General features: G+C 35.6%; 51 protein-coding genes and 1 riboswitch (2 of these 52 running past the window's edge). Of the genes, 25 read left to right on the top strand and 26 right to left on the bottom strand.

The window, feature by feature from the left end:
• Both AC5YGG_RS04135 and tsaE read right to left on the bottom strand, forming a co-directional pair.
• Window positions 1-1,135 carry the 5' portion of an alanine dehydrogenase gene (locus AC5YGG_RS04135; RefSeq protein WP_496143184.1) on the bottom strand. Its footprint begins 56 nt before the window's first position, so only the first 1,135 of its 1,191 coding nucleotides appear in the window; the start codon lies at window positions 1,133-1,135; its stop codon lies beyond the left edge, outside the window.
• Between the two features lie 69 nt (window positions 1,136-1,204).
• Window positions 1,205-1,612 (bottom strand): tRNA (adenosine(37)-N6)-threonylcarbamoyltransferase complex ATPase subunit type 1 TsaE, encoded by a 408-nt coding sequence (gene tsaE / locus AC5YGG_RS04130; protein WP_496143183.1) that lies wholly within the window; start codon window positions 1,610-1,612, stop codon window positions 1,205-1,207.
• 383 nt (window positions 1,613-1,995) lie between these two features.
• Here tsaE and dnaG point away from each other — a divergent pair, with 383 nt between their 5' ends.
• Together dnaG and clpP are read left to right on the top strand one after the other, a co-directional pair.
• Window positions 1,996-3,981: a DNA primase gene (gene dnaG / locus AC5YGG_RS04125; protein WP_496143182.1), complete on the top strand. Its 1,986-nt coding sequence runs from the start codon at window positions 1,996-1,998 to the stop codon at window positions 3,979-3,981.
• Between the two features lie 111 nt (window positions 3,982-4,092).
• On the top strand, window positions 4,093-4,776 hold the full coding sequence (gene clpP, locus AC5YGG_RS04120) for an ATP-dependent Clp endopeptidase proteolytic subunit ClpP (protein WP_065393687.1): 684 nt from the start codon (window positions 4,093-4,095) through the stop codon (window positions 4,774-4,776).
• 175 nt (window positions 4,777-4,951) lie between these two features.
• On the opposite strand, the gene AC5YGG_RS04115 is transcribed toward clpP, so the two are convergent.
• Entirely contained in the window at window positions 4,952-6,058 is a 1,107-nt protein-coding gene (locus AC5YGG_RS04115; protein ID WP_496143181.1) for a T9SS type A sorting domain-containing protein, read from the bottom strand.
• Between the two features lie 69 nt (window positions 6,059-6,127).
• Window positions 6,128-6,318, bottom strand: a riboswitch (cobalamin riboswitch).
• A gap of 254 nt (window positions 6,319-6,572) precedes the next feature.
• Between AC5YGG_RS04115 and AC5YGG_RS04110 the strand changes: the two genes are divergently transcribed.
• A complete protein-coding gene (locus tag AC5YGG_RS04110) occupies window positions 6,573-7,838 on the top strand; it encodes an esterase-like activity of phytase family protein (RefSeq protein ID WP_496143180.1) in 1,266 nt (421 codons plus the stop codon).
• A gap of 194 nt (window positions 7,839-8,032) precedes the next feature.
• On the opposite strand, the gene tpiA is transcribed toward AC5YGG_RS04110, so the two are convergent.
• From tpiA to AC5YGG_RS04080, 6 genes are all read right to left on the bottom strand, one after another.
• Window positions 8,033-8,791 carry a triose-phosphate isomerase gene (tpiA, locus tag AC5YGG_RS04105; RefSeq protein WP_496143179.1) on the bottom strand — a complete coding sequence of 253 codons (759 nt, stop codon included), beginning with the start codon at window positions 8,789-8,791 and terminating at the stop codon, window positions 8,033-8,035.
• Window positions 8,792-8,932: 141 nt separating this feature from the next.
• Complete coding sequence (locus AC5YGG_RS04100) at window positions 8,933-9,310, bottom strand: GxxExxY protein (RefSeq protein ID WP_496143178.1); 378 nt, start codon at window positions 9,308-9,310, stop codon at window positions 8,933-8,935.
• A 43-nt stretch (window positions 9,311-9,353) separates the two neighbouring features.
• Window positions 9,354-11,480: a S9 family peptidase gene (locus AC5YGG_RS04095; RefSeq protein WP_496143177.1), complete on the bottom strand. Its 2,127-nt coding sequence runs from the start codon at window positions 11,478-11,480 to the stop codon at window positions 9,354-9,356.
• A 25-nt stretch (window positions 11,481-11,505) separates the two neighbouring features.
• Complete coding sequence (locus AC5YGG_RS04090; RefSeq protein WP_496143176.1) at window positions 11,506-11,856, bottom strand: TerB family tellurite resistance protein; 351 nt, start codon at window positions 11,854-11,856, stop codon at window positions 11,506-11,508.
• 110 nt (window positions 11,857-11,966) lie between these two features.
• Window positions 11,967-13,076 (bottom strand): BT_3928 family protein, encoded by a 1,110-nt coding sequence (locus AC5YGG_RS04085; protein ID WP_496143175.1) that lies wholly within the window; start codon window positions 13,074-13,076, stop codon window positions 11,967-11,969.
• A 1-nt stretch (window position 13,077) separates the two neighbouring features.
• Window positions 13,078-13,644, bottom strand: coding sequence for a DUF1599 domain-containing protein (locus tag AC5YGG_RS04080; RefSeq protein WP_496143174.1), 567 nt, complete (start codon window positions 13,642-13,644; stop codon window positions 13,078-13,080).
• A gap of 250 nt (window positions 13,645-13,894) precedes the next feature.
• Here AC5YGG_RS04080 and folP point away from each other — a divergent pair, with 250 nt between their 5' ends.
• From folP to ilvA, 7 genes are all read left to right on the top strand, one after another.
• Window positions 13,895-14,761: a dihydropteroate synthase gene (gene folP / locus AC5YGG_RS04075; RefSeq protein WP_496143435.1), complete on the top strand. Its 867-nt coding sequence runs from the start codon at window positions 13,895-13,897 to the stop codon at window positions 14,759-14,761.
• A gap of 365 nt (window positions 14,762-15,126) precedes the next feature.
• Window positions 15,127-15,999: a branched-chain-amino-acid transaminase gene (ilvE, locus tag AC5YGG_RS04070; RefSeq protein ID WP_496143173.1), complete on the top strand. Its 873-nt coding sequence runs from the start codon at window positions 15,127-15,129 to the stop codon at window positions 15,997-15,999.
• A 179-nt stretch (window positions 16,000-16,178) separates the two neighbouring features.
• Entirely contained in the window at window positions 16,179-17,855 is a 1,677-nt protein-coding gene (ilvD, locus tag AC5YGG_RS04065; RefSeq protein WP_496143172.1) for a dihydroxy-acid dehydratase, read from the top strand.
• Window positions 17,856-17,867: 12 nt separating this feature from the next.
• On the top strand, window positions 17,868-19,589 hold the full coding sequence (gene ilvB, locus AC5YGG_RS04060; RefSeq protein WP_496143171.1) for a biosynthetic-type acetolactate synthase large subunit: 1,722 nt from the start codon (window positions 17,868-17,870) through the stop codon (window positions 19,587-19,589).
• A 17-nt stretch (window positions 19,590-19,606) separates the two neighbouring features.
• Window positions 19,607-19,888, top strand: a complete 282-nt coding sequence (locus AC5YGG_RS04055) for a hypothetical protein (RefSeq protein ID WP_496143170.1) — start codon at window positions 19,607-19,609, stop codon at window positions 19,886-19,888.
• Window positions 19,889-20,119: 231 nt separating this feature from the next.
• Window positions 20,120-21,166: a ketol-acid reductoisomerase gene (gene ilvC, locus AC5YGG_RS04050; protein WP_496143169.1), complete on the top strand. Its 1,047-nt coding sequence runs from the start codon at window positions 20,120-20,122 to the stop codon at window positions 21,164-21,166.
• A gap of 13 nt (window positions 21,167-21,179) precedes the next feature.
• The gene (ilvA, locus tag AC5YGG_RS04045) at window positions 21,180-22,442 is read left to right on the top strand and encodes a threonine ammonia-lyase IlvA (RefSeq protein ID WP_496143168.1); all 1,263 of its coding nucleotides are present in this window, start codon (window positions 21,180-21,182) and stop codon (window positions 22,440-22,442) included.
• Between the two features lie 485 nt (window positions 22,443-22,927).
• Here ilvA and AC5YGG_RS04040 read toward each other — a convergent pair whose 3' ends face one another.
• The 4 genes from AC5YGG_RS04040 to alaS form a co-directional block, all read right to left on the bottom strand.
• Window positions 22,928-24,397, bottom strand: coding sequence for a M20/M25/M40 family metallo-hydrolase (locus tag AC5YGG_RS04040; protein WP_496143167.1), 1,470 nt, complete (start codon window positions 24,395-24,397; stop codon window positions 22,928-22,930).
• A 6-nt stretch (window positions 24,398-24,403) separates the two neighbouring features.
• Window positions 24,404-24,640: a hypothetical protein gene (locus tag AC5YGG_RS04035; RefSeq protein ID WP_496143165.1), complete on the bottom strand. Its 237-nt coding sequence runs from the start codon at window positions 24,638-24,640 to the stop codon at window positions 24,404-24,406.
• A 36-nt stretch (window positions 24,641-24,676) separates the two neighbouring features.
• Window positions 24,677-27,001, bottom strand: coding sequence for a hypothetical protein (locus tag AC5YGG_RS04030; protein WP_496143164.1), 2,325 nt, complete (start codon window positions 26,999-27,001; stop codon window positions 24,677-24,679).
• Window positions 27,002-27,289: 288 nt separating this feature from the next.
• Entirely contained in the window at window positions 27,290-29,893 is a 2,604-nt protein-coding gene (gene alaS, locus AC5YGG_RS04025) for an alanine--tRNA ligase (protein ID WP_496143162.1), read from the bottom strand.
• 918 nt (window positions 29,894-30,811) lie between these two features.
• On the opposite strand from alaS, the gene AC5YGG_RS04020 reads away from it, so the two are divergent.
• From AC5YGG_RS04020 to msrB, 4 genes are all read left to right on the top strand, one after another.
• Window positions 30,812-31,363 carry a sigma-70 family RNA polymerase sigma factor gene (locus AC5YGG_RS04020; RefSeq protein WP_496143160.1) on the top strand — a complete coding sequence of 184 codons (552 nt, stop codon included), beginning with the start codon at window positions 30,812-30,814 and terminating at the stop codon, window positions 31,361-31,363.
• A gap of 23 nt (window positions 31,364-31,386) precedes the next feature.
• Entirely contained in the window at window positions 31,387-31,635 is a 249-nt protein-coding gene (locus AC5YGG_RS04015; protein ID WP_496143159.1) for a hypothetical protein, read from the top strand.
• A gap of 78 nt (window positions 31,636-31,713) precedes the next feature.
• Complete coding sequence (locus AC5YGG_RS04010; RefSeq protein ID WP_496143158.1) at window positions 31,714-32,166, top strand: DUF417 family protein; 453 nt, start codon at window positions 31,714-31,716, stop codon at window positions 32,164-32,166.
• Between the two features lie 10 nt (window positions 32,167-32,176).
• Complete coding sequence (gene msrB, locus AC5YGG_RS04005; RefSeq protein ID WP_496143156.1) at window positions 32,177-33,277, top strand: peptide-methionine (R)-S-oxide reductase MsrB; 1,101 nt, start codon at window positions 32,177-32,179, stop codon at window positions 33,275-33,277.
• A 37-nt stretch (window positions 33,278-33,314) separates the two neighbouring features.
• On the opposite strand, the gene AC5YGG_RS04000 is transcribed toward msrB, so the two are convergent.
• Complete coding sequence (locus tag AC5YGG_RS04000; RefSeq protein ID WP_496143155.1) at window positions 33,315-33,968, bottom strand: hypothetical protein; 654 nt, start codon at window positions 33,966-33,968, stop codon at window positions 33,315-33,317.
• Complete coding sequence (locus AC5YGG_RS03995; RefSeq protein ID WP_496143154.1) at window positions 33,965-34,606, bottom strand: hypothetical protein; 642 nt, start codon at window positions 34,604-34,606, stop codon at window positions 33,965-33,967. The genes AC5YGG_RS04000 and AC5YGG_RS03995 overlap by 4 nt, the downstream gene beginning before the upstream one ends.
• Window positions 34,607-34,750: 144 nt before the next feature.
• On the opposite strand from AC5YGG_RS03995, the gene AC5YGG_RS03990 reads away from it, so the two are divergent.
• From AC5YGG_RS03990 to AC5YGG_RS03975, 4 genes are all read left to right on the top strand, one after another.
• Complete coding sequence (locus AC5YGG_RS03990) at window positions 34,751-36,100, top strand: ATP-binding protein (protein ID WP_496143153.1); 1,350 nt, start codon at window positions 34,751-34,753, stop codon at window positions 36,098-36,100.
• Between the two features lie 138 nt (window positions 36,101-36,238).
• Window positions 36,239-36,730: a hypothetical protein gene (locus AC5YGG_RS03985; RefSeq protein WP_496143152.1), complete on the top strand. Its 492-nt coding sequence runs from the start codon at window positions 36,239-36,241 to the stop codon at window positions 36,728-36,730.
• Between the two features lie 129 nt (window positions 36,731-36,859).
• Window positions 36,860-37,972 carry a peptide chain release factor 2 gene (gene prfB, locus AC5YGG_RS03980; protein ID WP_496143151.1) on the top strand — a complete coding sequence of 371 codons (1,113 nt, stop codon included), beginning with the start codon at window positions 36,860-36,862 and terminating at the stop codon, window positions 37,970-37,972.
• A gap of 85 nt (window positions 37,973-38,057) precedes the next feature.
• Window positions 38,058-38,753 (top strand): DedA family protein, encoded by a 696-nt coding sequence (locus AC5YGG_RS03975; RefSeq protein WP_496143150.1) that lies wholly within the window; start codon window positions 38,058-38,060, stop codon window positions 38,751-38,753.
• A gap of 109 nt (window positions 38,754-38,862) precedes the next feature.
• Here AC5YGG_RS03975 and AC5YGG_RS03970 read toward each other — a convergent pair whose 3' ends face one another.
• Window positions 38,863-39,732 (bottom strand): alpha/beta hydrolase, encoded by an 870-nt coding sequence (locus AC5YGG_RS03970; protein WP_496143148.1) that lies wholly within the window; start codon window positions 39,730-39,732, stop codon window positions 38,863-38,865.
• A gap of 191 nt (window positions 39,733-39,923) precedes the next feature.
• Here AC5YGG_RS03970 and AC5YGG_RS03965 point away from each other — a divergent pair, with 191 nt between their 5' ends.
• A complete protein-coding gene (locus AC5YGG_RS03965; protein ID WP_496143147.1) occupies window positions 39,924-40,805 on the top strand; it encodes a DUF808 domain-containing protein in 882 nt (293 codons plus the stop codon).
• 84 nt (window positions 40,806-40,889) lie between these two features.
• Here the strand turns inward: AC5YGG_RS03965 and dnaJ are convergent, their stop codons facing one another.
• From dnaJ to proS, 5 genes are all read right to left on the bottom strand, one after another.
• The gene (gene dnaJ / locus AC5YGG_RS03960; protein ID WP_065393720.1) at window positions 40,890-42,008 is read right to left on the bottom strand and encodes a molecular chaperone DnaJ; all 1,119 of its coding nucleotides are present in this window, start codon (window positions 42,006-42,008) and stop codon (window positions 40,890-40,892) included.
• A gap of 101 nt (window positions 42,009-42,109) precedes the next feature.
• A complete protein-coding gene (locus tag AC5YGG_RS03955) occupies window positions 42,110-42,649 on the bottom strand; it encodes a nucleotide exchange factor GrpE (RefSeq protein WP_496143434.1) in 540 nt (179 codons plus the stop codon).
• Window positions 42,650-42,821: 172 nt separating this feature from the next.
• A complete protein-coding gene (locus AC5YGG_RS03950; protein ID WP_496143145.1) occupies window positions 42,822-44,156 on the bottom strand; it encodes an Nramp family divalent metal transporter in 1,335 nt (444 codons plus the stop codon).
• A 113-nt stretch (window positions 44,157-44,269) separates the two neighbouring features.
• Window positions 44,270-45,601 carry a DUF937 domain-containing protein gene (locus AC5YGG_RS03945; RefSeq protein ID WP_496143143.1) on the bottom strand — a complete coding sequence of 444 codons (1,332 nt, stop codon included), beginning with the start codon at window positions 45,599-45,601 and terminating at the stop codon, window positions 44,270-44,272.
• A 116-nt stretch (window positions 45,602-45,717) separates the two neighbouring features.
• Window positions 45,718-47,193: a proline--tRNA ligase gene (gene proS, locus AC5YGG_RS03940; protein WP_496143142.1), complete on the bottom strand. Its 1,476-nt coding sequence runs from the start codon at window positions 47,191-47,193 to the stop codon at window positions 45,718-45,720.
• Between the two features lie 142 nt (window positions 47,194-47,335).
• Between proS and AC5YGG_RS03935 the strand changes: the two genes are divergently transcribed.
• Both AC5YGG_RS03935 and AC5YGG_RS03930 read left to right on the top strand, forming a co-directional pair.
• Window positions 47,336-48,433: a prolyl-tRNA synthetase gene (locus tag AC5YGG_RS03935; protein ID WP_496143141.1), complete on the top strand. Its 1,098-nt coding sequence runs from the start codon at window positions 47,336-47,338 to the stop codon at window positions 48,431-48,433.
• 30 nt (window positions 48,434-48,463) lie between these two features.
• A complete protein-coding gene (locus AC5YGG_RS03930; protein ID WP_496143140.1) occupies window positions 48,464-49,888 on the top strand; it encodes an OmpP1/FadL family transporter in 1,425 nt (474 codons plus the stop codon).
• A gap of 80 nt (window positions 49,889-49,968) precedes the next feature.
• Here the strand turns inward: AC5YGG_RS03930 and AC5YGG_RS03925 are convergent, their stop codons facing one another.
• The gene (locus AC5YGG_RS03925) at window positions 49,969-50,676 is read right to left on the bottom strand and encodes a ZIP family metal transporter (RefSeq protein WP_496143433.1); all 708 of its coding nucleotides are present in this window, start codon (window positions 50,674-50,676) and stop codon (window positions 49,969-49,971) included.
• A 2-nt stretch (window positions 50,677-50,678) separates the two neighbouring features.
• On the bottom strand, window positions 50,679-51,404 hold the full coding sequence (locus AC5YGG_RS03920; RefSeq protein WP_496143139.1) for a class I SAM-dependent DNA methyltransferase: 726 nt from the start codon (window positions 51,402-51,404) through the stop codon (window positions 50,679-50,681).
• Between the two features lie 137 nt (window positions 51,405-51,541).
• Between AC5YGG_RS03920 and AC5YGG_RS03915 the strand changes: the two genes are divergently transcribed.
• The 3 genes from AC5YGG_RS03915 to AC5YGG_RS03905 all read left to right on the top strand — a co-directional run bounded on the left by AC5YGG_RS03915 (window position 51,542) and on the right by AC5YGG_RS03905 (window position 54,208).
• Window positions 51,542-52,708 (top strand): THUMP domain-containing class I SAM-dependent RNA methyltransferase, encoded by a 1,167-nt coding sequence (locus AC5YGG_RS03915; protein ID WP_496143138.1) that lies wholly within the window; start codon window positions 51,542-51,544, stop codon window positions 52,706-52,708.
• Between the two features lie 16 nt (window positions 52,709-52,724).
• A complete protein-coding gene (locus AC5YGG_RS03910) occupies window positions 52,725-53,120 on the top strand; it encodes a branched-chain amino acid ABC transporter substrate-binding protein (RefSeq protein WP_496143137.1) in 396 nt (131 codons plus the stop codon).
• 83 nt (window positions 53,121-53,203) lie between these two features.
• Window positions 53,204-54,208 carry a glycosyltransferase family 2 protein gene (locus AC5YGG_RS03905; protein ID WP_496143136.1) on the top strand — a complete coding sequence of 335 codons (1,005 nt, stop codon included), beginning with the start codon at window positions 53,204-53,206 and terminating at the stop codon, window positions 54,206-54,208.
• 287 nt (window positions 54,209-54,495) lie between these two features.
• Here the strand turns inward: AC5YGG_RS03905 and AC5YGG_RS03900 are convergent, their stop codons facing one another.
• The gene (locus AC5YGG_RS03900) at window positions 54,496-55,722 is read right to left on the bottom strand and encodes an aminotransferase class I/II-fold pyridoxal phosphate-dependent enzyme (protein ID WP_496143135.1); all 1,227 of its coding nucleotides are present in this window, start codon (window positions 55,720-55,722) and stop codon (window positions 54,496-54,498) included.
• A gap of 157 nt (window positions 55,723-55,879) precedes the next feature.
• Here AC5YGG_RS03900 and AC5YGG_RS03895 point away from each other — a divergent pair, with 157 nt between their 5' ends.
• A complete protein-coding gene (locus AC5YGG_RS03895) occupies window positions 55,880-56,338 on the top strand; it encodes an Lrp/AsnC family transcriptional regulator (protein ID WP_496143134.1) in 459 nt (152 codons plus the stop codon).
• A gap of 49 nt (window positions 56,339-56,387) precedes the next feature.
• Here AC5YGG_RS03895 and AC5YGG_RS03890 read toward each other — a convergent pair whose 3' ends face one another.
• Together AC5YGG_RS03890 and AC5YGG_RS03885 are read right to left on the bottom strand one after the other, a co-directional pair.
• Window positions 56,388-57,419, bottom strand: a complete 1,032-nt coding sequence (locus AC5YGG_RS03890; RefSeq protein WP_496143133.1) for a bestrophin family protein — start codon at window positions 57,417-57,419, stop codon at window positions 56,388-56,390.
• Window positions 57,420-57,534: 115 nt separating this feature from the next.
• On the bottom strand, window positions 57,535-57,671 hold the end of the coding sequence (locus tag AC5YGG_RS03885; RefSeq protein ID WP_496143132.1) for an alpha-ketoacid dehydrogenase subunit alpha/beta. It continues 1,936 nt past the right edge of the window; the window shows 137 of its 2,073 coding nt (coding positions 1,937-2,073); its start codon lies off the right edge, out of view — the gene reads right to left on this strand; its stop codon occupies window positions 57,535-57,537.

Here is a 57,671-nt window from a genome sequence, read left to right as displayed (position 1 = left end):
TCTTTTTAGTATGTCTTCCCTTATACATATATAAGCTCTGCTTCATTTCATTTTTGCGGATCAGCATGTTTTCAAAGCCGCCTTCTTCATCATAATTCAATATATAGGAAAGGAAGAAATTGGAAATCGCTTTCGTAGTGGTTCTTGGCATTCTTGAAGTAAGATTCGGAAGCCCGCAGTGGATAACGCCGTGTTTGATCACATATGGGTCTTCCATGGTAGTAAGTTCCGATGTCTCAATCACTTTACCATTGTCTATAGTAATATCGATGATGACACTTCCTTTCTTCATTTTCATAACCATATCTTCAGTTACGATAGGCGTCATATTTAATCTTGGAAGAGCTCCTATGACAACGTCTGCACGTCTTAAACTCTTACTAAGCTCCTTAGGATCAATGATGGAAGTAGGAACGCGGCTGTCTACCATAGTATGAAGCCTTCTCAGCTTTGATAATGAGTTATCAAAAACTTTGATGCTTGCTCCCAGACCTATTGCTGCTTTTGTAGCAAATTCACCTACAATTCCTGCCCCGAGAATAACTACTTCTGCCGGTCTTACTCCTGTAATTCCGCCAAGCATTAAGCCATTGGAAAGTGCCAATAATTCCGAAGCGTATAAAATGGAAACGGTACCTGCAATTTCACCGATCAGGCGTACTAAGGCAAGTTGCTTATATTCATCAACGATAAATTCAAATGCGATGGCATTTACTTTTTTCTCTGCAAGCTTAAGGAAATATTCTTTATCTCTAAGGTTGATCTGAAGTGCTGAAACCAGATATGTATTAGGCTTCATATAATCAATTTCCTCTTCTGTGGGAGGATTGATCTTCAGAATCAGATCCTGAGCAAAAGCTTCCTTAGGATCAGTAGTAATTTTCGCTCCTGATTCAGAATATTGTAAATCTGTAAAAAAAGAACCTTGCCCCGCTCCTGATTCAATAATGATCTCATGACCGTGCTCTACCAATACCTGTACGGCGTCCGGAGTAATGCACGTTCTCCTTTCGTTGAGACAGGTTTCCTTAGGAATTCCAATACTGAACTGTTTTCCTTTCTTAATAACCTCCAATTTTTCTTCTTTCGGCATCAATTCTTCTTCTGTGAAAGGAGTAAAAATATTTGTACTCATCCTTAAATTAAATTATGTCTTACAGATTGTTATTTTACGATTGAAATAATAAGCAAAGATACATAATATTTAATCGAATGAAACTTCTCTGTTTTCACCCGTATTCACAATGCTCATTGTGTGGTAATTAAGCCCGTAAAGCTCCTCTTCATACACTTCAGGCCATTCAATAATACATAAAAAAGAATTGTCCAGATACTCTTCAATGCCGATATCATAAACTTCTTCAACGTTTTTCAGACGGTAAAGATCAAAATGAAATACTTTGCCTTTTGGAGTATTATATTCATTAACAATAGAATAAGTAGGTGAGTTAACTTCATCTTCACTGCCCAGATTTTTAAGCAGAAATTGAGAGAAAGTAGTTTTCCCTGCACCCAGATTACCCTTTAATAAAAGGATATTATGTTGTAATTGAGGAAGAATGCTGTCAACAACCTTCTGCCAGTCTTCGATTGTATTTATAGTAAATTGCATATGCTAATTTGTCTGCAAAAATAATGAATAAGTTTTAGAGTCGGGGTGTAATCGTGTTTTAGGATAAGAAAGTAGATAATAGTAAAACTGATTGACTTTTTTGATCAGTATATTCTTATTCTTGAAAATAAATTCGGACGATAAAGCTTTAGCCTTAAAGTTTTATTAAAATCTTTGATTTTTGTCTTATATGCAATTCTTTGCTGAATTATTTTAAACTTACTTATGTGAACTAAAGTGTTTTAAAACAAAACTTTTATGACTTTTGTGGTTTTATCAAGTGGAAACAACTTTGTTATTGAATGCCCAAATTTTATGATTTAAAGTTCATGAACTTTTCGGATACTCTATAAACATTTGCATAAAATACCTAATTTTGCAGTATGATTTCGAAGCAGACAATAGACAAAATTTTCTCAACGATACGTGTAGAAGAGATAGTGGGAGAGTACGTTCAGTTGAAAAGAGCGGGGTCTAATTATAAAGGACTCAGCCCCTTTCATGAGGAAAAGTCCCCAAGTTTTGTTGTTTCGCCAAGTAAGCAGATCTGGAAGGATTTCTCTACCGGAAAAGGAGGGACGGCAATTTCTTTCCTGATGGAAATTGAAAACTTTACTTATCCCGAAGCCCTTCGTCATGCAGCCAAGAAGTACGGAATTGAAATTGAAGAAGATCAGCGCGAAATTTCTGAAGAAGCAAAACATGCGCAGACGGAAAAAGATCTTTTATATAAGATCCATGAAGTGGCAAATACCTATTTTCAGGAAATCCTTTGGGATAATCAGGAAGGTAGAAGTATAGGGCTTTCTTATTTTAAGGAAAGGGAGCTTAAGGATGATATTATTAAAAAATTCCAGCTTGGATATTCTCCCGAAAAGAAAAATGCATTCACAGAATATGCATTGGAAAAAGGATATTCCAAAGAGATTTTGGAGAAGTCGGGATTGTCTATTTTCCCGGAAAATACACCGGCAGGAGTTGACCGTTTCAGAGAAAGAGTAATTTTCCCGATTCACAGTTTTTCAGGTAGAGTTCTCGGTTTTGGAGCAAGGATTCTTAAAAGTAATGTCAAAACGGCAAAATATCTCAATTCACCGGAAACAGAGATTTACCATAAATCCAATGTTCTTTATGGATTAAACCAGAGTAAACAGGCAATTTCGAGAAAGAACGGCTGTCTTTTGGTGGAAGGATATATGGATGTGATCTCTCTTCACATGTCCGGAATTGAAAACGTTGTAGCCAGTTCAGGAACTTCCCTTACCACAGAGCAAATTAAACTGATAAAGAGACTTACAGAAAACGTAACCATTCTTTTCGATGGTGATAATGCAGGGATTAAAGCCAGTTTCCGAAGTATTGATATGCTTTTGACAGAAGGAATGAACATTCGTGTTCTTCTATTCCCGGATGGCGATGATCCGGATTCTTTTGCCCGAAAACATCCGCAGGACTACGTTGAAAAGTACATCGAAAATGAAGCGATGGATTTCATCGACTTTAAAGCAGAGATTCTGTTAAGAGATGTAGGAAATGACCCGATCAAAAAGGCAGAAGCAATACGTGATATTGTAAAATCAGTTTCCTTTGTACAGAATGCACTGAAAAGAGAGGTTTATCTTAAAGAGGTTTCCAATAAATTCGGGCTTTCCGAGCAGAGTCTTTTCAATGAATTGGATGTACAGAAGCAGATCACTCAAAATCAAACCCATCATGTTCAGCAACAGCAGAAGGAAAAAGCAGCTCCGAAGATGGAGATTGTTCCTCCGGATAAGGAAAGAGAAGATCCGTTTCTATTTGAAGTATTGTTTATGGAGAACAAGCTTGTTGAGCATATGTTAGCATTTGGGGATATTGTTCTTAAAAGGAAAAATGAAAATAATGAAGAGTATCAGATAACCGTTATTGAGGAAATTCTGCATCATTTTGAAGAAGAACAGTATACATTTTTAGTTAAGGGAAATGAGATTATTATTGATCAGGTAAAAGAAGGAATTCAGAAAGAGGAATTGAGAAGTGGAAACTTTTTTGTATCTTTTATGGATGAAGAGATTACCACAAAGGTTGTAGATGCATTAATTCCTTTGGATGATTTGGAAAACTGGGCTTCCAGAAATATTTATCCTCCCAATTATGGAGATAAAGTGGCAGATCAGATCACGGGCGATGTTTTGTTGCATAAATACAGGTATATTGATTATCTGATTACAGAAACAGATAAAGAGCTTGATCAGTACAGGGATACGGATGAGTCAAAATATTACGAGCTGATTAAAAAAATAACACTGTTGAAACAGGCATCCATAAGACTAAGTGATATCATTGAGTATTCTCCGATTAAGGGAATTTATAGAGATCGAAGAAAATAGTTTAAAGACAAAAGGAGCCAAGGTTCTGTGACAAAAAGTCCTATAAAATTTTAGGAATAAATATTGTAATTTAAACATCAAAAATATTTTAAAATAATACATAATATAAATATGGACATTAAAAAGGAATTCAGAGATTTCTCTGTAAAGCATTTAGGAAACAACGGTCTTGTTACCGATCAGTATATGGGAATGTATGGTCCAACGAATCTTACACCATACATCATGGAAGAAAGAAGACTAAACGTTGCTCAGATGGACGTTTTCTCTCGTTTGATGATGGACAGAATCATCTTCTTGGGAACAGGAATTGATGATCAGGTTGCTAATATCGTTACAGCACAGCTTTTATTCTTAGAAAGTGCTGATCCTTCTAAAGATATTCAGATCTATATCAACTCACCTGGTGGTAGTGTTTACGCTGGATTAGGAATTTATGACACAATGCAGATCATTAAGCCTGATGTAGCGACTATCTGTACTGGTATGGCTGCTTCAATGGGAGCTGTATTATTAGTTGCCGGTGAAAAAGGAAAACGTTCTGCACTTAAGCACTCAAGAGTAATGATCCACCAGCCTTCAGGAGGTGCGCAGGGAGTTGCTTCTGATATGGAGATCAACCTGAGAGAGATGCTGAAATTAAAGCAGGAGCTTTATGATATTATCGCTCACCATTCAGGACAAACTTACGAGTGGGTTGAAAAATCTTCTGACAGAGATTACTGGATGACTTCTGAAGAAGCTAAGAACTACGGAATGGTAGATGAGGTTCTTCAAAGAGCAGAGAAAAAATAATTGATTTAAAATCATAAAAAAACGCATCCGATTGGATGCGTTTTTTTGTTTTAGCTATGGATACACGAATTTTTATTGTGTGTCTGTTTCATAATGAAGAGAATCACAACTGAAGACGTGATATTACTCTCCTTTGGAGGGGTGTCAAAAATTCAAAGAATTTTTGACGGGGTGGTTATTTCTTCACAACCTTATGTACCGTAGATCCATTTTTCGTCTTAATCTCCATCCAATACACACCTGCATTTAAAGATTTAACATTGATCTTTTTCTCTTGGGAAGTCATTACTTTTTGTCCTAAAGATGAGTAAATATTCGTCTCTATGATATTTTCAGGAGTTTCAATTTGTATAAAATCACTTGCCGGATTAGGATAAATATTGAATGTTTTCTTGCTAACAGAAGCCACAGACAGCGTCGCATCACTTGCTTCAGTAGGAGTGAAGGGTCTTCTTTCTCCAAAACTTAATCCTAACCAGCTATTATTATTCAGTTCTATCTGGCTGAGATCTGTTTTCTTCTGCCAGCTTGAAAGATCATTTCCTTTATATAGCTTCCAATTTCCAGCTCCTGAAAAAGTATTTAGTGATAAATTTGAAAGCTCGTTGTTAGCCTTTGTAAAGCTGAAATATGAAGTTTGAGACTGAATAAGCTGTAAAGCCTGTTCCGCGGTAATATTTCCGTTATATTTAATTCCAAAAACAAAAGAATTAGCGTTACCATTGGTATTATCTGTTCCGAAATCTATAACAACAAGGCTTTTATTAGTTCCTGTTCCAATCCAATTGGTAATTTGAGATGAAGTATACCATTGAGAGCTGTATGCCGGTACGGGAGTTGATGGTGGGGTGTCGATACTAATAACATCGGATCCGTAAGTAATTCCAAACCATAGCCCGTCTGTTAAAGAAGTGTATCCTGCACCATAATTTTCATTAGACATAGTTTCGGGATTGGTTCCATGCCAGGTAATCCAGGAATCATCAGTCCCTGGAGTATGATGGTTGTATGAAAAACTATATAGATAGCCTGACAAAATATCTGTTTGTATTTTAGGTTCTGCTGCAACAATGGCATTTATCATATCTTCTGCCATTAAATTGTCAGCATCAAAACGATAGCCCCAGGCATAGGATTTTGGAGTGTTATTGTCATTAAAATCGGCAATGAAGTAAGCCTTTTTAGAACCTGTTCCCACCCAAAACTTAATATCGTTTTCTGTGAATTGAGCGAAGAAAAACTGCGTACAAAGCAGTAAGAAAAAAAGATAGATTTTTCTCATAATATAATTAAATTAAAGTTTTATTCCCGAAACTTAGGTACAGGAAAAGATAAAGTCTCCAGTCCTGATATTAAAAAGGTATTCAAGGCAGGTCTCCTGGCTCGCATCCTATAGCAGACCTTCCCGGTTATAAAATCCAGTGGTATGAAACAGCTATAGGTAAAACAGCTTACAGTTGCGGGTACAGCTCAGGATTTGACTAATATTCTCACCTGATTCCCTATTATGAACAGTGTTCAACCTTAAAAACGCTGCAAATATATCATATAAATTTCTGAAATCTGTTTTGTGAATTATATCTGCGTTTACTTTATTTATCAGTGAATCTTATTTATGAAATAGGAATTTGTTGATTAATAATAAATTGAGAATAATAATTGGGTTTTCGGATTGAGAGTTGTTTTTTTTCTGTTTATATTCAATTCATCTAGGGAATCTATTGTTAAAATACAATTATCAATAGGTTTAAGATCAGTTTATAATCAATTTATACTTTCGCGCCATAAAAGTTAATATGAAAAAACTAATATTTTCCGCTTTGGTGATGACTGCATTATTCTCTTGCAGTAAAGATGATGATAATGTAAATAATCAGGATGTTAATTACTCAAAACTGCCTCAGGAATTTCCTTTTACAAACCTGGTAACAATAAACGGAGTAGATGTAATCAACGGAGGATTTGGCTCAGGAGCAGCAGCTCATCCAACAAGAAAAGGTGAGTTCTATGTGATTACTGACCGTGGTCCGAATACAGATTACCTAAACGGGAAAAAATTTTTAACACCTAATTTTACTCCAACTATCATGCATTTTAAAATCAATGCTGAAGGAAAAATAGAGGTTATTAAATATATCAAACTTAAAAATCCGTCCGGACAACCCATTACAGGCTTACCAAATCCTATAGGAATGGGGAGTACTGGTGAAGTGGCTTATGATGCAGCAGGTAATATTCTGGGAACGGATAATTATGGTTTAGACAGTGAAAGTATTGTGGCTGCACAGGATGGTACATTCTGGGTTTCCGATGAGTACGGACCCCATATCGTTCATTACAGTGCAGAAGGAGTGGAAATGGAAAGAATAAGCCCGATAGGTGTGAATACAGGAACGAGAAAACTGCCTGCTGTTTTAGCTAAAAGGAGAGCCAACAGAGGAATGGAAGGGCTTTGCATTACTCCGGACGGTAAAACATTGGTAGGAACCATGCAATCTATGATGTATGTTCCAACAAAAGCCTTGGCAACAAATAAGACTTTAACAAGAATTGTAACATTTGATATTCTTACAGGAAAAACAAAACAATATCTGTATAAGCAGGATGGTGGTGCTTCTGATTCAGTTTGTGACATTACAGCATTAGGAAATAATGAATTTCTTGTCATTGAAAGAGATGGTAATTACGGATCTCAGGGTGGCATAAAAAAAGTATACAGAATAAACCTTAGTGATGCCACAGAGGTAACCGGAGCTGACATTGCAGCCGTAGACGGAATGAAGGTAAATGGTAAAGCATTAGAACAGTGTTCTTGGGATGAACTTACCACAGCTGGAATAAAACCTGTTTCTAAAAAAATTGCTGTAGATCTTGTTGCCAAACTGGGATATGAACATGATAAATTTGAGGGAATCGTGTATTTAGGAAATAATAAGCTTGCTGTTTTCAATGATGATGACTTTGGAGTAGTAGACGACGGAGCGGGAAATCCTAAAGCTAAAATACTTCCTAAAACAGGAAAGGTTGACAAAGGAACTATGTATATAGTCGATATTCAATAATTAGATTTTTTTTAAAGAAAAGTGGCGGAATTTATTTCGCCGCTTTTTATTTGATCATTAAAGAATTCAATAAAAACGGTCTTTAGCCTGTTTAAAAAAATAATAACACCTTCTTCCATTGGCTTTCGCCAAAACTTATAATAAAAGCCCCTGGAAGTAATCCAAGGGCTTTATTTTTATATTGTTCTTATCAATTAATTGAACGCTTCAATAATCTTAGAGAAATCCTCTAATTTCAAAGCAGCACCTCCAATTAAACCACCATCAATGTCAGGCTGTGAGAAAATTTCCTTCGCATTATCCGGCTTTACAGAACCTCCGTAAAGAATAGAAACCTCATCAGCAACTTCCTGTCCGTATTTAGAAGCAATAATATTTCTGATATGAGCGTGAATTTCCTGAGCTTGTTCCGGACTTGCCGTTTCGCCCGTTCCGATTGCCCATACAGGTTCGTAAGCGATTACTACTTTTTTGATCTCCTCAGCAGTAAGTGTGAAAAGAGCTACTTCAGTTTGATTTTTCACTACTTCAAGGTGTTGTCCAGCTTTTCTCTGCTCAAGAGTTTCCCCGTTACAGTAGATTGGAGTAAGCCCTTTATCTAAAGCTAATTTTACCTTTCTGTTGCAGTGAGAATCCGTTTCTCCATGATATTGTCTTCTTTCAGAGTGTCCAATTAATGAACCGGTAGCATCGATAGATTCAAGCATGTCAGCAGAAATTTCTCCAGTGTATGCACCACTTTCGTGCTCACTCATATCTTGGGAAAATACTCCGATTTCATCCTTTTCAAAGATGTCTTTTGCCATCATTAAATATAAAGATGGGGGAGCAATCCACACTTCACAATTGGTTGCATTGTTGTTTTTATAGCTTAGTAACTGAATCATTAATTGTTGTGCATCAATTACATTTTTGTTCATTTTCCAGTTTCCTGCAACTATTTTTCTTCTCATAAGATTTATATTGATTTATTTTACTTTTTATTTTCTAATTCATCTCGGTATGAATCTGCGTTATCTGCAAAATCTGCGTATATTATTTTTATCTCTCGCAGATTAGTTTGATTTAGCAGATGAATACGATCATAATCATCTTTATAGATTATTTACAACTCTTTTTATACTATCTAAAATATTGGTTGTATTAAAGTTAATTAATAATCCCAATTTCTTGTCCGACAATCTCAAATAAGTATATAATTGTTTGTAATAAACATTATCAAGTTCTTTTACAGATTTTAATTCTAAAATAACCTTGTCTTCCACTAAAATGTCAATTTTAAAATTAATATCAAATTTTTTATTGTCATAATAAAGGGGAAGTATCACTTCAGATTTAACCTCTAACCCATTTTGTTCTAATTCGTAAATTAGAATTTTTTGATATACAGATTCAAGTAAACCAGGACCTAGTTGGTTATAAACCTTGAAAATAGACTTTCGTACAATATATGAAATTTCATTTTCTGTCATAAAGTATCAATCTGCGTTATCTGCAAAATCTGCGAGAGTCTTATTATTTATTAATTCCTTCCAGTTTAAACATGAACGAATAAACCAAGGCAATATCCTTTAGATAATCAAATCTTCCGGATGCACCACCATGACCGTATTCCATGTCTGTTTTTAAGAGTAAAACATTTTTATCTGTTTTCATATCTCTTAGCTTTGCTACCCATTTTGCAGGCTCAAAATACTGTACCTGAGAATCATGTAGTCCTGTTGTTACCAATAGATTGGGGTAGTTCTTTTTCTCTATATTTTCATAAGGAGAATAAGATTTCATGTAAAAATATGCCTCTTTGTTGTTAGGATTGCCCCATTCATCATACTCATTGGTGGTTAAAGGAATACTTGTATCAAGCATGGTATTTACAACATCTACGAATGGTACTTGTGAAATAACACCATTCCAAAGGTTAGGACTCATGTTAGCAATTGCTCCCATTAATAAACCTCCGGCACTTCCTCCCTGGGCATATAAATGTTTAGGTGAAGTATATTTTTCTTTCACAAGATATTCTCCGGAATCAATGAAATCGGTAAACGTGTTTTTCTTTTTCATCATTTTCCCGTCTTCATACCATTGTCTTCCCATTTCCTGACCACCACGGATATGAGCAATAGCATAAGCAAAACCTCTGTCTAAAAGGCTCAGTCTGTTACTGTTGAAAGCAGCATCCATAGAGCTTCCGTAAGAACCGTAAGCATAGAGTAATAACGGGCTGTTTCCATCTTTTTTGAATCCTTTTTTATAAACAATGGAAATCGGAATTTTAGTTCCGTCCTTTGCCGTTGCGAAAAGCCTTTCTGTAATATAATTTTCTTTGTTGTAGCCGCCCAGAACTTCCTGCTGCTTCAGAAGGGTTCTTTTCCCGGTCTTTAAATCCTGCTCATACTGAGAGCTGGGAGTAATCATGGAAGTATATCCGAAACGGAAATTATCCGTATTGTATTCAGGATTTCCTGATGGATAAACCGTGTAAGCAGCTTCATCAAATTTCAGAAAATCTTTTTTACCTGTTTTTCTGTCATAGATTACCAATTGAGAAAGCCCGTTTTGCCTTTCACTGAATACCAGATAGTTCTTAAACTCAGTAATTCCTTCCATCAGAACCTCTTTTTTGTGGGGTATAAAATCTTTCCAGTTTTCAACACCTGTTTTGTTTAAAGGAGTTTCTACAACTTTAAAGTTAAGGGCATCCTTATTGGTGGTGATTAAAAATTTATCTTCCAGTGGAGTCACATCATACAGGACATCTTTTATTCTAGGCTGAAAAACCTTAAATGCTCCATTGGGATCACTGGCATCAAGATATCTGGTTTCGGAAGAAGTGGTAGCCTGAGAATAGATCATTATGAATTTCTCATTCTTGGATTTTCCTACCCCAATATAATTGGTTTTATCCTTTTCCTCATATACAAGAGCATCCTTTGAAGAATAAGTTCCCAGAGTATGTCTGAAAATCTTTTCTGTTAAAAGCGTTTCAGGGTTTTTGGAAGTATAAAATATCGTTTTGTTATCATTCGCCCATGTGGCAGATCCTGTTGTGTTTTTAATGCCAAGATCAATGGTTTTTCCTGTTGACAGATCTTTTAAGAATAACTTATACTGTCTTCGGGACACATCATCCACACCATAAACCATTTTCGTGTTATCCGGACTGATACTGAAGCCTGAAGCAGCATAATAGGAATGACCTTCAGCCTGCTGATCTACATCTAGGAGAATCTCTTCAGGAGCGGTAAGGCTGCCTTTTTTTCTACAATATTTAAAATACTGTTTTCCTGTTTCTGTACGGGTGTAATAATAATAGCCGTTTTTAAAAACCGGAACAGACTCATCTTTTTCCTTAATTCTGGCTTTCATTTCCTGGAAAAGCTTCTCTCTGAAAGGTTCTGTATCTTTCATCATGCCTTCCCAATAGGTATTTTCAGCCTTTAAATAATCAACGACTTTGGTAGAATCCTTTCCTTTTTTGAAGAAATCGATCATCCAATAATAAGGGTCATTTACCTTATCACCGTGAATCTCTCTGATATGTTCCTGCTTTTCTGCCACAGGAGCCTTCATGTCCGGAAATTTCTGAGATTGAAATGTTGCTGCACTCATTGCTAATAATCCTAAATAAATTTTTTTCATGGTATTTTTTTAGTTTGAATAGCAGTTATGCCAATCCCCACAGGTTTTTCAATAGAATATAGAACGTATGTTCCTCTTCCGTTACCTTATTGTCAGCTTTAATCAATGACTTGGCAAATTGAGCAAATTTTACGCGTTCATCTTCAGTAGAATCTTCGTGGAAGCATCTTGCATGGAATTCAAAATGGTCTTTCCATTCTTCCGGCTGTAAAAGAGCCAGTGTTTCAAGCTCATTGTCAAGATTCATTCTGAAGGGAAACTCATCTGCCAGATATTGTTGTACAAGCATTCCTTCCTCAGGAGCAAATTCTCCGTCTACAGAAGAAAGGATCATTAATAGGTGATAACCGGCGATAGATTTATTTGATTTTTGCATAAGTTTTAAAATTAAGTTTTAGTGTTAAGTTTGTGTTTCCAAGCTTTGAGCTCTAGTCTTTATTTTTGCCATTCACAATTCACCTGCGAAGCAAAATTGACCATTCACATTTATTTTACATAGTCCTTTGCAGGCTGTTTGTCTACAATTTTCCCATTTTCAAGGATCAATACAAATGGATTACTTCTTGCAATGGTTTTGATTGCTGTGCCATCCATCATTACATTTTTTATGGTTTTAAACGTATTCTGATCAGTAGAAACGCCATAGATAAGAGCTCCTTTCTGAGCATTCACTTTAGCTTCTACTTTTTGAAGAAGATCAGCAGAAACCTCTTTCGGATGATAAGAGAAAACTAAAATTGCTTTTGGAGCCTTAATAATTTCGTCAGTAAGTTCCATTCCTGTAGGATCTTCGATCTTAAATTTCACGATCTCAGATTTATATCCTTCTTTTACAAGAACAGACTCATTTTTTCCTTCTTCAATTTTCCATGGAGAACCTTCTGCCCAATATTTTGTTTCCTTGATATAATCATCCTGATTTACCTTTAAAACTTCACCTGTCTTTTGATTTTTTAATGAATAGAAAGTTTTGTATTCAGAAGGATTTTTATTGATCTTTTCTTTTTCTGCCTTAAGATCTGTTCCTACCTTATAATCACGGAAATCAATGATAGGCTCATGCATAATTCCTTGCGCCATTATGTAAATCATTACCAATGAGAATACAGCGAAAATACCATATTTGAATTTGCTTGTAGACTCTTTTTTGCTGCTGCCATATTCATCTGTTTTGCGGAAATCTTTCCTGTACAGTAAAAATACAATGATCAGCCCGACAAGAAGAGCAACATCCTTAAAAAAGCTTTGCCAAGGTGTAAATTTAATAGCATCGCCAAAACATCCGCAATCCGTTACTACATTGAAGTAAGCAGAATAAAAAGTAAGGAATCCGAAAAACACACAAAGAGCTATTAAAGCTGATAAGGTAAATTTAAGCTTCATTTTCAGCAGCAGCATAAATCCAAGGAAAAGCTCCAGCACAACAACAATAATTGAAAACAGCAGGGCAAACTTTTCGAAAAACGGCATATTGAAAACAACAGGTGAAAAGTATTCTTCCATTTTGAAAGAAAAACCTACTAAATCCACAGCTTTCACAAAGCCTGAAAGGATAAAAATAACAGCGATAATAAAGCGCAATAAACCTTTGATCATATTAAATAGTTTTGGGTTCGAATTGATTTTTTTGTTCTGAGAATTTAATCAGACAGAAAACAGCATAATTCAGCATATCGAAATAGTTGGCATCAAGCCCTTCTGAAACGATAGTTTTTCCCTGATTATCCTCAATCTGTTTCGTTCTAAGTACTTTTTGATAAATAAGATCGGTGATGGAAGAAATTCTCATATCCCTCCATGCTTCACCGTAATCATGGTTTTTTCTTTCCATTAAAGCCTGAGCTTCATGAGCATATTTGTCATAAAGACTTAAAATCTCCTCCTTATTTTCATTAAAATCATTGGAAAGTCCTTTCTCAAGCTGAATGAGCCCAATGATAGAATAGTTAACAATCGCGATAAATTCATCCTCTTCACTTTCATCCACCATTTTTACATCGGTCATCTGCAACGTACGGATTCTATTGACTTTAATATAAATCTGATCCGTAATGGAACTTGGTCTTAAAACCCTCCATGCTGCTCCGTAATCCTGTAATTTTTTACCGAAAAGATCACGGCACTGATTGATAATTTTCTCGAACTGTACTGATGTTTTTGACATAAAATTTCTTAATCTTCCAAATATACGAATTCGGTTTTGTTTATGAAATGAGTTTGAGGGGAATCATGTTTGTGTATTGTTTTAGAGTGGGAACGTATTAGGGTTGGAGAGTTTTAGAATATTATTGTATTTGAGAATATGATGAGTTGTAGAAATCAGCTGTTATTTTTCTTGTTTTCCTACTTTTTATTCCTTGTATAAAACACTAATTTTGCAGCATACAAAAACATTAATCACTTATAAAACTCCTATGCTTCCAGACTCTCAAACTCTCAAACCCTCAAACTCTCAAACATATTCAATCAATTGCAACGGCAGACTGGTACAACTGGATACTCCAAAAATCATGGGGATCCTGAACCTTACTCCGGATTCCTTTTCAGATGGCGGAAAATTTAATGATGAGAAACTGGCATTGAAGCATGCTGAAAAACTATTGAACGATGGAGCCGAAATTATTGATATCGGACCACAATCCACACGTCCCAACGCGGAATTTTTAACCAGCCAAGAAGAAATCAGCAGAATTGGAAAAATAATCTCCCAAATTAAAAAAGAATTTCCGAAAGCATTGATCTCTTTGGATACATTTTATGCTGAAACTGTGAAATTTGGATTTGATGAAGGAATTGATATGATCAATGATATTTCAGGAGGGCAGTATGATGAGAAAATGTTTGATGTAGCAGCAGAAACAGGATTGCCTTATATTCTGATGCATATTAATCCGTCATATGAAACAATGCATGATAAAATCAGGTTTGAAGATATCACATTGGAAGTAAACCGATATTTTTCTGAAAAAACAAATGAACTGTTACAAAAAGGAGTAAAAGATATCATTTTAGACCCGGGTTTTGGATTCGGGAAAACAGTAGAGGATCAGATGAAAATGATTAATGGGGTAGAATATCTTGGATTTGGAAAATTTCCTTTGTTGATAGGGATTTCCAGAAAATCATTTATCTATAAACCTCTGGGTAAATCTCCTCTTGATATCAATGAGGAAACACAGAAATTACACATGAAAGTACTCGAACAAGGTGCGAAAATTCTAAGAGTTCATGATGTGGCTGAAGCAAAAGAAACTCTTAACCAGTTTTTACGAAAAAAATAAAAAGTGTTAAAAAAGCTTGTGGGTTTTTAAAAAGTTTTTACATTTGCAGTATGAATTTTATGAATCAAGAAAATATTATTGTCATTTCTATTACAGCTGTTGTGATTTACAACAGTCAGGAAGCGGCATTTTAAAAATAAAATTTTAATTTAAGTTATATAAGCCGTTTCATTTTTGAAGCGGCTTTTTTTATTTCAATTTTTATAGTAACAGTATGTATCAGTTATTCGCAGTAATTATTATCGTCATTATTATTCCCTTACGCTTGTGAGACGGAAGATGTATGACTGTACATATATTGAGCCCTCTCACCTGTGAGAGGGCTTTTTTTATTCCCTTTTGTTAATTTTTAAACCCCTATAAACATGTATTACAACGACGACACGGTCATCTATTTTGATGGAAATTTCATGAAAGCCAAAGAAGCAGGAATGGACCTTTACGGGCAATCTCTTCACTATGGATATTCAGTTTTTGAAGGAATTAAATCTTATAGCACTGCTCATGGACCCAGAATATTTAAGGCAAAAGAGCATTATGAAAGATTGAAAAAGTCTGCCGAACTGATGCATATCCCTTTCGATTATTCAGTAGATCAGCTTACAGAACTTACCTATGAACTTTTAGAATTAAATGGTTTTACCGATGCCTATATCCGTCCGTTGGTTACATGTTCGCCCAATATGTCATTATCAAAAGGGCAAAAATCTTACTTATCCTTACTCGCCTGGGAATGGAATAATGGTTATCTGGCAGATAAAATGAAGATTATGACTTCTCCTTTCCAACGTCCCAATCCAAAAGCATTTAAAGTAGAAGCAAAAGTTGGCGGACATTACGTGAATTCTATTCTTGCCTGCCAGGATGCCAAGGACAAAGGGTATGATGAAGCTTTGGTATTAGATGAAAACGGAAATGTTGCAGAAAGTTCGGGTGCTAATGTATTCTTTGAAAAAGATGGAACACTGTTCACTCCGGCAAAAGGAAGCATTCTTCCGGGAATCACTCGCCAGACCGTTTTTGAAATCTGCAATGAACTGAATATCCCCGTTAAGGAAACCTTCTTCAAACCTGAAGAAATGAGAGGGGCAGATGCAGCATTTTTCTGTGGTACAGCAGCAGAAATTGTAGCACTAGACTCATTGGATGATGTTGCTTTCAGTAAACAATGGAAAGATACAGCAAGTGAAAAGGTACAACAGGCTTATTTGAAATTAGTGAGAGTTCTGTCATTGTAAAATATTTACATGTAAATTATTGATTTTCATTAATATGAAATTATTTTTTAAACAGTTGGATATTGTATTTTTTAGAAAAATTGAAAATTAGAAAATATTACAAGCTGTAGTTTTGGACCAGGATTTAGTGAAAAAGAGTCATTTCAAACAGAAAGGAAGAATAGCAAATGCAGAATAATATGATAAATAAATATTCAAAAACATTTACACAAAATAGTGAACAGCCAGCCGCAAAAGCAATGTTGTATGGGATTGGCTTTACAGAAGAAGATATGCACAAAGCACAGATCGGGATTGCAAGTATGGGATATGACGGAAATACCTGTAATATGCACCTCAACGATCTTGCCAAAGTTGTTAAAAAAGGAACCTGGGATCATGGGTTGGCAGGATTAATTTTTAATACAATCGGCGTCAGTGACGGGATGAGCAATGGTACAGATGGAATGCGTTATTCACTCGTAAGTCGTGATGTAATTGCAGACAGTATCGAAGCTATTTGCGGAGCACAGTATTATGACGGACTTATTGCTTTACCGGGTTGTGATAAGAATATGCCGGGAACCATTATCGCCATGGGAAGATTGAACAGACCTTCATTAATGGTATACGGAGGAACAATTGCACCGGGTTGCTATAAAGGAGAAACATTGAACATTGTCTCTGCTTTTGAAGCATTAGGAAAAAAGATAGCAGGTGAAATTTCTGAAGAAGATTTTGATGGAGTAGTCAAAAATTCCTGTCCGGGAGCAGGAGCATGTGGTGGAATGTATACAGCCAATACAATGGCATCAGCAATAGAAGCGCTGGGAATGAGCCTTCCTTATTCATCATCCAATCCGGCTTTAAGCAAAGAGAAACAAAATGAATGTCTGGAAGCTGGAAAATACCTGAAGTTACTTCTTGAAAAAGATATAAAACCATCGGATATTATGACGCGAAAAGCCTTTGAGAATGCGCTTAGACTGATTGTTGTCTTAGGAGGAAGTACCAATGCCGTTCTGCATTTTATTGCAATGGCAAAAAGTATAGGAGTATCTGTTACTCAGGATGATTTTCAAAAAATGAGCGATTGTACACCGGTATTGGCAGATCTTAAACCGAGTGGGAAATATCTGATGCAGGATTTACATGAGCATGGAGGAACACCTGCTGTTATGAAATACCTTCTTGAACAAGGATTACTACATGGAGAATGCTTAACGGTTACAGGAAAAACATTAGCCGAAAACCTAAAAAATGTTCCGGATTTGGATTTTGAGAATCAGAAAATTATAAAACCATTATCAAATCCTGTGAAACCTACCGGACATCTCAGAATCTTATACGGAAACCTAGCTGAAAAAGGAAGTGTGGCAAAGATAACAGGAAAAGAAGGCGAAAGGTTTTTAGGAAAAGCCCGTGTATTTGATGGTGAAAAGAATCTGATCAAAGGAATTGAAGATGGAACGGTACAGCACGGCGATGTTATTGTGATTCGTAACGAAGGACCGAAAGGTGCTCCGGGAATGCCGGAAATGCTGAAACCAACCAGTGCTTTGATTGGTGCAGGATTAGGGAACAGTGTTGCTTTGATTACAGATGGCAGATTCAGTGGCGGAACTCATGGTTTTGTAGTGGGACACATCACTCCGGAAGCCCATGAAGGCGGGTTGATCGCTTTTGTGGAAGATAATGACCTGATTGAAATAGATGCGGTAAACAATACAATACAACTCAAAGTCCCAGACGAAGAAATCGAAAAAAGAAAGCAAGGCTGGAAGAAACCGGAATTAAAAGTAAAGAAAGGCTTACTCTATAAATATGCGTTAACCGTATCATCAGCGGCAGAAGGTTGCGTAACGGACGAAATTTAAAATAAAAACATCATGAAGAATTTAAACCTATCAACAGCAACAGAACTGAGCGGAAGCCGGATTATCCTTGAAACATTTCTTCAGGAAGGAGTGAAAACCGTTTTCGGATATCCCGGAGGTGCTATTATTCCGATCTATGATGCGCTTTATGATTACAAAGATCAGCTTGAGCATATTCTTGTCCGTCATGAACAGGCTGCGGTACATGCTGCACAAGGACTGGCAAGGGTTTCAGGTGACGTGGGAGTTGTAATGGCTACCAGTGGTCCCGGCGCAACGAATCTTGTGACAGGTTTAGCTGATGCTTTGCTGGATAATACTCCTCTTGTATGTATTACAGGACAGGTTTTTGAACATCTTTTAGGTACAGATGCATTTCAGGAAATTGATGTGATGAATATTACAAGCCCCGTTACCAAATGGAATTATCAGGTGACTGATGCCAATGAACTTCCCGAAGTTTTAGCCAAAGCTTTTTATATCGCAAAATCAGGACGTCCGGGACCGGTGCTTATTGATGTAACTAAAAATGCTCAATTGCAAAAGGTTTCTTATGACGGCTATTCTCGTTGCAATTCCATAAGGAGTTATAAACCCGATCCGACACCATCTATAGAAAATATTGAAAAAGCTGCAGATCTCATAAACCAGGCAGAACGTCCCTTCATTATTGCAGGACAGGGAATTATGCTTGGAAAAGCAGAAAAAGAATTCTTACAGTTTGCAGAAAAATCAGGAATTCCTGTAGCATGGACGGTTTTAGGAATGGGAGCGGTTCCTACTCATCATCCACAGGCAGTAGGAATGGTGGGAATGCATGGAAATTATGGTCCGAATATTCTTACCAATCAGTGTGATGTGCTTATTGCAGTGGGGATGCGTTTTGATGATCGTGTTACAGGAAGATTAGATCAGTATGCCAGACAGGCAAAGATCATCCATCTGGATATTGATAAAGCGGAGATCAATAAAAATGTAAAAGCAGATGTTCCGGTTCTTGGAAACTGTAAGGAAACTTTGCCTCTCATTACCGCTTTAATAGAAGAAAAAGAACATTCAGACTGGCTTCAAAAATTTAAAGACTGCCTGGAAATAGAAAGCATCAATCTGATCAATGAAGAATTGTATCCTACAGAAGGAGAAATCACAATGGGAGAAGCCATCAGATGTCTTAATGAAATCACTAAAGGAGAAGCTGTAATTGTAACAGATGTCGGACAGCATCAGATGGTGACCTGTCGGTATTCAAGTTTTAAGCACTCCAGAACCAATATTACCAGTGGAGGATTGGGAACGATGGGATTCTGCCTTCCAGCGGCAATAGGTGCAACTTATGCAGATCATAATCTTCCGGTGATTGCTGTCATGGGAGATGGCGGAGCACAAATGAATATTCAGGAATTAGGAACTGTGATGCAGTATCATCCCAATGTTAAAATTTTAATTCTTAATAACAGCTATCTGGGAATGGTAAGGCAATGGCAGGAATTGTTTCATGAAGAAAGATATTCGTTTGTAGATATTCAGAGTCCTGATTTTGTACAGGTTGCAAAAGGATATCATATTTCCGGCAGAACAGTTACTCAAAGAGAATATCTAAAAGACGCCCTTATTGAAATGCTTGAACATAAAGAAGCGTTTCTGCTTGAGGTAATGACAGGAAAGAAACACAATGTATTTCCAATGATTCCTCAGGGAAAAAGTGTTTCTGAAATTGTATTGAATCATAAATAACCAAAATCAACAAATAAATGAATACAGAAAATAAAGAATATACCATAACAGCCTATACAGAAGACTGTTTTGGATTGATGAACAGAATCAATGCTATTTTCTCAAGACGTAGGATTTCCATGACCCATTTTAATATGGGACCTTCAGAAACTGAGAATATCAAAAAGTTTGTGATTACGATCAGAGAAACAGAAGAATCAGTTCAGAAAATAACCAGACAAATGGAAAAACAGGTAGATGTATTAGAGGTTCATTATCATAAAAACCCATACCTCACAGCAATAGAATACGCTAGCTAAACCAGTTATGAACAGCTAAAATAACACTTAAGATATTTTTAAGTTACAAGCTTTATGCATACTAAGTACACTTAAGTTTTTTTGAAAATCGCTGATTCTCACCTTATGTGAACTTCTTATTCAGCATTATTTAAACTTACTTATGAGAAACTAAAGTGTTTATAAATCGTTTGTGCTAAAATACAGAGTGTTAAATATTTAAAAATCAAACAACAAATAAAATCAAAAAAAATGGCAAAATTGAATTTTGGAGGAGTAGAGGAAAACGTAGTAACAAGAGAAGAATTTCCGTTAAATAAAGCTCAGGAAGTATTAAAAGATGAGGTTGTAGCAGTAATTGGCTATGGAGTACAGGGACCGGGGCAGGCATTGAACCAGAAAGACAACGGAATTAATGTGATCGTAGGTCAGAGAAAAAATTCTAAATCCTGGGATAAGGCTGTAGCAGACGGATTTGTGCCTGGTGAAACATTATTTGAAATAGAAGAAGCATTAGAGAAGGGAACAATTATTTGTTATTTATTAAGTGATGCGGCTCAGATAGAATATTGGTCCAAAGTAAAAGAACATCTTACGCCCGGAAAAGCATTGTATTTCTCTCATGGCTTTGGAATTACCTTTAATGAACGTACAGGAATTGTTCCTCCGGCAGATGTAGACGTTTTTCTTGTTGCTCCTAAAGGTTCAGGAACTTCATTAAGGAGAATGTTCCTTCAAAACAGAGGATTGAACAGTAGTTTTGCCGTTTATCAGGATGCTACAGGAAAGGCTAGAGATAGAGTGACAGCATTGGGAATTGCCATCGGAAGCGGTTATTTATTCGAAACAGATTTTAAAAAAGAAGTATATAGTGATCTTGCCGGAGAAAGAGGTACCTTGATGGGAGCTGTTCAGGGAATATTTGCTGCACAATATGATGTATTAAGGAAAAATGGACACAGCCCCTCCGAAGCATTTAATGAAACAGTAGAAGAGCTGACTCAGTCATTGATGCCATTAGTAGCAGAAAACGGAATGGACTGGATGTATGCCAATTGTAGTACAACGGCTCAAAGAGGTGCTTTAGACTGGTGGAAGCGTTTCAGAGATGCTACTTCGCCTTTATTTGAAGAACTTTATGACAATGTTGCCAAAGGAAATGAAGCACAAAGATCTATTGACAGCAACAGTAAGCCAGATTACAGAGAAAAACTGAACGCTGAGCTGGCAGAATTAAGAGAAAGTGAAATGTGGAAAGCAGGGAAAACAGTCCGTAGCCTGAGACCGGAGAACAATTAATATAAAATGTAAAATGAGGACGGGAGAAACCTATCTATCCATGTTGGATACTATTTATAAAGCAGCAGAAAGGCTTGAAAATGTCTGTGTTAAAACACCTTTAGCGATTAATAACAATCTGTCAAGAGTTTATAATGCAAAAATACAATTCAAAAGAGAAGACCTTCAAAGGGTGAGATCTTATAAAATCCGTGGAGCATACAATAAAATGGCAACGATGTCTCAGGAAGAGCTTTCCAGAGGGATTGTCTGTGCCAGTGCAGGAAATCATGCTCAGGGTGTTGCTTTTGCGTGTAATACAATGGAAGCTAAGGGAACTATTTTCATGCCTTTGCCTACTCCGGGACAAAAGCTGGAACAGGTAAAAATGTTTGGTGGAGATTATATTGATATTGTTTTGCATGGAGATACTTTTGATGAAGCTAAAGATGCAGCGATGAGGTTTTGTAATGAGCAGAACGGAATGTTTATTCATCCTTTTGATGACCCTGCAATTATTGAAGGACAAGCTACTGCTGCACTGGAAATTCTTGAACAGGCAGACGAGCCTATTGATTATCTTTTTGTACCGATAGGCGGTGGCGGATTAGCTGCAGGGGTTTGTACTGTTTTTAAAGAGTTATCTCCCCAAACCAAAATTATCGGAGTAGAACCTTCAGCAGCTGCAAGTATGAAAAAAGCACTGGAAAATGGCAGCCCCGTTCATCTTGAAAAGATCAGCCGTTTTGTAGATGGAGCCGCTGTACAGCAGGTAGGAAATCTTACTTTTGAGATTTGTAAAAATACTTTACACGATATGGTAACAGTAGAAGAGGGGTTGGTATGTGAGACAATTCTTTCCTTATATAATAAAGATGCTATTGTGGTAGAACCGGCAGGAGCACTTTCTGTGGCAGCTCTTGAAAAATATAAAGAGCAGATTGAAGGAAAAAACGTAGTCTGTATCATCAGTGGCAGTAATAATGATATTACGAGGATGGAAGAAATCAAAGAAAAAGCTTTGCTTTATACCAACTTAAAACATTACTTTCTGGTAAGGTTTCCTCAGCGTCCGGGAGCTTTAAAAACTTTTGTGATGGATGTGCTGGGACCGAATGATGATATTACTTTTTTTGAATACACTCAGAAAAATTCAAAAGAAAAAGGGATAGCAGTTGTAGGAATTGCACTGAAACAAAAAGAAGATTTTACTCCACTGATGGACAATATGAAAAAGCAGGACTTTTTTGTTAACTACCTCAACAATGATCCTTCTTTAATGAATCTGCTGATTTAGTTTTTGAAAATCATCCATATTTTATTAGCCACCAATGCACGAATTTCCTTTGTTTGCAATGTGAAAATAAAGCATAATCATCTGCGAAATCTGTGAGAGCTTTTTTGGATTTATCCTTGGCTATGTCGAATCTGTAATTTTTAATGAATCTGCTGATTTAGTTTTTGAAAATCATCCATATTTTATTAGCCACCAATGCACGAATTTTCCTTTGTTTGCAGTGTGAAAATATAATATAATCATCTGCGAAATCTGTGGAAGCTTGTTGGGATTTATCATTGACTATGCCGAATTTGTGATTTCTGAAAGAATCTAAACGTTGTATATTAAAATAGGACGCTGAATTTCTGCGAAATGACAAAACAATATGTTTATTTTCATTTATATAAGAAGAAAAATTATAGCACTCAACTAAAAATATTCGTGCATTCGTGGCATCACTAAAAGAAAACTCCGGCTCACATTCGTGAGCCGGAGTTTAGCATTTATCTTTCAAGCGTAAAATTTGAAATCACTTTCGGACGTTCAGCCTCGTTGGCAACTTTCCAGGATGTTCTGTACATCCATTCTGTCATTTTATACAGCTTTTTATAGTTGATGTTTTCAGATTCATCTTGCGGTGTATGGTATTGATCGTGCAGCACACTTGTGAAAAATATGGCTGGAATTCCAATTTTAGCATACGGAAGATGATCACTTCTGAAATAAAAATATTCAGCATGTTGTGGAGAATCCCAATCTTTCAGATATTTGAACTTTGTACTTTCATTATTGGCATCTTCAGCTATTTTTACAAGCTCTTCAGAGTTTTTATGGGGAGCGTTTCCACCCAGTAAAGCCGCTTCATTATTATCGTTTCTTCCAATCATATCGCCATTCAGAACAGCTACAATATTCTCTTTCGGAACTACAGGATGAGCAGCGTGCCATCTGGAACCCAGTAACCCTCTTTCCTCAGCACCGTGGAATACAAACAAAATACTTCTTTTTGAAGGTTGTTTTTTGTAAGCTCTTGCCATTGCCAGCATTGCTACACAAGTACTTGCGTTGTCATCTGCACCGTTATAGATGGTGTCATTTTTTACAGGATGTCTGATTCCGTCATGATCCTGATGTCCGCTTAGAAGAACATATTCTTTTTTAAGAACAGGATCTGTGCCTTCAATCTTTCCGATGATGTTTACAGAAGGATATTTGTAGGTTTCAGTCATTAGGTTAAGGGAGAATTTGGGATTGTTTTTTACCCAGTTGGCATTCTCTCTTTTGATCCAAAGTACAGGGATGTTATTAGTGATTTTCTCTCTTAAACCTTCTACACCATAGCTTCCTCTGGTCATTTGGGGAAGTACTTCTACCCAGCTTTTGTCAGAAATATCATCAGTAATGAAGATAATTCCTTTGGCTCCCAGCTCATTAGCTTTGTTATAATATTTTGTTCTTACAAATCCAGGATATCTTCTTACAAAAAGTGTCATTTCCTTATCAATGTTTTTATCAGAAGCGTTTACAGCAAGAATCTTTCCTTTGATATTCAGTTTAGAAAGATCTTCAGGCTCAGCATTACCTGCGTAAACAATTTCTCCATCCAGAGTAGAATTTACAGGTTCAGCAACAAGATAATCTTTCCATAATTTTAGATTATTCTCTCCAATTTTCAACGTACTTTGTGGGGTAACCTGATGTCTGTACATTTCAAAAAACTGAAAAAAAGTACCATTATCACCGGCAGGTTTCATTCCGGCTTCTTTAGCTTTATCGGCAAGCCACATTGATACCTTTAATTCATCCAGAGTTCCGGCTTCACGACCCCAGAACTGATCTGCGGCAAGTTCATACATATCCTTTCTCAGGTCTGTTTCCTTGATAGCAGAAACCAATGGCTTCTTATAGCTTTGAGCATTCCCGATACTGAATAAAAGAAAACTCAATAGGGAAAAAACATAATTTTTATTCATAAGCTTTTAATTTAGGCTGCCCAGTTTATCAGCAAATTGTTTTGAAAACTCCTTTCTGTCTTCTTCCAGTTTTTCCGGATCAGAAGGCAAAATATAGTTGAAAAGAATCTTATCTTCATGATCTAAAAATATAATTTCTTTTTCCTCACCGTTGATCATCTGTGAGAAAATTTCCCACATTGAAGTGTCTTTTAATTTTAATAATTCAAAAAACGCTTCCGCTTTTATTTCTATTCTCTGCATGATATTAATTATATATAAATGTGTAAAGATCGGAATTTAAAATTCAAGGAACTTCAATTTAAACTGAATAGCAAAATTCTCCCTGAAATGAGGCGTTGCATAATAGCCCACTCTATAGAATAACCCTAAGTTGAAATAGCTAGAAAGGAAGTTATTCCATTCCAGTCCAACTTCCTGATAAAGGTGATCAAGCTTTCTGAACTTAAACTGATGGTATTCCGGATGTTTCATGTCTCCGATGGTTCCTCGTAATACAAAATCGAAGCTGGAAACATTATGCCCGAAGCTTTTGAAATACCAGGGAAGCCTGTGAGTGAAATAATAAGCAACAAATTTATCATTATAATATTTTCCGCCTTCCAAAGTTGCAAATCCAAGAAATGAAGTTAAGTTAAAATTAAAATCCTTCCCAGGAGAAGCAAGTCCGTTCATTGTAAAATTCTTCCATATAGGGGCAGCTCCTAAAACCATTCCTCCGTAAAGACGAAATCCTGTAGTTCCGATTACTGTTTTGAAATTGTGTACAAAAAGAGCATCAAAACGGGAATAATTAAAATCTCCACCTGCCATTTTATAACTCTGTTCGTAATTGAAATACAATTCCGGGTACTTCTGATCGATCAGGGATTTTCCCTGTGGCGTCATGATATTCGTAGAATTTGGTGAATATTTTAATGTAAATAATGTATTGAAGTTTTTAAATGAAGATCCGCTATCCTTAAACTGATAATCAAATTGAGCCTCCTCCGTATTTCTCCTTACCGCAAGAGCCAGAGTAAGCCCGTTTGTCACATCATTCAGATAAGACAACGAAGCTCCTTTGAAATGAAAATACTTATCATTATTAAGGTTATTTCCAAAGTTCATCATTCTCATTTTGAAATTCCAGAGCCTTCTGTAAAACTCTCCGGAAGCAGTAACATCATCATAAAAATCGAATCTGAAAAATGAATTTTTCTCCAAAGTAGTTTTTACATCAATCCCCATCCCGTATTTCCAGGATCTGTCTTTCACACCGTAGGCAAAATAATAATCAGGAGAAATATAAGGATTGAAGTTTTCATTTACTTTAGCCTTTAACCCAAGTCTGAAGCCTTCGTACGAGTTATAATTAACAACCTCATCCACGGCAAAATCTACAGATCCTATTCTTATTGCTCCATTGAGTAAGCCGGAAATGATTTGAGCTTTACTGTCGATTTTATATCTTTTTCCAAGACTGTCAATAGTTTTGTAAGTATTTTGCTCTCTTTCAGTAAGCTGATCAGTTCTGTATTGATCCAGAGAATGTCCGTCAATACTCTTCACCGAAAAAGTATATCCTTTAAAATCCTTGGCTTTTTCCTCAATTGGGGATGCAAAATCAAAGTATTTAGAAGTCAGATAAGCATAAGTGTTAAAATTCTTTTTGTCCTTTCTGTCAATGTGGTCTTTATCTCCCATAGCCATTTTGCCCATTTTGAGCTTGGCTGTTTCATGCGCCAGGAACCATTTGTTATTATAAAATACCCATGTACTTGTGATGATACCGTCATTTTTGTTTTTACTGAAATTTTCAATTTTTTTGATTCCATACGTTTCAGTATCTACATAGATAGCACCATTATACTTTCTTTTTCTGTCCGGTTTTTTATAATTTACCTCACGGAAGCGGATCACAAAGTTTTGTCTGCCATCTACTTCTATCGTGTCCGAAAGAAAGAATCTGTAAAGCCCTCTGTTTTCAGGCTTTAATTGCTCAGGAACAACGTCTCTGTTACTTTGCTGGAGAGCAATCATTTCATAAACCGGCTGTTTTAAACCGGAAATTCTGTTATCAAGAATATTGATTTTTTCTCCATACTTTTTAGAATATAAAAATTCCTGTGCCCTTTCCCAAAGGAAGAGCTTACTTTTTGCAAATATCCTTCTCGCATTGATATTACTCAATGAATCCTTTTCTCTCTTTTTCTTAAAAAGATTAAGTTCATTAAAATACTGGTTGAACTGGGTAAGGCTGTCTTCATCAATATCCAAAGATACTTTCTCATAAGATTTATAAGAATAGGATCCCAGACTTTTAGGAGAATTCTCATTGAATAGCTTGTTGACCTTTTTCAGAATTTCCAGGGCACGAGGATCACTTTTGTCCTCAATGACAATGGCATCAATAGCTGTGGTCTTTGATGAGTTTTTAAGAAGAGAAATCTCCATACTGCTTTCTACAGTAGTTGTTTCTTTCTGATAAGAATTTGCTTCAATATTGATATTCTTGCAGCCGGTTTGAAATTCTAAAATACCCAGCGTATTGGTATAACCCAGAATCTTATCATCGCAGGAAATTTTTGCATTAGGGACAGGTTTTTGGTTGGAATCATCCACAACCTTAATTTTCAGTTGCGAGTAACCCAAAAAGAATATCAAAAAAAATAGTAATTGTAAACCCTTTTTCATCTAAAAAAACAATGTCAAAATTAATAATATTTATTGTTGTATAAAAGTTTTTAACAGAGTATAACATTGATTTAATCTAATGTAAAGATGGTTTTTTTCTGAAAGGCATAAGATTGAATCTAAATACAGATAAACTTTTCGGAATTACAGAATTTTTGAAATAAAAAAACTCCTGAATGTTTTCAATTCAGGAGTTTCAATATGTTTAGATATCTTTTAAATATGTAAAGCCTTTTGATACGCATTCTCTAATCCGTCAAGGTTTTTACCGCCAGCAGTTGCAAAACCTGGGTTTCCACCACCGCCACCTTGGATTTCTTTGGCAAGATCTTTTACAATTGCTCCTGCCTGATAGTCTGCTGCCAGATCATCAGAAACCCCAACAGTAATCATTGGCTTACCGTCTGCATCAGAAAGAATAATCGTTACCGAAGTAGGGATCTCTCTCTTCAGCTGAAATACAATATCTTTTACAGAACCAGCGTCTAAAGAAGTCTTTTTTACCAATAACTGCTTGTTACCTTTCTGCTCATAAGCATTTTTCCAGTCGCTGATTTCTCCTTTTGCTTTTTCCTTTTTAAGAGCATCTACCTCAGACTTTAATGAAGCATTTTCCTCAATTAATTTCTCGATAGATTTTACTACATCTTTTGACTTAAGCAATTGAGAAAGCTCAATGATCTGTTTTTCAAGATTCTTGAAGTATTCCTCAGACTTATCTCCGGAAATAGCTTCAATTCTTCTGATCCCAGCAGCGGCAGAACCTTCAGATGTAATTTTGAAATGACCGATTTCGCTCGTGTTTTTCACGTGAGTTCCTCCACAAAGTTCCTTAGAGCTTCCGAACTGAATCATTCTCACATTGTCACCATATTTTTCACCAAACAAAGCCATTGCCCCTTTTTCCAGAGCTTCTTTAATCGGAATGCTTCTGAATTCCTGTAAAGCAATACTTTCTTTGATCTTGTGGTTTACTTTTTCTTCAATTAAAGCAATTTCTTCTTCCGTCATTTTATTAAAGTGAGAGAAGTCGAAACGTAGATAATCAGGACCTACATAAGAACCTTTTTGTTCTACGTGAGTTCCTAAAACATCTCTTAACGCCTCATGTAAAAGGTGTGTTACAGAGTGGTTTGCCTGAGAGTTTTTTCTGTCTGCAGCATTTACTTTAGCATAGAAAACTGCTCCAGCATCTTTAGGAAGACCACTGATAAGAGAAATGATAAGACCATTTTCTTTTTTGGTTTCCAATACTTCGAAGCTTTCACTAGCATTCTCAAGAACACCTTTATCTCCAACCTGTCCACCACCTTCAGGATAGAATGGGGAGTTGCTCAGCACAACCTGATAAAATTCTCCGTCTTTATTTTCTACCTTTCTGTATCTTGTAATATAGGTTTCAGATTCAATCTGGTCATATCCCACAAAAGTTTCAGGCTTCTCCTCTAAAACAACCCAGTCATAAACTTTCTGAGCAGAATCAGACTTAGAACGCTGCTTTTGCTTTTCCATTTCAGCCTTGAATCCTTCCTCATCAATCGTTAATCCTTTTTCCTCAGCAATAATTCTTGTTAAGTCATCAGGGAAACCATAAGTATCATATAATTCGAAAACCTCTTCGCTTGGTAATACTTTTAAATTATCAGCAATCGTCTGTTGAATCAATTTTTCAACTCTGATCAATCCGTTTTCAATAGTTTTTAAGAATGAATCTTCTTCACTTTTAATAACTTCTGTTACCAAAGTTCCTTGCTTTTCAAGCTCAGGGAAGAATGCGCCCATTTGTTCCTGAAGAACCGCAACCAATTTGTAAAGGAAAGGTTCTTTCATATCTAAGAATCGATAAGAATAAGAAATTCCTCTTCTCAAAATTCTTCTGATAACGTAACCAGCTCCTCCGTTTGAAGGTAATTGTCCGTCTGCAATTGCAAAAGAGACCGCTCTGATATGATCAACAACTACACGAATTGCAATATCTTTTTCATCTTCTAAAATTCCGGTATATTTTTTACCTGAAAGCTCTTCAACTTTAGAAATCAATGGAGTGAAAACATCTGTATCATAGTTGGACGATTTCCCTTGAAGTGCCATACAAAGACGCTCAAAGCCCATTCCCGTATCTACGTGCTGAGCAGGAAGTTTTTCCAGAGAACCATCTGCTTTTCTGTTAAATTCCATGAAAACGAGATTCCAAACTTCCACCACTTGAGGGTGATCGTTGTTCACCAATTCCAAACCGGAAACTTTAGCTTTTTCTTCTGGAGTTCTTAAATCGATATGGATTTCCGAACAAGGTCCACAAGGTCCGCTTGCACCCATTTCCCAGAAATTATCCTTCTTATTTCCGTTGATGATTCTATCTTCTGAAATGTGAGATTTCCAGAAATCATAAGCATTCTGATCTCTGTCAAGGTTTTCAGATGCATCTCCTTCGAAAATTGTTACATATAAATTCTCCTTTGGAATTCCGTATACTTCAGTCAATAATTCCCAGGCAAAAGCAATAGCCTCCTTTTTGAAGTAATCCCCGAAAGACCAGTTCCCCAACATTTCAAACATGGTGTGGTGATAAGTATCTCTACCTACATCATCCAAATCGTTGTGCTTTCCAGATACCCTAAGACACTTCTGAGTATCGGCAATTCTTGGGGCGGTAGGTGTTTTGTAGCCAAGGAAAAAATCCTTGAACTGCGTCATTCCTGAGTTGGAAAACATAAGGGTAGGGTCGTCTTTCAGCACAATTGGAGCTGAAGGAACGATAAGGTGTTCCTTACTTTTAAAATAGTCTAAAAATTTTTGACGTATCTCTTGTGATGTCATAGTATTGCTTTTGCTTTTTTTAGTATCAAATTTTGATAAGATGCAAATTTAAGATTTTTAGGTGATTTAATATCTAATATTTGATATTTTCAAGGATGTTTTATCAAATGTCGGACATAATAATTATCGCCACAAAGAAATATATTGGTAATATCATGTCTGTAGAATCATTAATTTTTTTAAAACGCAATGACACTAAGTTTTTTTGAATTATTTCTGGATTATTTTTGCCACTAATGCACGAATTTTTTTAGCGAATAATTATTTTCTGTATTAAAATAAAGCTTTATTTTATCCTTAAATCCTATGTTTTTAAGAGCATATAAGTATTAAATAATTCGTGCATTCGTGGCAATATAAACAGTGCACAATTTTATCGAAGATAAAATCCCTGCACCTTAAAAACATATATTTATTTAAAATCCTTGCGTCTTTGTGATTGCCAACAAAATTCATTTCAAAACAAATGCTATCTGATATAATAGCTTCTTCTATCATATATTTTGGAAAACGCAAAGGCGCAGTTTTTTTGAATTGTTTCTGCTTATTTTAAGGCGCAAGAAAATCCAAGATTTTCAGCAAAAGAGAATTATTATTTTTTGCCACGAATGCACGAATTTTTTTAGCAAATTATTTTCTGTATTAAAATAAAGCTTTTATTTATCCTTAAGTTCCATGTGTTTATGTGTTGAAGAGTATATAAGTAATTAAATAATTAGTGCATTCGTGGCAATATAAACAGTTTACAATTTTATCGGAGATAAAATCCCTGCGCCTTAAAAACATATATTTATTTAAAATTCTTCGCGTCTTTGCGGTTCCCAACAAAATCATCAGTTCAAAGAATATTTTTGCCATTTCCATTTAACTTACTACCTTCGTTTATATCTGAAATAAGACAAAAATTATCATTCAAGAATGAAAAATGAAATCCTGAAAAGCTGGATAGAACAATATTCCGGACCCCTTTTGAAGAAAGCTTTATATCTTCTGTCCAATAAAGAAGACGCTCAGGATGTAGTTCAGGATGTTTTTATAGCTGCATTTTCAAATTATGATTCATTTGAGGGTAAAAGTAAGCCGCTGACGTGGCTTATGGCAATTCTGAATAGAAAAATTGCAGATTTTTACCGAAAAAAATATAAATCAGAACCTAATATAAGATTAGATCACTTTTTTGATGAAACTGGTTCTTGGAAAAATAATGATGTTCTGAAAGATTGGAATGTATCAGGAGAGGAAAATGAGCTTTTGGACAATAGTGATTTTAATAAAACATTAGAGGAATGTATTGAAGAATTACCTTCCAGATGGAAGATTTTACTGAAAATGTATTACCTCGAAGAAAAAAAAGCCCCAGAAGTAAGTCAGGAATTAGATATTTCTGCGACTAATCTATGGAAGGTCCTTCAACGGAGCCGGATGCAATTGAGAGAATGCCTGGAGTTTAACTGGTTTTCAAGAGTATAAAAATGATAAAAAAAATTCTACATATGTTGTTTTTACCATGCAGTGAAGCTACTTTACTCATGGAGAAACGAAACGCTCATTCCATTTCAGCTAAAGAGAACCGGAAACTTGACAGGCATCTGCTGATCTGCAAATGGTGCAGAATGTACAATGAGAAGCTTGCTGTTTTGGATAAGATTTTTAGAAAAACTTTTTCAGAAAAAGAAACTGAAATTAATGAGTCTGAAATTCAGGATTTTAAAAACAAAATGATTGATAAATTAAATTTTTAAATAATTTTTGTCAGGATTTCAAAAAAGCTCCGACTATACTTCTGAAAACAGCGAAGTATTAATTTAAAATTTAAAAAAATGATCGGAACAGTACAGAAATCTAAACAGAATCTCTCAACCCGGATCGGGTATTATATTTCACTTTTTGGAGCCGCTCTTATCCTGATGTGGATTGGTATTTTCAAATTTACTCCTACAGAAGCTGCTGCTATAAAACCTTTGGTGGAAAACCATTTCCTTACTTTTTTCGTATATAAGATTATGGATGTGCAGACAGTGTCAAATCTTATTGGAGTGATAGAAATTATCATTGCTTTATTACTGATATTTAGTGCGAAATTTGTATTCTTAAAACAATATGCAGGAATAGGAATGATAATCACTTTTCTGGTCACATTAAGTTATTTATTTACAACACCGGGAATATGGAAAATAGTAGACGGAATACCTGTTACAGATTTTTTTATCCTGAAAGATCTTATGTTTTTAGGATTTGGATTAATGATCGTTCAAACAAAAAATAATGAATAAAAAGCTAAATATGAAAAATATATTAATTGTACTCGGTATTATTCTGGGTATAGCAGTTTTTGCTGCCGGAACAGGGCTTTTTAAAAACAATAAGCCTATTGAAGTAGAAGTAAAAAAAGAAAAACAGGAAATTATGGATAACAAGAATCTTAGGGAAATTTATTTTGCAGGCGGATGTTTTTGGGGAACTGAACACTTTTTTCAGCAGATCCGCGGTGTGGTAGGAACAGAAGTAGGATATGCTAACGGTAATAAGCAAAATCCTACCTATGAAGAAGTCGTAAGCCATACAACAGGATTTGCAGAAACAGTGAAAGTGAAATATGATCCTGAACAAGTAGATCTTAAATTGTTGATTGATCTTTATTTTAAAACAATTGATCCTACAAGTATTGATCAACAGGGAAATGACAGAGGAAATCAGTATAGAACGGGAATTTATTTTACAGACAAAAATGATGAAGCTGTAGTGAAGAGTGAAGTTCAGAAGCTGGCAAAAAACTATAGTAAACCGATTGTTGTGGAAACCATAGCTTTGAAAAATTTTTATAAAGCCGAAGAGTATCATCAGGATTATCTGGATAAAAATCCAGGCGGATATTGCCACATTGAGCCCGGACTTTTTGAAATGGCTAAAAAAGCGAATCCACTGCCAAAAGCAACTGCTTATCAGAAACAGGATAAAAAGGTTTTGAAAGAGAAACTTACAGCAGAACAATATAATGTCACTCAGGAAAATGGTACGGAAAGAGCTTTCCAGAATGAATATTGGGATGAAACCCGTGAAGGAATTTATGTAGATATTACAACAGGGGAACCTTTGTTTGTCTCAACAGATAAATTTCAATCCGGTTGTGGCTGGCCAAGTTTTTCAAAACCTATTACTAAAGGTTTAATTGATGAGAAGCTGGATCGTACTCACGGAATGACAAGGGTAGAAGTTAGAAGTAAAACCGGAGATGCGCATTTAGGACACGTTTTCAACGATGGACCGGAGGATAAAGGAGGTCTTCGTTACTGCATCAACAGTGCTTCCCTGAAATTTATCCCAAAAGCTGAAATGGAAAGTAAAGGATACGGAAAATATCTTCCGTTGTTAGATAAAAAGTAATGTGAAAGAATGGCTGCCAATTGGCAGCCATTTATTTTTAGTTGAATGTAGATTTTTGAAATCTTTCTTTAAAGCTTACTATTGAAAAATAGGATAGTATAAGAAATCCCAATAGTAGAAAATAAGCTTCTTTAGTCATTTGGATCAGAAAGTGTTGGATATTATCAAAAATAGTAGGTTCAGGCATAGAAGCTGATGTGAATGAACCATGGTCTATAACTTCTATAACATCATCGCAAAGTCCACAGGGCTTTGCCAATGGATCCAGATAAGTAACAGGAACAAGTAAATTCCCTGTTTTTTCCAGATCCAGACCATATTCTTCATGTCTTGAAATATGCATATCATTGAGAATAGAAACAAAGTCTCCATATGTATTTTCTTTTCCTAAAATAAATTCAATACCAGTATGCTTCTCATTTCTTTGTTGTAATGCTTTCACTTCCGAAACATATACATCTGACTTTTCTTTTGCTTTACCTGCCGGAACTTCTATTTTTTTGAAATTCCAGCTTCTTAATGGCTCAAGAGTATCATTATAATTGCTTTTGTCTTTTTTTAATTGAGCAGGAATTCTAATATCTATTATTGCTGTGGTTATTTCTTCAATTTTACTGTTGCCAAAATGCCAAAACAAAACAGGTATTACTAAAGCACTGATCAGACCTGGAAAATAAAACACTCTTTTCATACTAACTTTTTTCGATGAATTTGAAAATTTTCTTTTATACTGAACATGGAAATATTTATAAATAATAAAAAACCAAAAATCATATAAAAAGATTGTTTTGGAAGTTCTGCGAAAGATTTTAATCTGTCAAAACCTCTGTATTGATTTTCTTCTTTATAATTATCAATGTAGGGTCCAACTACACAGGTATATCCACGGTGAATATGTTTATTAGAGTCAACATATTCATGAACTGCAAAAAGATGCCCTGTTTTTTCTATATCAACACAAAATGTTTCCTGTTTAGAAAGATACATTACATTTATGATGGCTATGAAATCTTCGTAATTATTCTTATCATTGATCACAAATTCAATTCCGGTTTCTTTCTCATTTCTTGTCTGTAATTTTTTTAATTCAGAAATATAATATTGCTGATTTTGCAAGGCATTATTAGGCTGTACAATGATTTTTCTATACTTCCAGTTTCTATAAGCCTCAAAAGTATTTTCGAAAGGACGTTCGGGTCTGATTTTGCCTGGTATTCCCAGATCCATCACTGTGTATTTAGGAATAACCCTTTGATTTCCATAATACCAAAATAGAACAGGAAGTAATAGAGCACTAATGAGCCCCGGAACATAATATATTTTTTTCATCCTATTCGTTTTTGATAAAATTAAAAAATAATTTGAGATTGAAAGAATAAACATTGGTAGAAATTGAGTGCTGTTATTAAAATTAAGGTGTATTGGTGAGAATTAAGATTAAAATATTAAATTTGATAGAACTAATAGGGAAATATGAAGCTAATTGAACTCGCAGAAGAACTTAATGTCTCTGCAGAAGCCATCAAACAGTTTATACAGGATTTTGATCTTGAATTGGTAGACTGTATCAGTACAAACTTTGACGTGAAAGAAGACTTTGAAAAATTTGCCCGTGAAAATGTAGATTTTTTAAGACTTTACGAAAAAGATCTTGACAAAAATAAAACACTTGAACAGATTGCAGAAGTCATCAATCAGCCTAAAGACAAAGTAGAAAAAGCAATAAAAGATAATAATCTCAATATTTTCGACAATGGTTTTTTCAAATCTTCTATTTCAAGTTATGGGATAGACAATAAACTTGGTGGCAACTATAAATTTGTATATGACTATTTCGGACATAAAACCAGCCTTCAGCAAAGAGATTTTATAGGGTATAAAGATTTGTTTTTTTATACCTCAACAGTGCTAGAGCCGTTCCTGAATCCCCAGCAGATTAAAGATTGGGGAATTAACAAACCTGCCGGTATTATTCTGTACGGACCTCCGGGAAGCGGAAAAATTTTCTGGGCAAATAAAATTGCAGAAATTATCGGATATCAATTTAAAGAAGTTAAAAAACATTATTTGGGAACTTCAATGATTGATGGGAATGAAATTACTTTCAGTGATTTTCTTCTTGCCATGATGAAAGAAAATAAAATGCTGCTTTTCATGGATGATTTTGATGAAATAATGATGCAGCGAAAAGCAGAAACAGATATTGCATCCTGTAATCTTGAAGCTCAGGAATTGATACTCCACTATATCGGAAAATTTGAAAAAGAAGGCGTTTTGATGGTAGGTTCCGCCAATTCCGTTTCAGAAATTGATGAAGAAGTTCTTGCCCCCGGAAGATTTGATGTAATGATTCCGATATTTCCACCCAATGCATCAGAACGTTCTGAGATCATTTTATATGCTATGACAAAAGGACTTGAAGAAGATTCCTTACTTTACAAAATTCTTAAAAATAATAAAGCGGATAAAGTTCCTTTCTGGCATGATATATCTTCAAAAATGAAAGTCTTCAGCAATACCATGCTGATTGATTTTACACAAAGCTTAAAAAAACGTATTAAAAATCTGTATCAAAGAACCCGAAACGAAAAGCTTAAGATTGATCAAAAGCTTTTAAATGGAGCTTTACGTGATGCTGCTGCCAAACTTACTGAAGAATATCTTGATCAGGTGGCAAGATTTTTAGCAGATGTGATTATCAATAATTTTGATGAATTTCAGTTCAGAATTCAGGCACTTAAAAGCGAACTTGAAACCTATAAAGTAGTAGAGGAGCCAAGACGTGCTATTGGATTTCAACATAACGACGAGAAAGAAGAGTAGCGGGATTTGAAATTTTGAATTTTAATGTGTTGTTTGCTAAAGTTTTATTAATCCGATAAGCTTCTTTATCTATTATATCCTATTTTATGTTTTGCATTATCATTCATTACTTATGATGCTATTAAAGAATTAAACTTAATGAAATATTTACCTTTTGAACATATTATTTTCAACACCAATTTGTCTGAACAGGAAATAATGAGGAAACTTTCAGATGTTGTTGAACCGAAAAAATTTAGATTTGGAAGGAACTTTACCAAAGACTATCAAGGTTCTGTAAAGACTAACAGTTTTGATATCAACAGAAATATAAGCTACAGAAATTCATTTCTACCTAATATAAAGGGAACCATTGAAAAAAATAATTACGGAACACAAATACAGGTGACCATGAAACTGGATGTGTTTGTCATTTTATTTTTAACGGTGTGGTGTTTATTTACATTCCTTTTCTTTGTGATGTTATTCACGAAAGGAATAGGAGATAAAGAACCAAAAGGAGTGGTTTTGATTCCTGTGATAATGCTGTTATTTATATATGGGCTTACCATGATATGTTTCAAATTAGAAAGTCAGAAATCAAAAGAATATCTGAGAAAAATTTTTGAAGCTGAAATAAGGGAAGAATGAGATAAAGAATAAGAGAGGAATGGATAATAGATTTGAGATAAGTGCAAACCATAAATTTAAAATTCTGAACAATGTATTCTTCGCTTTCCACTCTAAAAGAAATCCTTATTTTTGTAAAAAGAAAAAATCGTGATCAACAACGACCAGATAAAAGAAGTTCAATCCAGAATTGAAGATTTACACAGATACCTTCAGATTGAAAAAAAGAAGATAGAAATTGCTAATGATGATGAAAAAACGGCTGCTCCTGAATTTTGGGATAACCCTAAAACAGCAGAAGCTTTCCTTAAGCAGCTTCGTTCCAAAAAAAAATGGGTAGAAAGCTACGATGAAATTCAGACGCAGTTTGAAGACTTACAGGTTTTAGTTGATTTTGCCAAAGAAGATCCGGATTCTGAAAAAGAATTGGATGAAACTTTCCCGCAGTTGGTAGAAAAAATCGAAGACCTTGAATTCAAAAATATGCTTTCCAACGAAGGAGATGAATTGTCTGCCGTTCTTCAGATCACGGCAGGAGCCGGAGGAACAGAAAGTTGTGACTGGGCATCTATGCTGATGAGAATGTATACGATGTGGGCAGAAAAGCAAGGCTATAAGATCCGTGAGCTGAACTTCCAGGAAGGTGATGTAGCAGGAGTGAAAACCGTTACCCTTGAAATCGAGGGAGAATTTGCTTTCGGATATTTAAGAGGTGAAAACGGAGTCCACAGGCTGGTGAGAATTTCACCTTTTGATTCCAATGCTAAACGTCACACCAGTTTCGTTTCCGTATATGTTTATCCATTGGTAGATGATACCATAGAAATCAATATTAATCCTGCAGATATATCTTTTGAAACGATGAGGTCTTCCGGAGCCGGAGGTCAGAACGTAAATAAGGTAGAAACAGCTGTACGTCTTCGTCACGCACCTACCGGAATTATTATTGAAAACTCAGAATCACGTTCGCAGCTTCAGAATAAGGAAAAAGCAATGCAGCTCCTTCGTTCCCGATTATACGAAATGGAATTGGAAGAACGTATGAAGGCAAGAAATGAGATTGAAGCAAACAAAATGAAGATCGAGTGGGGAAGCCAGATCAGAAATTACGTGATGCACCCTTACAAATTGGTAAAAGATGTACGCTCAGGTCATGAAACCTCAGATGTAGATGCTGTAATGAACGGAAATATTACTCCTTTCCTTAAAGCTTTCTTAATGGCTGATGGGACGGCAGTTTCCGATGATGATCTGGACCTATAAATATCATGTGAAATTTTAGTTAAAATCTTATAATTAATTTTTGTTTAAGATATTTTAGACCTATTTTTGTTGTTCATCGATATATATGGAAGATTTCAATAGCTGGAAGGATTTATTAAACCCGGAGTTTTATATTAAAATGGGAGGGTTTTGGCTTATATTATTTATTGTTTTTGCTGAAACAGGTCTTTTTGTAGGATTTTTTCTACCAGGAGATTCGCTACTGTTTGTTTCAGGTATTTATGCCGTTGAAATCATCAAAGAGACTTTTGGTTCTACAGGAAGCGATTTCTTAGATACCACACTATTAGCTTCCGGAGTGGCGCTTTCTGCTATTGTAGGAAATGAAGTAGGATATTATTTTGGAAGAAAAGCAGGACCCGCTTTATATAAAAGACCGGATTCTATGCTGTTCAAAAAGAAATATCTTTATCAGGCTCATGATTTCTTTGAAAAACATGGTGCTTTGGCGATTATTATGGCGAGATTTTTACCTGTAGTAAGAACATTTACGCCTATTGTTGCCGGTATTGTAAAAATGGATAAAAAGGAATTCCTTAGGGATAATATTATCGGAGCTGTTTTATGGTCATTTATCCTGATCTTTGCAGGACATTATCTTGATAAATTATTCATGGATCAGTTTGGGATCAATCTTAAAGAAAAACTGGAATATATTATCATTGTTATTGTTTTGGTAACTACACTTCCGGTGATTATCAAATTTATGTTTGGAAAGAAAGAAGATTTTTCTAAATATGAAAATAATGATTTTGAATAAAATTTCAATATAAAAATACACAGGGCTGTTTCAATTTTGAGACAGCTTTTTTTATGATCCACAAGTACACAAAACTTTTCTTTAAAGTATTTTCAGTGGGTTATCTAGGTTAATTTTTAATCCAATTCAGAATATTAGGATAGATAATACTGTCTCTTTTTCTTTTGCTGAAAAACCTTGGAACGTGTCCGGTTCTCTCCATAAAAATAAATTTATGAGGGACCTTCATTTTTGTAAGAGCAGAATCCATGGCTTTTCCCTGATGCTGATTAACCAGAAAGTCATTATTTCCTTGGAATAACAGAGTAGGGACATTGGTAATATTTGCAATTGGGCTGGCTTCTTTAAAGGCTTCTGAAAGCCCTGTACGTTCAAATTTTGTTCCTACAACCTTTTGAAAAGTAGGAGAGGTATATTGAGAGTAAAAAGATTTCAGATACTCGGAACTGTAAAAATCTGTGGGACCGCTTAAAGAAATAATTTTCTTGATCTGTTCAGGATTTCGATATCCGTAAAGCAAGGCTAGATGTCCGCCGGCACTTTCTCCGAGAATAATATAGTTATTTGGTTGAAGCTCTGCTTTTTCTGCTAAAGAATTAAACTTTTCAATTACAGAGCCAATATCTTCAAGCTGTTGTTTGTAGGTGATTTTTTTGCGCTGAGAAACTAATCTGTAATTCATATTGATGCTGGGAATTTTATTTTCAAACAACATTTTCTGGATCTGGATCATATGTTCTTTTTTTCCCATCGTCCAGGCTCCACCATGAACAATAAGAACCACTGGTGAATCTCCAGCATAATCTTTGGGCAGAAAAACATCCATTTTTTGTCTTTTATGCTCTCCGTATTTCAGGTTATATATTTTTTGCTGACCACCGGGTCCTACCCAAACCCTAAACTTTGTATTGCACGACTGCAACAGGAAACTGATGCATCCCATAATGAAAAAATGATATCTGAAAATGATCCTTTTCATAGATTAAAATTACTGAAAAAAGAGCATCAAAAGTAATGAAAAGATATGATTTGTATAGGTTTTTATATTGTTTTTCAGGATGTTAATTTTAGTTTTACGATCTTTTCAGGTATTTGATATAAAACAGTTTTTAAATAGAATTAAATATTTATTTTTACGGAAGTTAACAGATATTAAAAAAACATTAAAATATGGCATCAGGCTTTTTTGCAATTTTAGATGATATTGCTGCATTGATGGATGATGTAGCCGTTACCAGTAAAATAGCTACACAAAAAACAGCAGGTATTTTGGGAGATGATCTGGCAGTAAATGCAGAAAAAGCAACGGGCTTTCTTTCCTCCAGAGAACTTCCTGTATTATGGGCAATTACTAAAGGTTCATTTATCAATAAACTGATTATTCTTCCCATTGCGTTTCTTCTCAACTGGCTGTATAAGCCTGCTATTGAGATGATCCTTATTCTGGGAGGTATTTATCTTGCTTTTGAAGGTGTTGAGAAGATTATAGAATTCCTTTTTCACCGTTCTAAAAAAGGACATGAAGTAGTAGAGGAGAGTGAAAGAGATGAGAACTCAGAGGTTTCTGAAAAAGCAAAAATCAATTCTGCTATCAGAACTGATTTTATTCTTTCCATCGAAATTGTAATTATTGCTTTGGGAACGGTTATTCAGCAAGAACATCCCCTTATTACACAAATTATTACCGTTACTTTTGTTTCTTTTATTGCTACGGTAGGTGTTTATGGAATTGTTGCACTTATTGTGAGAATGGATGATGCGGGTTTCAGTCTGATCAAGAAAAGCCACGATAAAGGAGTTATTTCAAAGCTTGGACATTTGTTGGTTAAAGCATTACCGATTATTATTAAACTATTAGGAATAGTAGGAACTATTGCATTGATTTTAGTTTCAGGCGGTATTTTTGCTCATAATATTCATTATCTGCATGAATTGTTACCTACATGGCCTGCGATCTTAAAAGAGTTCACATTTGGAATCGTTGGAGGGATTGCAGCAGTGCTTGTTTTTACAATTGGAAAATCAATTTACTCTTTAGCTACTAAGAAATAAAGAATATCAAAATATAAGAGAAAACCTGTATCATTCGATACAGGTTTTTTATAGCAAAAAAAGAGGCTAATGCCTCTTTTTATATTAATTGAATAAATCTTTTACTTTATCAAAAAAAGTTTTTTCCTTTCCGGACGGTTCTGCAACCATTTCTCCGCTGGACATTTGCTTTTCAAAGAAGTCTTTTTGCTCCTTCGTAAGTTTTTGTGGTGTCCATACATTGATGTGAATAAACATGTCTCCTTTACCATAGCTGTCGATACTTGGAAGACCTTTTCCTGCTAATCTTAGGATCTTTCCGGATTGTGTTCCGGGATCAACAGTGATCTTCACTTTTCCACCTACTGTAGGAATCTCTTTTTTCGTTCCTAAAGCGGCTTCAGCAAATGATACATATAATTCCTGGTGAAGGTTGTCTCCTTCTCTTTTGATGGTCTGATCTACTTCTTCCTCAATGATTACCAATAAATCACCCGGAGTACCACCGAACGGCGCATCATTTCCTTTTCCTCTTACATTAAGCTGGATTCCGTCTCTTGCTCCTGCTGGAATATTGATCGTGATTTCTTCCTCATCTTTTACAAGACCCTGAGCATTAGCTCCGGCAGGAATTTTATCAGCAACTTTTCCGATTCCCTGGCAAGTACCACAAGTCGTCTGAGTCTGCATTTGACCAAACATCGTGTTCATCACCTTAAGCTGAACACCGGAACCGTTACAGGTAGGACATGTTTTTGAAGTGGCACCCTCTGCCATCTTCATTTTTTTAACTTTAATGGTTTTGTGAGTTCCGTTTACCATTTCCTCAAGGTTCAGCTTGATTCTGATTCTTAAATTAGAACCTTTTACCTGCTGACGACCACCGCCGCCACCGCCGAATCCTCCGAAACCACCACCGAAAATATCTCCAAACTGGCTGAAAATATCCTCCATATTCATTCCGCCTCCGAAGCCTCCGCCTCCGAAACCACCATTTCCGCCCATTCCGGCGTGACCGAACTGATCATATCTGGCACGCTTCTGATCGTCGCTTAATACTTCGTAAGCTTCAGCAGCTTCTTTAAATTTTTCTTCAGCCTCTTTATCCCCTGGATTTTTATCCGGGTGGAATTTGATAGCCATTTTACGGTATGCTTTTTTTATTTCGTCGGCTGATGCAGATTTGCTGATCTCAAGAACCTCGTAATAATCTCTTTTTGACATGACAATTTAATAATTGATTGTTGATAAATGATAAAAGATATTGTAAAGCTAATAAGTGAAACATTCATCAATTATCACTCATCATTTATCATTTATGAATTTTAGTTTCCTGTTACTACTTTTGCAAAACGGATTACTTTATCATTCAAAGTATAACCTGTTTCAATAACATCTACGATTTTCCCTTTCAGATCCTCAGATGGAGCAGGAATTTGGGTAATAGCTTCATGGAAGTCTACATTAAAGCTGTCACCAGCATTCACTTCCATTGCTTTTAATCCTTTTTCAGTAAGTTTATTTTTGAATTTCTGATAGATAAGTTCTACACCCTGAAGATCAGCCGGATTTCCGTTTTTAGCGATTTCTTTTAAGGCTCTTTCGAAATCATCTAAAACTCCCAACATAGATACCATCATATCCTGATTGGCATATTGGAAGAATTCCATTTTTTCTTTCGATGTTCTTTTTTTATAGTTTTCGAATTCAGCATATAATCTGATGTAACGGTCTTTTTCTTCTGCCAAAAGTTCCTCAGCAGATGGAGTAGCTGTCACATTGTCCTGAGACGTTGTCTCATCCTGAACGTTGTTATTTTCCTGATTATTGATGCTTTCTTCGTTAATATCCTGATTTTCCATAATTCAATATTTATTTACAGGAATGTTTCGCAAAGACTCTGCCAAAGGAAAAAACAGGACATTAAGGCAGAAAAATAGTGATGAATGACTGCTTAAACTTGATGTAAAAACAGAATTAAACCTTACAGGTTTTAAAAACCTGTAAGGTTTGAATATATTGTTGAAATGTCAATGACTATTCTCCTGTAAAAGTCTGGTACAGCAAATAAAGATTTAAAACAATAATAATAACCGAAATGATCCAAACACCAACCTTTAAAAACGGTTTATTGACAAATTCACCCATCTTAGCTTTATCATTGGTAAACATTACCAGCGGAACTACTGCAAAGCTCAGTTGCATAGACAAAATTACCTGGCTTAATACCAATAATTCTGTAGTTCCCTGTTCACCATACAGAATAGCGACAATAAGGGCAGGAATAACCGCTATAAGTCTTGTGATCAGTCTTCGTAACCAAGGTTTTAATTTAATATTTAAAAAGCCTTCCATGACGATCTGTCCGGCAAGAGTTCCTGTAAGTGTAGAGTTTTGTCCAGAAGCAAGTAAAGCAATTGCAAATGCAATACTAGCCATTGAAGCTCCTAAAATAGGGGTTAGCATTTGATAAGCATCATGAATATCGCCTACATGTTGATTTCCTGTAGTGTGGAAGGTGGCAGCAGCAAGAATTAAAATGGCTGCATTGATAAAAAAAGCAAGCATCAGAGATACTGTACTGTCCAATGTAGCAAATTTAATAGCTTCTTTTTTGCCTTCTGTATCACGGGTATAATCCCTTGTCTGTACAATACTGCTGTGCAAATATAGATTGTGAGGCATTACGGTAGCTCCTAAAATACCTATAGCAATATATAACATGGCGGGATTTTGAATGATTTCTTTTTGTGGAACTAAACCGCCGAGGATTTCATTAAAAGCCGGTTTTGAAATCACAATTTCGTATACAAAGCAAGCCAAAATGATAAAAATAAGTCCTCCTACAATACTTTCGATCCATCGGAAACCTTTTGCCTGAAGCAAGAGAATGACCAATACATCTACTGTTGTGATGACAATTCCCCAGGTCAATGGAATATGGAAGAGTAAATTCAATGCGATGGCGGAACCAATAACCTCGGCGAGGTCACAGGCGGCAATGGCTATTTCACAAAATACCCAAAGAATAAAATTGGTCGTAGGGCTGAAATGATCTCTACAGGCTTGAGCAAGATCTCTTTCTGCGACTACTCCCAGTTTTACAGATAAATGCTGTAAAACCACCGCAAAAATATTGGAAATAAGAATTACCGAAAGTAGAGTATATCCAAACTGAGCCCCTCCGGCAATATCTGTTGCCCAGTTTCCGGGATCCATATATCCCACAGCAATCATAAGCCCGGGACCTGCAAATGCAAGATATTTTCTCCAGAAACTAGCTTTTTTAGGAACTTTAATAGAAGAATATACTTCTGATAAAGAGTGTGATGTTTTATCTTTTCGCCAAGCGCTTTTTATATTGAAATTCATAAATGTTAGAAATGACTAACAAATTTAATTAAATAAATGTAAACACAAACAATAAGGACACAAAAAATCCCGGAAATGACTTCCCGGGATTTAATTTTTATTGATTCTAAAGATTATTTTGCAAATCTTACAGACATTTTTCTGTCAGCAGCTCTCTCAGCATCAGAAGCTTTTGCATCTACTGTAGCAAATTTACTTCCATATCCTTCAGCTCCAAGAACTTGTGCTCCAACTCCAGCTTTACCTAAGGCAGCTTTAATATAATCAGCTCTTGCCTGAGATAATTTTACGTTAGAAGCTTCATTTCCTGTTTTATCAGTATAACCACCGATTTTAACTTTTGCATCAGGGAAAGCTTTAAGAATAGCCACTAGGTTATCCAATTGTCCTTGTGATCCGGCTTCCAATTCCGTAGAACTTCCCATTTTGAAGTTTACATGATCGAAATCGTACCACTTATCTTTCAATGCTGCATCATCTGCTGCGTTTTTGTAACCGCCAGACTTCAGGAATGAAATCATCTGATCTTCCATACCTCCTTTATAACCTTTTAACATCACTCCGTTAAGATCAATGTTTTCATCAGTTTTAGTTACTGGTGTGGATGTGTTAGCTGGTGTGGATGTGGTTGCAGATGCTGTATCTGTAGACGTTCCTGTAGAATCTGTAGAAGAAGACATTGTAGTAGTGGTCTCTTTTTTCTCACATTGCTTCCATAGGAAATATCCTGCAGCAATTAATAATAAAAGCGGAAGCAACCATTTCCAGATTGAGCCTCCGCCTTCATTATTATTGTTGTTATTATTAAATTGCTCTCTTATTTCTCTAGCTCCTTCATTTACGTTTTCTCTTGCTGTAGCAACACCTTCAGCGATGTTATCTTTAGCAGTAGATGTTACTGAAGAAACTGTTTCTTTAGCCTGTCCAAACCAATTTTCAGCTCCCAATCCAAAGGAAGCCAAAGAAAGACCTGCCGGCAATAAAGAAGAAATAATGCCTTTCTGATCATGCAGTAAGCTGGAAATACCTGAAGCACCCAAATTATTGTCTGCCGCATATTTTCCCACAGTACCTACTGTAGCCCCGGTAACCAAATTTAACAAAGAACCTGCAGATGTATTGCTGATTCCTGAAAAACTGGCAATGGAATTCACTAATCCGCTTACCTTATCTCCGAAAATTGAAGATAATAATGAGGAAATAATAGGATTATTAGATGATCCACCTAATAAATTTCCTAAGATTCCACTGGAAGAGGCTTTTGTAATGGCATCCACCACACCCGGGTTGTCTGCGTTATTGGCTAATCCACCTACTACAGCAGGTAATAATCCACCAATTGCTTTTGAAATTCCTGATTCGCTTTCTCCAAACTGTGATGCAGCCTGTGAAACCAAAGCGGGACCTAATTGCCCTTTAATTAAATCAATGACATTTAAAGACATAATAAATTTTTTTAGATTAATGTTGAGATAAATTTAAACAAAAATCCGTCTAAATGTCATTTTTTTTTGAATTATTCTCTAAAAATTAACAAAAGTTTTTGAAATTTTTAAAATTTTTAATACGCTTTTGCGAATAATACACGTCTCTTAGATGGTTTTCCTGAAATTAAAGAAACGCCTTCTTCTACATCATCATCCAAAGGAATACATCTGATCGTAGCCTTCGTTTCATCTTTGATTTGTTCCTCCTCTTCAGCAGTTCCATCCCAGTGAGCATAAATAAATCCTCCTTTTTCTTCCAGAACCTGTTTGAATTCTTCGTAAGTATCAACTTTAGTAATGTTGTCTTTTCTGAAATTCAGAGCTTTATTGAAAATGTCCTGTTGGATCGTTTTTAATAATTCTTCAATATAAGTATCTATTCCTTCGATAGAACGAACTTCTTTAGTAAGGTTATCTCTTCTTGCAATTTCTACAGAATTGTTTTCAAGATCTCTTGGTCCCATTGCAATTCTTACAGGAACTCCTTTTAATTCATATTCTGCAAATTTCCATCCCGGTTTGTTTTGAGTATCGTTATCGAATTTCACAGAAATACCTTTCGCTCTCAATTTAGCCTGAATATCCAATGCCACTTCACTGATTTGTGCCAACTGCTCTTCTCCTTTGAAAATAGGAACAATTACAACCTGAATAGGAGCCAATGTTGGAGGTAATACTAATCCGAAATCGTCAGAGTGAGTCATAATTAACGCTCCCATCAAACGAGTAGAAGTACCCCATGATGTTGCCCATGCATGTTCTATTTTTCCTTCTTTGTTGGTGAATTTTACATCAAATGCTTTTGCGAAATTCTGTCCTAAGAAGTGAGAAGTTCCTGCCTGAAGAGCTTTACCATCCTGCATCAATGCTTCGATACAATACGTTTCGTCAGCTCCTGCAAATCTTTCAGAAGGTGTCTTTAACCCCTGGATTACAGGGATTGCCATAAAGTTTTCTGCAAAATCAGCATACACTTTGTTCATTTTTTCAGCTTCTTCTACAGCTTCATCTTTTGTAGCGTGAGCAGTATGCCCTTCCTGCCATAAGAATTCAGCCGTTCTAAGGAACAGACGGGTTCTCATTTCCCAACGTACAACATTTGCCCATTGGTTGATAAGGATAGGAAGATCTCTGTAAGACTGGATCCAGTTTTTATAAGTATTCCAGATGATTGCTTCAGAAGTAGGGCGTACAATAAGTTCTTCTTCAAGTTTAGCATCCGGATCTACAATCAGTTTTGAAGGATTGTTTGGGTCTGTTTTTAATCTGTAATGGGTAACCACAGCACATTCCTTTGCGAAACCTTCTGCATTTTTTTCCTCAGCCTCAAATAAGCTCTTGGGCACAAAAAGCGGGAAATATGCGTTCACGTGACCTGTTTCCTTGAACTTTTTATCCATTTCATCACGCATTTTTTCCCAGATTGCATAGCCATATGGTTTGATTACCATACATCCACGCACACCTGAGTTTTCAGCTAAATCAGCTTTTACAACCAGCTCATTATACCACTTGCTGTAATCTTCGCTTCTTGAGGTTAGTTTTGCCATTATCTTTTAAAATTTTTTTAACTTTTGCACATTATTGTTATCTAAAAATAAAAATCTATTTTTGATAGATTTTTTAATCAGTATTGGTACATTTTTGGTACAGATTGCAAATATAATTTAAATTAAAAATTTTTACGTTATCATGAAAAGAAATATACATAAAAATTTACTTGGACTGTTAAAATCTAAAGGAGTTTTGGCAGTAGCAGGTGGATTATTGCTTATGTCTTGTGGTGCTCAGATGGGAGGGTATAGCGAGACAGATGGGGTATATTATGATCCCAATAAGGATACGCTGCCCGAGGGAGTGATCATTAATGGTAGCGGAAACAGAGTAGGCGAATATTACGACTACTATCAGGATTCTAATCTGATACAGAATGCGGAGATCAATTCCAGAGATCAGCAAAACAGATATAACGACTGGAGTGGTACGAATACCAATTGGGGATCTGCTACAGATTCTGATTGGGGATTGTATGCAGGCTCCCAAACAAATTATTATGACAACTCATGGGGGTATGGATCTCCTTGGGGCTGGTACGGTGGCTATAGCCCATATTGGGGTTGGAACCGTGGCTGGGGCTGGGGTGCTAGTATGTCCTGGGGTTGGGGAGGATCATTCGGCTGGGGCTGGGGAGGCTCTATCGGATGGGGAAGCCCATACTGGGGATATGGATATTCTCCATACTGGGGCGGATATTATGATCCATTCTGGGGTGGATACTATGGTAACCCATATTGGGGTTATGGAGGCGGCTACTGGGGTAGTTACTATAACAGACCTTACAGAAGAAGCGGTACTGACAGAGGTTTCCGTAATACTGGTATAAACAATGCCGTATATGGAACGAATACAGCCAGAAACAATAACGGATTCAGAAATACAGGTACAGGAGGTTTTAGAAATTCTAATTCTAATGGAGGTTTCAGAAATGGAAGTTCTGACGGATTTAGAAATTCAAATACAGGTGGATTCAGAAATGGAAGTACTGGTGGGTTCCGTAATGGAAACTCCGGAGGTTTCAGATCAGGAGATTCTGGAGGATTCCGTAATTCTACGCCTCAACAAAGACCTAATTATCAACAATCACAACCAAGATATAATAACGGAGGTTTCAGATCTAATGATTCTGGAGGCTTCAGATCTGGTGGAGGTTTCAATTCCGGCGGCGGTGGATTTAGAAGCGGCGGTTCATCAGGTGGTGGCGGTGGATTCAGATCCGGTGGATTCAGATAATTTTCAACTTCATAAACTATTAAAAAAATAATGTTAAAAAAATCTTTAGTATTAATGAGTATTTCTGCTGCATTTTTTGCGCAGGCTCAGGATATATCAGTGATTAGAAACTCTGTTGAGATTTATTCAAACTCTCCTAACATTGGTTCCGCAAAATTTAATGCTATGGCAGGATCAAACGGAGCTTTAGGAGGTGATGCTAGTTCACTATTGACGAACCCGGCAGGTGTAGGGGTAGCTATTTTCGGAGATGTTTCAGGAACCATATCTATTGTTAGTAATAAAAATACAAGCACGTTAGGTGGGAATTCTGTAAAATATACAGTTAATAATACTGATCTCGGAAATGCCGGTGGGGTGATCGCAATCCCGTTATTGTCGCAAACCGGATGGAAGTTTGTTAATATTGGAGTTAATTATTCCAATCAGGCACTTGAAAATTATGTAGAAACTGCTGGGAATTCTAAAATATCAGTACCTAAGAAGCTTATAGATAAAGACGGAAATGATGTTAATGCAAATATGTCTTATCTTGGGCATAATTACGACAGATATGGAAATCAGTCTAAAATGAATATTGGTGTAGGTGCCAATTATGAAAACCGTTTTTATATTGGGGCGGGATTAAATTTCCACTACGCAAGTATTGATCAGAATGAAACAGCTTTATTCGGATTGGATGTCAATAATTCAGTAGATAGTTACAGCAAACAGTTTACACCATATTCTGAGCGTTCAAACGGATTCTCTGCAAGTTTAGGGGTTATCGGAAAAGTAAGTAATCAATTAAGATTGGGAGCTTCCATTGAAACACCTACCTGGTGGACTATCGACAGAACTTTCAAAGAATATTATACGGATAAAAACGATGGCTATATTTATTATCAGTTCTTTGGAGAAGACAGAACTTTCAGATCGCCAATGAAGGCTACAGTGAGTGCTGCATTTGTTCCTAATAAAAACTTTGCTTTAAACGTAGATTATACATTAGGATTGACAAAGCCGAAGTATAAAGTTCAGGGAGATTCTGAAAGTGTAATAAACTCTTTCTATAATGATCTTTACAAGAATTCGTCTGAGGTAAAAGTAGGAGCAGAATATAGAATTCAAGGTTTTAGACTAAGAGGTGGATATTCATATGCTTCAAGTCCTTTTGATGCTTTTTCTATCAATGCGTACAATAACTCAGGAGCAATCGCGAATACCAATTATAGCGATATGATTTTGGGAGCAAGAAATACAATTGGTGTAGGTATCGGATATGATTTTGGACAGTTCTATCTGGATGCAGCATATCAGAATATCAGCTCTAGCTATAAAAATCCTTTCTTGTATGCAGATTCAGGAACAGGATATTACTCAGGTAACTTTGATGTTGAATCACCGGCTTCTGTAGTATCTGAAGTTAAAAATAACAGAAATAATTTCTTCGTTACGTTAGGATGGAAATTCTAAGCTTTTCCTAAGAGATTACCATAAAAATAAAAAGCTCCGGATTAGAATCCGGAGCTTTTTTATGCATAAAACATTGTTATTTAATGATGATGGAAAAGATGCATAATGAGAGCAAGAGAAACTCCTAATACTACCAATCCTATCTTTACCCAGTCAATATTGTGGTTTTTATTACTTTCAAAAATAATCACTGATGAAATGTGAAGGAAAATTCCGCCTACAATCGCCAGAAAATAAGGCTGAAGATTGGGATTGAAATAATTCCCCAAAAGCATTCCCATGGGAGATGCAAGCGCAAAAAGTGCCACAATCAGTAAGGATGGGTAAGATGATGAGCTTTTTGATTCTCCTTTTCTGTTGAATAGAAAGGCTCCCAGAATAAATGAAATAGGAAGATTGTGAAATACAATTCCCAAAAGATAAGGAGATAATTCATGTTCTTCATTGGCAAGAGGAATTCCTTCAATAAATGCATGAATGAAAAGTCCTACCATTAAAGCCATTGGTAGAATATTGTGCTCGCTATGATGGTGAAAGTGACCGTGTTCAAAACCTTTGGTAAGCGCTTCCAGAATCATTTGCAGAAGAACTCCTGCAATAACGAATATTCCCAGATTGCTGCCTGCTGAGGAAGTGTAAACCTCGGGGAAAACTTCATTCAGACAGATGGTAATCAGGAAACCGGCACTTAAAATCAATAAGTTTTTAGCCAGTTTTTCCTTTTTACCAAAGTGCTTTCCCAGAAACACTCCGGCAATTACACTTAAAATCAGTAAAAGTACTGTTATCATTATTTTTTCTTAAATAAATTGATGCAACGTGGAGAGCTTTCTTTATTAAATTCGTTCAGCTGATAATCTCCCCATATTTTTATTCTTTCGAAACCACATTCCGAAGCATAGTTATGAATAGCGTCCAATGTATGAAGTTTTACCTTTTCAAAGAAATGAAAAGACTGACCTTCTGTTTCAAAACGAATGTCTTTAATCACATGTCTTCCTTCGATTTTTTTCAAAATTTTAAAATCAATATCACCGCGGGTAATTACAGTTTCAGGAACTAATGTATTTCTTACATATTCTTCATTCAGATAATCCAAAACAAAGTATCCTCCAGGTTTCAATGCATTGTATACTGATTGAAAAACCTTTTTGTCGTCATTTTCATTATCAAAATATCCAAAGCTTGTAAACAGATTGAAAACAGCATCCATAGGATCTGCATCAATTGGATTTCGCATATCGTGAACTTCAAAAATCAAAGTTTGATTTTCGTATTGTTTATCAGATTCAATGCTTTGTCTTGAAAGGTCCAGCCCCAAAACATCATATCCTAATTTATTAAGAAAAACTGAATGTCTTCCTTTTCCACAGGCAAGATCAATGATCTTGGATTGAGGCGGAAGCTGTAGGTCCGCAGTAAGTTTTGTGATGAAGTTTTCAGCTTCAGTATAGTCTCTGTTGCTATAAAGCAAATGATAATAAGGGGTATCAAACCAAGATTCAAACCATTCCATAACGCAAAAATAGTTAAATTTGTGGTCTTAAAAGCAAAGTATTTTACAACATTAAAAGATTGAAAAATTCGATTGAGTGAGAAATTGAATAGTTAATCTTTTGATTATTAATATTTTAAATCTTTTAAGTCAAAATTATGGACATAGAAAATCTACAAATACAGATAAAAACATTCTTCGGACTGGAACAGATTCTTGCAGAAGAAATAAAGAAATTAGGTGGAAGAAAGGTAGAAATTAAAAACAGAGCGGTAAACTGTGAAGGAGATCTTGGTTTTCTTTATAAGATTAATTACTCTGCGAGAACAGCATTGAAAATTTTAGTGCCGATTCATCAGTTTAAAGCATTTAATCAGCATCAGTTCTATGACAGATTGTTCAAGTTTGATTGGGATGAATTTATGGATTTTGATCAGTCATTTTCTATTGATGCAACGGTAAATTCTGAAACTTTCAAACATTCTCAGTTTGTAACCTTGAAAATGAAGGATGCTATTGTAGATTATTTTCAGGATAAATATAAAAGACGTCCGAATGTAGAAACCAGAAATCCGGATATCAAGTTTCATCTTCATATTGACAGAGAATTGGTGATGATTTCTATGGACTCTTCAGGAGATGCTTTATTTAAGAGAGGATATAGAAGAGAACAGGGAGAAGCTCCGATTAATGAAGTACTGGCAAGCGGAATGCTACAGCTTGCAGGATGGGATGGGAAAGGAAACTTCCTTGATCCAATGTGTGGTTCGGGTACATTACTGATTGAAGCGGCGATGATCGCTATGGATCTTCCGGCACAGATTTTCAGAAAAAGATTCGGATTCCAGAACTGGAAAAATTATGATGCTGACCTATTCTCAAAAATTAAAGAATTCAGAATCAATAGAGTGAGACAGTTTGATGGAAAGATTGTAGGATATGACATCGATGCAAGAATGCTGAATGCAGCAAGAATGAATGTAGAAGCTGCAGAAATGGAGGATGTAATTGAGATCAAAAAACAGAACTTCTTTGATTCCAAAAAAGAACTTTTCCCTTTACTAATGGTGTTCAACCCACCGTATGATGAGAGAATTTCCATTAATGATGATGACTTCTATAAAAAGATAGGTGATACCTTTAAAACAAGCTATCCAAATACGCTTGCATGGTTAATTTCATCTGACCTTGAGGCTGTAAAAAAGATTGGTCTGCGTCCTTCAAGAAAAATCAAGCTTTTCAATGGAAAATTGGAAACGAGATTTTTACAATACGAAATGTATGAGGGAACGAAAAAAATACATAAATTAGAAGATAAATCATAAAATTTAATTCTTAATTATGTCTTGGAATATTTTAGAAGTTGTAGGCGTTATAGTGGATGTAGTCTCCAATACGAGTAGTGGCTCAACAAGGATTTCCAGTACCAGTAAGAAAGAAAAGAAAAAAGATAAATATTTTACTGAGAAAGTCAGCGCAAGATTTATTCTTGCTGCTGCTGTTCTCTTTTTTATCGTTTTTTATAAACCTTTGCCAGTAGGAGATCAGACAACTGCTTTAATTGTGTCTTCATTAATAGGAACAGCCCTCTCAGGTTTACTGTTTTTTCTTCTGAATCTTATGGAGCTTTACTATTTCAAAAGTATTTTCAAACTGCTTCTTTTCAGCTGTTCTGTTATTGCTTTTTTTATAGCTTTGGTCATGTGTGTCTATTATAAATCTGGAATATTTATTTAATATTATAAAATTAATTCTTCCAATAAGCTGTTAAACTGTTTGTGGTTTCTTCCACGAATAAGTAATTTTGAAAAATTTTCAATTTGAAACCTAGTATTTCCATTGTTGTTGCTATCTATAACCGAAAAGATGAACTTTTTGAGTTATTGAGTTCTCTTACCCAACAGACTGACAAAGAGTTTGAAATCATTATTGTAGATGATGGTTCTTTAATTGATCTGAAACCTACCATCCAGAAATTTGATGAAATGCTTGATATTAAGTATTTCAAAAAAGATAATTCAGGACCAGGGCTTTCAAGAAATTATGGGGCAAAAAGAGCTGCAAATGAGTGGCTGGTTTTTGTGGACAGTGATGTGATTGTAGAGAAAGATTATATTGAACATATTAAAAAAGATATTCAGACGATCCCTTGTGATGCATTTGGAGGGGCAGATAAGGCTCATAAAGGGTTTAATCTGATGCAAAAAGCGATTTCATATTCTATGACTTCTGTTTTTACAACCGGAGGAATCAGAGGAAATAAAAAAGCGGTTTCCAAATTCCAGCCGAGAAGTTTTAATATGGGAGTGAAGAAAACAGTCTTTGAGAAAGTAGGAGGTTTTTCAGAAATGAGAATAGGAGAGGACCCGGATTTATCGATGACACTTTGGGAAAATGGGTTTACAACAGCTTTTTTTGATGATATTGCAGTGTATCATAAACGTAGAGTAGACTTTGGAAAATTCTCTAAGCAAGTTTATCAGTTTGGCTGTGCAAGACCAATTCTTAACCAGAGGCATCCAAATTATGTGAAAATATCCTTTGCATTTCCTACCTTATTTATGTTAGGATATATTATGGGATTTATTGAGTATTTTCTTTTGGGAAGAGGGATTATTCTGGCTTTTTATGGTTTGTATACTTTTTTAGTATTATTCCATGCTCTTTTAGTAACCAAGAACATCAGTATTGCCGGAATGGCGGTGATTTCTACCTATATTCAGATGTTTTCTTACGGTTATGGTTTTCTGAAATCATGGGTTCTTTTGAATGTGTTTAAGATGAAGCCGGAGGAGGCTTTTCCACATCATTATTACAAAAAATAATAGCGGATTTTGCTGTAATCTATAGCTTGATATTGTATTCATGCAATTTAATTTAACGCAAATTTTTAGCTCCTTATCTTATGTTTTCAAGGGGGGAAGGATGGAATCAATTTTTTCTAAGTAAATGTATATCCGGAAATTTCTTTATATTCAGATTAACTCAACTTTTCAATTAGCCACAATTTTTGCATCTGATCTGAAGTAGTATATTGATAAGAAGATTTAAATATAATAAAAAATAAAGACGGCTGTTTCATTTGAAACAGCCGTCTTTTGTACAATAAAATTTAGGATATAGAAAGGTTTTCATGGCTAAGAACACCTACTTTTAGCATGCATTCTTTCATTTTATGATAGGTTCTTTTAATATCGTGATCTAAACCGATGGAGAATCTGATCAGACCGTCGGAAATTCCGATTGATGCGCGTTCTTCTTCAGGAATTTCAGATGAAGTGGATTTTCCTGAACATGAGAATAAAGTTTTATAGAAACCAAGGCTTACCGCAAGATAACCCAGGTTTTCTTTCTGCATCAGTTCCATTAGTTCATTAGCTTTTTCGGTTGTTCCGGCATCTAAAGTAAGGAGCCCTCCGAATCCGTATTCCTTATCGATTATGCTGTTCATCAATTCATGATTTTTATGAGAAGGCAATCCCGGATAAGATACTTTTAGTCCATCTTGTTCGAATCTTTCAGCCAGATACATGGCATTGTGGCTGTGTTGTTTTATTCTGATATGAAGGGTTCTCAGATTTTTAAGAATACTTGATGCTCTCAAGCTGTCCATTGTAGGACCAAGAAGCATACATGCACCTGAATTTACATTTTTAGTATCATCTATAAAGGCTTGTGTCCCGCAATATACACCACCAACGGTATCACTGCTTCCGTTGATGAATTTTGTTAGGCTATGAATAACTACATCAGCACCAAACAGTTGTGGTGAAATGGAAAGAGGAGAGAAAGTATTGTCTACAATTAATTTTAAATTGTGTTTTTTACAGATCTCTGAAAGTTTTCTAAGGTCTGCCACTTCTAGGAGCGGATTGCTTACACTTTCACAATAGATCACTTTAGTATTTGGAGTAATAGCATTTTCAATAGATTCAAAATTATTGATGTCTACGAAAGTAGTTCCTACATTGAATTGCGGTAAGAAGTTTTTAAGGAAAGCGTACGTTCCTCCATAGATGGTTCTGCTTGAAATGATATGGTCACCGCTTTTGCAAACCTGCATCAGAACGGATGTGATGGCTCCCATTCCGGACGCTGTAACATTTGCCGATTCTGTATTTTCCATTTTGGCAAGTGCCTGTGCCAGATAAAGATTCATTGGTGATGAATGTCTGGAATATAAATAACATCCTTCTGCGTTTCCTTCAAAAGTATCAAACATGGTCTTAGCTGAAAGAAAGGTATAGGTAGAACTGTCGGAAATAGAAGGGTTTACTCCTCCGAATTCACCAAAATACTGAAGATCCTGTATCTCGTTGGCTGCATTAAAGTTTTCCATAAGTATTGTTTTTATTTTACAAGCCTAATTTGCGTTATTTTCCTAATTATTACAACATAAAATTGAATTTATAGAATATAAAACTATAAAATATTGTTTATTTAGAAAATATAATTATTATCTTCGGAGATATTAAAAATCAGCCAAAAAATTATCTATGGAACTTGACGAAATTGACAAGAAACTGTTATTGTTTTTGCAGGAAGACTGTAAACAAACCACCAAAGAGCTGTCTGGGAAGCTGGGGTTATCAGTTACGGCTGTTTATGAACGGGTAAAAAAGTTGGAAAATTCGGGTGTGATCTCAAGATATGTAGCGTTGTTAGACAAGCAAAAGGTAAAAAGAGATTTTATAATATTGTGTCATGTAAAATTAACCCAACACAAGAAAGAATTTGTTCTTCAGTTTGAAAAAGAGGTGATGGATCTCCAGGAGGTCACAGAATGTTTTCATGTAAGTGGTGATTATGACTACATCCTTAAAATAGGTGTGAAAGATATTGAAGACTACAGGAATTTTATGCTGACGAAACTTACGACGCTTCAACACATCGCAAGCACGCACAGCTCATTTATGATTTCCGAGGTAAAAAATACTACGGCAATTGTTTTATAAAATTAAAGAGTCGGAATAATATGATTTCCTGCTGATTGCTTATGATCTATTATACAAGGACTCCATTTTTAGATGCAATAGGATCTGGCAATTCTGTTTCTCCGGTCATTTGAAGAAGATCTATTTCAATGGTTCGGCAGATGGAAAGCATCGGAACGTCAAACATCAAGCCTGCAAAGGGATTTTCTGAGTAATCACCCACAAGCTCCATAATGATGTAAATCCATCCGATAATGATACAGAAAGGAATAGACGTCCAGATTCCCCAGTCTCCAAGTTTTGCAAATTCATTCACTAGCCCTAATGGAAGTAAAGTGATGAACAGAATATTGAAGACAAATGCTGTACTGGCAAACTGTCTTGGTGAAGGGAATTTTTTGATTCTTTCTGCTTGTCCCTGGAAACCATAGAATTCATTCAGTGTATTTTGAAGCTGGGTTTGATTGAAGTCTGTAATGGCATGCATGTTTTTCAGATCATTGATATCTTTTGCCTGTTGCGAAATCAAAAAGGTTGCAAAATTTTTATATTCACTTTTCAGTTCATATTCTTCTTCTGAAAGATATTTATGTAAGAAAATAGGAGCTCGCCCATAATCAGGGAACCCTGCTTTGATTAATCTGTTTCTTCTGAGATTGATATTTCCAAATTTATTATTTTCACTGCTGATATGCTCCCATTCTGTAGGAACTAAAAGCTGTTCACGGAAAGTATACAGCCATGCAATATGACGGTAAATGATCTTTTTTTTGCGGTCTTCGAGATCAAAGGTTCCTATTTCTTCATTTTTTGTGTCAAAAGCCTGTACCATTGAAGCAAAGGAACGGCTTGAATTTACAATTCCACCCCAGATTTTTCTTGCTTCCCAAAGTCTGTCATATGCCTGATTATTTTTAAAACCAACAAGGAATGCTTCTGCAGTACCGATCAGTGCAACTGGAACCCAGGGAATTGTCATCCAGTGCCAATTGAAGAAATAAAAAAGGACGGCAATCAGGGTACACCAGATAGAAATTAAAATAAGGTGTGTACCTGATAAATTGAGAACTTGCTTATAGTTGACATACTTTGTAGTGATCATAGGGAACGTAAAATTAGGAGTGCATACAAACAAAATAGATACCAAAAACGAGGTTATCTGTTCTGTTGATTAAAATTAATAAAAAAACCTCTAAAAAATTAGAGGTTTTGTATAATTAATATGCGAACATTTCTTCGATCTTCTTGCTGAGTTTTTCAGCGTTTGGCAGCATTTCTTTTTCCAGTACCAGGTTGATAGGAACCGCAGGAGTGTCTAAAGATCCCATTGCTTCTACCGGTGCGTCTAAATATT

The sequence above is a fragment of the Chryseobacterium sp. CS2K3 genome (genome assembly GCF_059515185.1).
This window is presented reverse-complemented; position numbering and strand designations above follow the sequence as displayed.

Excerpts from the sequence above, each read along its gene's own strand:
- tsaE (WP_496143183.1), bottom strand. The coding sequence starts at position 1,612 with ATGCAATTTACTATAAATACAATCGAAGACTGGCAGAAGGTTGTTGAC.
- dnaG (WP_496143182.1), top strand. The coding sequence starts at position 1,996 with ATGATTTCGAAGCAGACAATAGACAAAATTTTCTCAACGATACGTGTA.
- clpP (WP_065393687.1), top strand. The coding sequence starts at position 4,093 with ATGGACATTAAAAAGGAATTCAGAGATTTCTCTGTAAAGCATTTAGGA.
- AC5YGG_RS04115 (WP_496143181.1), bottom strand. The coding sequence starts at position 6,058 with ATGAGAAAAATCTATCTTTTTTTCTTACTGCTTTGTACGCAGTTTTTC.
- AC5YGG_RS04110 (WP_496143180.1), top strand. The coding sequence starts at position 6,573 with ATGAAAAAACTAATATTTTCCGCTTTGGTGATGACTGCATTATTCTCT.
- tpiA (WP_496143179.1), bottom strand. The coding sequence starts at position 8,791 with ATGAGAAGAAAAATAGTTGCAGGAAACTGGAAAATGAACAAAAATGTA.
- AC5YGG_RS04100 (WP_496143178.1), bottom strand. The coding sequence starts at position 9,310 with ATGACAGAAAATGAAATTTCATATATTGTACGAAAGTCTATTTTCAAG.
- AC5YGG_RS04095 (WP_496143177.1), bottom strand. The coding sequence starts at position 11,480 with ATGAAAAAAATTTATTTAGGATTATTAGCAATGAGTGCAGCAACATTT.
- AC5YGG_RS04090 (WP_496143176.1), bottom strand. The coding sequence starts at position 11,856 with ATGCAAAAATCAAATAAATCTATCGCCGGTTATCACCTATTAATGATC.
- AC5YGG_RS04085 (WP_496143175.1), bottom strand. The coding sequence starts at position 13,076 with ATGATCAAAGGTTTATTGCGCTTTATTATCGCTGTTATTTTTATCCTT.
- AC5YGG_RS04080 (WP_496143174.1), bottom strand. The coding sequence starts at position 13,644 with ATGTCAAAAACATCAGTACAGTTCGAGAAAATTATCAATCAGTGCCGT.
- folP (WP_496143435.1), top strand. The coding sequence starts at position 13,895 with ATGCTTCCAGACTCTCAAACTCTCAAACCCTCAAACTCTCAAACATAT.
- ilvE (WP_496143173.1), top strand. The coding sequence starts at position 15,127 with ATGTATTACAACGACGACACGGTCATCTATTTTGATGGAAATTTCATG.
- ilvD (WP_496143172.1), top strand. The coding sequence starts at position 16,179 with ATGATAAATAAATATTCAAAAACATTTACACAAAATAGTGAACAGCCA.
- ilvB (WP_496143171.1), top strand. The coding sequence starts at position 17,868 with ATGAAGAATTTAAACCTATCAACAGCAACAGAACTGAGCGGAAGCCGG.
- AC5YGG_RS04055 (WP_496143170.1), top strand. The coding sequence starts at position 19,607 with ATGAATACAGAAAATAAAGAATATACCATAACAGCCTATACAGAAGAC.
- ilvC (WP_496143169.1), top strand. The coding sequence starts at position 20,120 with ATGGCAAAATTGAATTTTGGAGGAGTAGAGGAAAACGTAGTAACAAGA.
- ilvA (WP_496143168.1), top strand. The coding sequence starts at position 21,180 with ATGAGGACGGGAGAAACCTATCTATCCATGTTGGATACTATTTATAAA.
- AC5YGG_RS04040 (WP_496143167.1), bottom strand. The coding sequence starts at position 24,397 with ATGAATAAAAATTATGTTTTTTCCCTATTGAGTTTTCTTTTATTCAGT.
- AC5YGG_RS04035 (WP_496143165.1), bottom strand. The coding sequence starts at position 24,640 with ATGCAGAGAATAGAAATAAAAGCGGAAGCGTTTTTTGAATTATTAAAA.
- alaS (WP_496143162.1), bottom strand. The coding sequence starts at position 29,893 with ATGACATCACAAGAGATACGTCAAAAATTTTTAGACTATTTTAAAAGT.
- AC5YGG_RS04020 (WP_496143160.1), top strand. The coding sequence starts at position 30,812 with ATGAAAAATGAAATCCTGAAAAGCTGGATAGAACAATATTCCGGACCC.
- AC5YGG_RS04015 (WP_496143159.1), top strand. The coding sequence starts at position 31,387 with ATGTTGTTTTTACCATGCAGTGAAGCTACTTTACTCATGGAGAAACGA.
- AC5YGG_RS04010 (WP_496143158.1), top strand. The coding sequence starts at position 31,714 with ATGATCGGAACAGTACAGAAATCTAAACAGAATCTCTCAACCCGGATC.
- msrB (WP_496143156.1), top strand. The coding sequence starts at position 32,177 with ATGAAAAATATATTAATTGTACTCGGTATTATTCTGGGTATAGCAGTT.
- AC5YGG_RS04000 (WP_496143155.1), bottom strand. The coding sequence starts at position 33,968 with ATGAAAAGAGTGTTTTATTTTCCAGGTCTGATCAGTGCTTTAGTAATA.
- AC5YGG_RS03995 (WP_496143154.1), bottom strand. The coding sequence starts at position 34,606 with ATGAAAAAAATATATTATGTTCCGGGGCTCATTAGTGCTCTATTACTT.
- AC5YGG_RS03990 (WP_496143153.1), top strand. The coding sequence starts at position 34,751 with ATGAAGCTAATTGAACTCGCAGAAGAACTTAATGTCTCTGCAGAAGCC.
- AC5YGG_RS03985 (WP_496143152.1), top strand. The coding sequence starts at position 36,239 with ATGAAATATTTACCTTTTGAACATATTATTTTCAACACCAATTTGTCT.
- AC5YGG_RS03975 (WP_496143150.1), top strand. The coding sequence starts at position 38,058 with ATGGAAGATTTCAATAGCTGGAAGGATTTATTAAACCCGGAGTTTTAT.
- AC5YGG_RS03970 (WP_496143148.1), bottom strand. The coding sequence starts at position 39,732 with ATGAAAAGGATCATTTTCAGATATCATTTTTTCATTATGGGATGCATC.
- AC5YGG_RS03965 (WP_496143147.1), top strand. The coding sequence starts at position 39,924 with ATGGCATCAGGCTTTTTTGCAATTTTAGATGATATTGCTGCATTGATG.
- dnaJ (WP_065393720.1), bottom strand. The coding sequence starts at position 42,008 with ATGTCAAAAAGAGATTATTACGAGGTTCTTGAGATCAGCAAATCTGCA.
- AC5YGG_RS03950 (WP_496143145.1), bottom strand. The coding sequence starts at position 44,156 with ATGAATTTCAATATAAAAAGCGCTTGGCGAAAAGATAAAACATCACAC.
- AC5YGG_RS03945 (WP_496143143.1), bottom strand. The coding sequence starts at position 45,601 with ATGTCTTTAAATGTCATTGATTTAATTAAAGGGCAATTAGGTCCCGCT.
- proS (WP_496143142.1), bottom strand. The coding sequence starts at position 47,193 with ATGGCAAAACTAACCTCAAGAAGCGAAGATTACAGCAAGTGGTATAAT.
- AC5YGG_RS03935 (WP_496143141.1), top strand. The coding sequence starts at position 47,336 with ATGAAAAGAAATATACATAAAAATTTACTTGGACTGTTAAAATCTAAA.
- AC5YGG_RS03930 (WP_496143140.1), top strand. The coding sequence starts at position 48,464 with ATGTTAAAAAAATCTTTAGTATTAATGAGTATTTCTGCTGCATTTTTT.
- AC5YGG_RS03920 (WP_496143139.1), bottom strand. The coding sequence starts at position 51,404 with ATGGAATGGTTTGAATCTTGGTTTGATACCCCTTATTATCATTTGCTT.
- AC5YGG_RS03915 (WP_496143138.1), top strand. The coding sequence starts at position 51,542 with ATGGACATAGAAAATCTACAAATACAGATAAAAACATTCTTCGGACTG.
- AC5YGG_RS03910 (WP_496143137.1), top strand. The coding sequence starts at position 52,725 with ATGTCTTGGAATATTTTAGAAGTTGTAGGCGTTATAGTGGATGTAGTC.
- AC5YGG_RS03900 (WP_496143135.1), bottom strand. The coding sequence starts at position 55,722 with ATGGAAAACTTTAATGCAGCCAACGAGATACAGGATCTTCAGTATTTT.
- AC5YGG_RS03895 (WP_496143134.1), top strand. The coding sequence starts at position 55,880 with ATGGAACTTGACGAAATTGACAAGAAACTGTTATTGTTTTTGCAGGAA.
- AC5YGG_RS03890 (WP_496143133.1), bottom strand. The coding sequence starts at position 57,419 with ATGATCACTACAAAGTATGTCAACTATAAGCAAGTTCTCAATTTATCA.